A 57,671-nucleotide genomic window follows, 5' to 3' on the forward strand; every position below is an offset into this window, starting at 1 on the left:
ACGACCTATATTCATCAATTCACTATTTTGTTATTCTGTCAATGCGTAAGTCCTAGATACAAGGTTGGGTGAAGCAAAGCGCAACCCAACAAAGCTATAGAAAATGTTAGGTTTCGTTCCTCAAACGCCACTTGCTTCTCCCTTGGCGCTAGCCTCTCCCAAAAGCAGAAGGGGAGACGCGCTGCGCGGACAAGTCGGGAAACCGCAAGGGCGCAGTGGCTCCCCAACTTACACAACTTAAGGTTTTTGGCGCTAACCCAAGCGTATTGGCTTAAGTACAACATTTCATTAATAATTCGTAGCGAATTCTCTGCGCCCCGACCCTGCGGCAAGACGTTCGCGTAGCGTCTCGTAGAGAAGCGCATCTGTGTTTAAATTTCAACCCTCAATTCGCCACAATTTTACGCAAAGCTGTACTTAGCTAACTACAAAATTTACCAACTTTCCAGGCACTACAATTACCTTTTTAATCTCTTTGCCTTCGATGTAACGTTGGGCAATTTCTGATTCACGGGCATATTTCTCCAACGCTGCTTTATCTGCTTGTGCTGGTACTTGAATTGAGCCGCGAGTTTTACCCATAACTTGAATCACTAAAGTGATTTCATCAGCTACCAAAGCAACTGGGTCAAACGATGGCCAAGTTTGAGTATGAACTGAATCACTTTCACCCAATAAATGCCACAATTCATCAGCAATATGTGGTGCAAATGGTGCTAGTAAAACCACCAAAGTTCGAATACCTTCTGCGTAAATTGGTGAATTTTTGCCGTCGGCATCAGTTAAGGCATTACTCAACTTCATCAATTCTGAAATAGCCGTGTTGAATTGATATTCGTCTTCTACGTCTTCTGTCACAGCTTGAATCGCCGTGTGAATCGCCCGCCGCAATTCTTTTTCTGCCTTAGTTAAATCAGCGAGTTGGGCTTTTTTACGGGATACCCCAGCCGCAATATAATCTGTCACCAAACGCCAAACCCGATTTAAAAAGCGGAATTGTCCTTCCACATCGGCTTCATCCCATTCCAAATCTTTTTCTGGCGGCGCTTTGAACAAAATGAACATCCGCGCTGTATCTACACCATATTTGGAAATTACATCTTCTGGCGCTACACCGTTGCCCTTTGATTTAGACATGGTGGCATAGAGACGTTGCAACGGTTCACCTGTCTGGGGGTCGCGCGGGTCGGCTGAATTTACCAGATTAGAAGGAATCCATTTATCTTTACCACCCTTCTTAGGATTTAGGTAAGTTAAACCCTGCACCATACCTTGAGTTAACAGGCGTTGGAAAGGTTCGTCAAAATTTAACAAGCCTCTGTCCCGCAGAACCTTAGTAAAGAACCGCGAATACAACAAATGTAAAATCGCGTGTTCAATCCCACCCACATATTGGTCAACTGGCATCCAGTCGTTTATTTTACTAGAATCGAAAACTTGGTGTTCATTCTTAGCGTCAGGGAAACGCAAGTAATACCACGAGGAATCAATAAAAGTATCCATCGTGTCGGTTTCCCGCTTCGCTGGAGTGCCACAAGTTGGACAAGGTACATTTACCCAACTCTCTAACTGAGTCAAAGGTGAACCGCCACGTCCAGTAAATTCCACCTCTTCTGGTAACTGTACCGGCAAATCTCGATCGGGAACTGGTACTATCCCACAGTTAGGACAGTGAATTACAGGTATCGGTGCGCCCCAGTAACGTTGCCGCGAAATCAACCAATCCCGCAAGCGATATTGCACCCGCACTTTACCAAAACCTTGTTGTTCGGCGTATTCAATTATTGCTTGTTTAGCATCTGTGGAGGTCATACCAGTAAAAGCCCCAGAATTAATTAAAATTCCTGGTTCAGTGTATGCCTGGTTATATTCAATTTGGATGAGTTGTGTGACTTCATCAATGTCTGATGTTGGGGTTAAGTCAAAACCTTCAACATCATCTGGGGAAACAATGACAAAATCAACTGGCAAATCGTAATTTTTGGCAAACTTAAAATCCCGGACATCGTGTGCTGGTACACCCATCACCGCTCCAGTACCATACTCATACAGTACATAGTCAGCAATCCAAATCGGCACTTCTTCCCCTGTAAATGGGTTAATTGCCTTACCACCTGTGGGGATACCCCGCTTCGGTTTATCTTCAGAGGTACGTTCCAACTCACTTTGATGGGAAACCTCTTTAATAAAGGCTTCTACCGCTGCTTGTTGTTCTTTTGTGGTGACGCGCTTTGTTAAGGGATGTTCTGGTGCTAACACTAGGTAGCTGACACCATAAACGGTATCTGGACGTGTGGTGTACACGCCGATTTTTTCATCTATCCCAATGATGGGAAATTCCAAGTAAGCGCCTGTAGATTTGCCAATCCAGTTTGCCTGCATCGACTTGACGCGTTCCGGCCAACCTGTCAATTTATGTAAGTCATTGAGCAATTCTTCGGCGTAGTCGGTAATCTTGAAAAACCACTGGCGTAATAATTTGCGCTCAACTATTGCCCCACTCCGCCAAGAACGTCCTTCGTTATCAACTTGCTCATTTGCCAGTACAGTTTGATCGATCGGGTCCCAGTTTACAGCTGCTTCTTTTTGATAAGCTAACCCTGCTTGCAAAAACTGCAAGAAAATCCATTGTGTCCACTTGTAATAATCTGGTGAACAGGTAGCAAGTTCGCATTCCCAATCAATGGATAAACCAAGACGCTGCAATTGTTGCCGCATCTGAGCCATATTCTGATAAGTCCACTTTGCTGGCGGTACACCACGGTCAATGGCAGCGTTTTCTGCTGGCAAGCCAAAGGCATCCCAACCCATTGGGTGTATTACCCGATACCCTTGCATTCGCTTGAGGCGGGCAATCACATCGGTAATCGTATAATTACGGACGTGACCCATGTGTAGGCTGCCCGATGGATAAGGGAACATGGAAAGAGCGTAGAATTTTGGCTTATTGCTAACTGTCGGTGTCTTATCTAAGCCAAGTTCTACCCATGTTTTTTGCCATTTTTCCTCAATTGCTGCTGGGTTATATCGGGAATCCACCAAAAATTCTCCTACTGGGTCTACGTCTGCTTACTATGTCAACCTACCTATGTCAACATAGCAGATTAATCTAATATTGTAGGTCAACTACTCACAGATTTATATATATCAGTGCGGTTGAGGAGCAGCCTAATTATGCTCAAACTGCGACCCTTTCAGATATCGCAAGAATTATTTGATGAAGGTTTAGGGACTTTCAGTTAAAAAAACATCCCATCCTTGCGGGACACTCCGCGAAGGTAGGCGTACAAGGTCTTGCGCCCCTACAAATCTACAAATAATTTGGGATAATTTATTTTTTGGAAGTCCCTTAAATGGTTAAATCAAATATAAAGTTGTCTGATTTGGTGCGGGTTTTTGTCTACGGCACGCTCAAACCAGGTGAAGCTAACTATAAAAGATACTGTGCTGGCAAAGTCGTTGATGTCAAAATAGCTCTTGTACAAGGCAAATTATTTGCTCTGCCAATGGGCTACCCAGCGATGACGCTAGGGGATAGCCAAGTTTACGGATATTTACTTTCTTTTTCCCACCCAAAGATTTTAAATGAGCTAGATATGCTGGAAGATTACCAGCCCAATAGACAAACGCCAGAAAACCTCTATAATCGACAAATTATCGAGGTTTATGAGCCACAGTCGCTCTCTCTGGGTTGGGCTTGGGTTTATTTAATGACTTTAGAGCAAGTTGATCGATTAGGTGGCTTCCTCCAACCTGGGGGCTGGTGGAGCGGCTGTGGTATAACCCCAAAGTCCAGTTATCAACTGTAAGCTGTTAACTTTGCGATTAGTTTATGTCCTGTTTGGGGTCGTGTCCTTGCGGCTGTACCTGATAAATTGAATTTTCTGGAGAGGCTACTGCTGCTTTCGGAATTTCAATTACCGGGTTATTTAGCCCCACCATCAGCGGCGAAGGGGGAACTATAGACGCTGAGGACGTTTGTATAGGTTCTCTTTGTGGTCGTTGTGCCAGTTGCGGCACCATCGACCCACCACCTACTAAGCCAGATATTGCACCGATCGCACAAGCAGCAACGGCTGCACTCCCCACCATCCAGTTTAAACGGGAGCGGCGGCGCAAACGTGACAATACTTGCTGAACTGTTTCTTCTGGCAACTGTTGGGCTGCTGGCACTGGGAGCGTCCGCAAGCCTTGGCGCAGCTTTAACAGTCGGGCATACAAACATTGAACTGAGGCATCATTTGCTAGCCATTCTTCTACTTGCCTGCGTTCGGTGCCTGTGACTTCACCATCGAGGTAAGCACTTAATAACTCGAAGCGATCGCGCTTCACCATATCCATAAGACCCGTTGATTCATTGGTATGCTTGGCCATTCCATCTGACAAATCTTGAGGAAGTTGCAAAGGAGAACGGTCGTAAAACTGAGAATCAGTAGTCATCTTAACATTATTACCAATTCATACACGGGTAAACTGGGCGGGAATTTCGGGAAAATTAGGCAATTTTCCTCCTAAAGGCAGAAACAATCTACGTCTTTCTAGTAATTCTTAATCTATGCTTAAATTCTGCCATTGGGCAGAGGCAAGATACTGTAAATTAGGAAAATTAGGAGTCTAGATAATTCTGCAAGTGGGCTTGCAGCCTCGATCTAGCTCTGGCTATTCTGGACTTCACAGTTCCTAGAGAAACTCCAGTGATTTCGGCAATTTCTTCATAAGCCATGCCTTCGATTTCTCTGAGGACAATGGTAGTACGAAAAACTTCTGGTAAATCCGCGATCGCTTCCCGCAATTGCTCGTAAAATTCTCTAGTTGTCAGTTCTTCCTCTGGTCCTGGGGTATCGCCAGCGATTTCCCAATCCATCTCGCCGTCCTCTAAGGAACGGGGAGCATCCAGTGACAAAGGACTCATCACCCGCTTGCGTTTCCGTAACTCGTCGTAAAACAAGTTGGTGGCAATGCGGCTTAACCAGCCCCGAAATTTAGCAGGCTCTTGTAATCGGTTAATATTCCGATACACTCGAATCCAAACTTCTTGAGCCAAATCGGCTCTGTCAGCCCAATCTGGAGCCAGGTGGTATAGAACTCGATCGACTTGACTTTGATAGCGGCGTAATAGTTCTGCAAACGCAGCACGATCTGGTCGCAGTCCCGCTTGACAGCGCAAAATTAAATCGTGGTTAGGGAGTTTGTCAACTTGCACTGATGCTTCTGGATACTTTGCATCAACCGTTGACCAGGATACAGTAATCGATTGACTCATAGATCGTACTGGCTCTAAATCATCCCTATCTATTAGACCTGCTAATGAGACAGAAGTTCCATGCTCAGGTGACGGATTTATGACTGGAACACTGAAGCAGACAATTTTGGATACATTTATAGCAATAAGCAGAGCCACTTTTCCTTATACTGCTCCCATAGTTGCCCAAGACCCATCAACTAACAAAGGCGCAACACGATACACATTTGAGTACTTTTAGCAACTGGGTATATACGCTTGATAAAAATAATTAAATTTGGCTATAAAAATGAAGATAAAATTTTGTAATTCTAACTTCTTAATACCTTTAAAATTCGGGTAATAATTTTTGGAAGTTAGGTTGCTGTGATTGCTAAGATGGTGATTTAATTTTTTGATTTCGTTACCAGAATAGTTGCTGATTGTTCTGATTGTGGTCCGAAGGCAGTACTAGAATTATGTTGCTCTGGTACGCGAACTTGAAAAAAGAAATTGAGGGAAAATGTAATTGTTACCGCTAGCAATAGTTTTTCAAACATGGTTTTTCATCCACCTACACCATTAATGATTGATTGCTACATTTCAAGAGTTCCACTAAAAAGTCCGAGGAGAGGCTTACGACCCTCAGAACTTTTGAGGAATAAGGTTGCTCACTTGGAATTTTGCCGCTGGGACAATTTATATAGTCTTAGTTTGCCCAGAGGTGTTGGCAGATTTACAGCGGAAATGATAAGTATTGATAAATTTTTGATAATAGGATGATGAACTCATCCAATTGCTCGGCTGGATATGTCAGGGATAAACAATAGGCGATGGCAATGGTAAGAAACGAATCTGTAGGGCGTATGGTAATGCTGCTTTGTTTTGGCACAGCATTTTTATCCTTAGCTGTCCATTGGCGCATTAGTACGGCGGAACGGCAGTATGAGAAGTCTGCATCTACTTCGATGCGACGAGATTCTACCCGAACCAATCTTAAGGGAAGCCGGACAGAGGGAGTCTACAAGAATCTTTCCCAAGTGAGTTTGGGGGAAATTGCGCTGGGTGGATCTGTGCCACCTGATGAAGTTACCCAAGGCTCGACTGCACAGAGGACGTTAACACCAAAGTCCTCTGCTATTAAATCTAAAACTAAATCAAAAATAATTAAGAAGAATCTAGCTAAAACAACTACTCTTAGGGCTTCTACACTCAAGCCTTCTACCATTAAGTCGCAAATAATTAAGAAGAATCTAGCGAAACCAACTATTCGTAGGGCTTCTAAACTCAAGCCTGCTACCATTAAGCCTCAAACTAAGGCCCAAATTATTAAGAATAATGTAGCTAAAGCCAGCGACCTACCAACTCAAACGCAGTTGGTGGCGCAAGTAGAAAAACAAAAACCAGTTGCAGATAGTTGGCCAAAAGGTTTGTGGTCTCAGGCTTCAGCCCAACAAGTACCATCTAGTAGGCTAGCAAATGTCAAGACGCAAGTGGTGGTTGATTTAAGCGATCGCCGCACTTATGTATATGCAGGAGATGAGGTGATAGCCAGCTACCCGATTGCTGTCGGTAAGAAAGGTTGGGAAACGCCCACAGGTTCTTTCCAGGTGATCCACATGAGACACTATCCAATCTGGCGTCACCCGATTACTGGTAAAGTATTTCAGGCTGGTACGGATAGTCCCTTGGGAGATAGATGGATTGGTTTTTGGTCAGATGGACGGAATGAAATTGGCTTTCATGGCACACCGGATATTGACCTGGTAGGAACGGCTGTATCCCACGGTTGCCTGAGAATGCGTAATTCTGATGTCCGATTGTTATATGAGCAAGTGAGTTTAGGGACAAAAGTGTTAGTACGTGATTAATTAATTAAGAATCATTAGTCCTTTGTCCTTTGTCTAAAACAAATGACTAATGACTCTTAAAATTATAATTTTTGCTCAAAGTTAGGTGCGTATGTTTGGAGTAAAGCACTAACTTGGCGTACAACCTCATTACCAGTATTTTTACCCAAGGCTTGCCGTTCTGGGAAGAAATCGGGTCGATCGAGGTAACGGTTAATCGCCTCACTTATTTGTTGAGAAATTAAGTCTTGCAGTTGTGCCTGAGCCGTTTGCCGCTGGAAGTTAGCACCCTCTTCTGTAGTAGCATACAAAGGTGGTAGCCGATTGAGGGCGTAAGCAGCAATATCCCCGACATCTAAAGAACTTTCGCTGGTGGCTTCAATTTCTGCGACTCGTGCGATCGCTTCTGTCAGCACCAATTCTTCCATAACGTTAATGAATTGTTTGCGCGGTACCGCCACTACCTCACCAGTCAATAGCGCACCCATCAGCCGATCCAACGCCATATACTCTTCGATTGAGAGTTCCGAGGCGTTATCACAGATTCTACCGACTTCTGCTTCCATTGCTGGTGTCAAATAACCATCCTGGAGAGCTTGTTCTACAATTTTTTCGATACTCATAACGCTTATCATCATTTATGTTGGCCAAGCAAGGTAGGGACGGTATCAATCCAATTTATTTTGCCTAATTCTCAGCAAAAAATACACAAATTGTGCAAAGACAGGATCAATTCTGCCTCTACTAGTTAACGACCTTAGTTCGCCAAGGTGTTGGATCAACAGATTGTCCGTTGACATACAGACCCCAATGTAAATGTGGCCCCGTGGCTGCACCTGTTGAACCTACTGCACCAATTAGTTGACCAGCTTTTACAAAATCACCTTCTTTAACGTTAATACGACTCAGGTGCATGAAAATACTGGTTACTCCTTGACCGTGGTCAATGCCAACTACGTTGCCGTGTATCCGAAACCCTTGGGATACCCTACCTACCAAAGCAACTCGCCCAGAGGCTGGGGCAATTACCGGTGAACCGGCAGCACCAGCGTAGTCAAGACCACGATGATAGTAGTCCTTTGCAAATGTACCATTATAGTAGCGACGTACACCATAGTTTGTACTCATCCGCCCTGCATTTGGCTTCAGGAATACTCCATTCCAATACTTTTCTGGTGTTTGTAGCGCCTTAAAAGCTGCCACACGCTTCAGCTCATACTCTGTGGCATCCACTCCAGCTTTGCCAGGTGGCAAAGTAATGCGTTGTACGGGGAATTTGCGATTCAGCACATTCACTGCCAAGTTTTGCACTTGACTATCCCCTGCAACCCGAAGTGTTCTAGTTCCAGCTTTTTCTAATGGAGTTGTGGGAACAAAAGCCCGATACTGATTGGGCGCAATTTCAAAGGCTGGGTATGTATTCTTGCCACTGGCTACGGTTGGATTTGTACCATTCTCTGGATTATCTAAATTAATCTCCACCGAGAGTGTATCCCCTAATTTCGGATTCGTTGGAGTCACCTTTACTTGCAAAGCATCTACAGGCAATGCCAAGGCGATCGGGAGAACAGCAAATATTCCCTTTAACAGATTTATTCCACGGCAATTGGCTGTCAAAGTTTTGACATCAAAACCGAGCAACTTTTTGTTTGAACTACTAGTGCTATTCTCAATAATCATAGAATTACAAAAAAACCCTTGCTTGTATTGGAAAATAGATTAGCTTATTATCGCTAGTGTTTCCTGTTTGAAGCCGATAACCATAAATTTTCGGAAATTCTCCAGGTAGTTATGGATTGCAAGGGCAAATCATTTTATCTGTAATTTTAGGAAATTGGTCTTAATTTTAATAATCAAGGTGTATGACATTGACAATGAGCATAAAATTTAACTTTCATTACATAAATAATACTTGAATAAAATCTTGGAATCAACTGGACACTAATATCACATTGTTAGGTTGAAATCGGTATGGGGAAATTACTTAAACTAAGTAAGTAACTCAGTGAGGGTAAATTAAACTATAGGACTAGTCATAAATATTTTCAAATTTGCTGATCATAGGGCTTTATTTGCCGAAAAACTATGATAATAAGGCAGAATCACGTTTCTGCCACGCCAAAATTAAGATTTACTTTATAAATCAACTCTGAATGAGAGAATACGCTAATTAACTTTAGGCTGATAGTATTACTTTGGACTTGAGTTTGCCATCTTCCATTTGAACGATGCAATCGGCAATGTCTAGGATGCGGTTGTCATGAGTAACCATCAAGATGGTACAGCCCTGTTCTTTTGCTAGTTTTTGCATGAGATTAACTACATCTCGTCCCGATTGACTGTCAAGGGCGGCGGTGGGTTCATCCGCGAGGATTATTTGAGGATGACTGACTAAAGCACGAGCGATCGCTACTCTTTGTTTTTGTCCTCCAGACAGCTTATCAGGGTAATAATGCAAATGATTTCCTAATCCTACTTGCTCTAACATTTGGGCTGATCTAGCTCGCATCTTTTTTAACCCAAGATGTTTGTGTAATTCTAAAGCCATTTTGACGTTTTGGAGTGCCGTTAAACTACCATGTAAGTTATGTGCTTGGAAAATATAACCATTGCGGCGTCGCGATTGCACTAGTTGTTCAGCGCTCGCACCACAAAGTTCTCGTCCCAACACTCGCAAACTACCAGATTGCGCAGAACGCAACCCACCCACTAAGGTCAGTAAGGTAGTCTTTCCAGAACCAGAAGGCCCAGTCATAATAATAATTTCACCAGCATTAATCTCTAAGTTGATATTACATAAAACTTGCTTGCGGAGTGAGCCGTAACCAAAGTGGTGGTCGAGATTCTGGATGGAAATGACGGGTTTGCTAGTCATAAGTAGGTCGATTACTCGTGATGACTGTCATTTGTCTTTGATCATTAGTCATTTGTTACTACAAAGGACTAATGACTAAGGACAAATGACAATTTTTAGAACATATCAGCGGGGTCGGTGGCTTGGAGTTTGCGGGTGGCGATCGCACCGGAAATTGTACACATAATGATAGTCAGTACTAATACCTGCAATGCCCGAATCGCAGTCATGTACATGGGCAAATTTGTAGCACTGCGAGTCAGTTGATAAAGCACTAAGGACACTCCCAATCCGGGGAAGAAACCCAGTGCTGCTAATATCAACGATTCTTCAAGCACCACACCTAGCAGGTAGTAATTGCGATATCCCATTGCTTTGAAGGTGGCATATTCTCGAACGTGGGCATTAACATCGTTAGAGAGAACTTGATAAACGATGATCACGCCTACCACAAATCCCATCGATACACCTAGACTGAAAATAAAGCCGATTGGGGAATTTGTTCTCCAAAAGTTATTCTCAAATTCAATAAATTCGGCGTGGGTTAATACTCTGACATCATCTCTGAGGTAGGCTTTGAGCATTGCTGCTACTTTTTTCGGTTCATAGCCTGGTTTCAGAAGAATCAAACCTAGACTGACACTGCTCGACTGTCGCCCAGAAAATAGCCGCAAAAAATTTTGATCGCTGGTAATCAGGTTGCCATCAAAGCCAAAGGAAGCCCCGACTTGGAATAAGCCACTAATGGTAATTGTGCGCCGTTCTATTTCAGTAGTCAGGGTTTTACCTTGGTCAATTTGAGCGATCGCTTTTTGATAATCTCCTCTTGCACCACGGTCAAACAAGACGGTATCCGGCATTTTGATCGCTTGCAGTTGCTGGTTAACATCTGGTAAGTCAAAAGCTGGCTTGTCTGGGTTAAAGCCGATAACTAACACCCCAGTCTCACGGTGTGTTTGGGGATTCTTCCAGATTGTGTTATTGAAATACATTGGTTCTGCTGACTTCACCCCTGGTATATCCATTGCTTGGTAAAGTCGCCGCCGAGAAAATGTAGACAAGCTTGGCAAGTTACGGGCTTGAGGGCTGGTTAAAACAATGTCTGCTTGCAAACTGCGATGTAGTCTGGTGTTACTGTCATACAGCGCAGTCTGAAAACCTAGCTGCATGAACATCAAAAGATCAGCAAACGCAATGCCTGATAATGCCACTAAAAGACGGCTTTTTTCATGATTCAGTTGCAGCCATCCTAGAGGGGTTCGCCGTTGCAGTTGTTCGAGCAATCCCATAATTAGGTACTGGAGGTTGGGGACTAGGGATTGGGGAGTGGGGACAAGGGGGACATGGAAAATAACCAATTTCCAATGCCCCATGCCCAATGCCCTTTTCACAATTCAATTACTGCCTTAACTTGCATATTGGTTAAGGTGGCGGCTTTTTGGCTGGAGGCTTCATCTAGTCGGATGTGGACTTCTACTACTCTGTTGTCGATATTGCTGACGGGATCTGTGTTAATGACATTCTGTCGTCGCACTTGTAAGCCTTTGCGATCTACGATTCCCTGCAATTCAATCGGGAGGTTATCACCAAAGATTCGCACTTGCTGCCCTGAATGTACTTTGCCGATATCACTTTCGTAGACTTCGGCGATGACATACATCTGGCTGGTTTGTCCAATATCTGCAATGCCATCATTTGATACTAATTCTCCAGGATGGGTATGGATCTCAAATACCTGTCCATTTTGGGGCGATCGCACCTCAGCCTGTTCGAGATTGACTTTTGCCAGATTCATGGCTGCTACAGCACGATTAATTTCTGCTTGGGCAGCTTCTACATCCACTCCTCGCACTTCAGCGATTTCATCGAGTGTTGCTGTAGCTTCTTTGACCTGTTGTTGGCTGGTTGATTGGGTACGATTTAACTGGGCTTGGGCTTCTTGCAAGCTTTTTTGGGCGGTTTCCAAGTTTAAACGCTTACTATCCCGTTGAGAAGCGGAAATTGCGCCTTGTTGATATAGTTGCTGATAACGTTCGTCTTCTGCTTGGGCGTTACGCACTTCGGCTTGAAATCGCTCAATTGTCGCCGCTTGGGCATTAATATCACCTTGGCGTTCGGCTTCTAGACGAGCGATCGCAGCTTTTTGGGCGGCAATTTCACCGCGTTTAGCACCTGCTTTGGTGCGGTTTAGGTTGGCCTGGGCTACTTTTACCTGTTCTTGTGCCTCTTTTAAAGCTGCTTGGAGGCGATCGCGGCTGTTCAAAATTGCAATTATTTGTCCCGCCTTTACCCTATCTCCCTCCTTCACCAACAACTTTTCTACCCGACTTCCTTCCGCAGACACCGCAGCTGAGAGTTTAATTACCTTTCCCTGTGGTTCGAGTCGTCCTAAAGCCGTTACCGTTGTTAACTGTGGTAATTGTGTTGCTGGTACTTGTGCCTCTGGATTTGCATAATTTTGCCAGTGTTTTACTATATAAAAACTTATTCCACCAACCAATAAAGATGCAATTATACCTATAGCAACGGATGGACGCAGAATAGACTTAGGGAACTTTCTGTACCCTAGCTTTGAGTTTCGCACCATAGATTACCTCTTAACTAGTGGCGCAGAAAAAAGAACAGATTAGGCTTTTCTCCGTACTTGTTTGCTAATTCTTACTTCTTGAGTCAGTTATTGTTGATTTATCACTTCTAAGTCCATAAAATAATTTGGAAATTTTTGAGATTTTACTTAGATAAAGTGATTTAGCTGGCTAGGATAACAACGAATATCTCTACCAAATTATAGGTTTATGTTTTTAGCAAACTACTTTTGTTTTATGAAAGTACTCAGGTATAGTAAACGGTTTTAAAATTCCGGGTTGTAACAGCGCCAACAATCATAATCAAATTAAGTAAATAACAAAAAATATTTGGTGTGATTGCGATCGGTGGAAATTTATATCAAATTTTGATGATTATTGCTTTTCCTAATCATATTAGGTAGATCGTATTCCCCTCTTCGCTTGCGGGGTGGGGTTCTTATACCTCACAAGAGCCGAGAACCGCTATAATCCCATTCAAAGATAAAACCTTAACCAAACTGGATTGAGACACCTGTGGCTTGCAATTCTCACAAATCAAATAGGATTGCTGTATTAAGTCGGCTTGCTATTGGGAATTATAAAGATAGGAATACAAAACTTTCACAATAGTTTTGACGTATTCCTTTTATAGTATAAATGTACTATTAATTTTAGTTGTACAGCCATGCAGCCTCTTCAGCCCGTTAGCGGATCGGATTTGCAAAGATTTTTGTCAGCACCAGAGGAGTTATTGCAACAGTCAGTAGCGTTGCAATTAGCCGTTGCTAATTTCCACCAGACACCACGAAGTCTTTTAGAGGTTCTAGTTAATAGTACTGATGAGCAGGTAGTAGAAGCAGCGAGTTTGCACGTAAACTTTGCAGGAGAAATAACAGACGGGTGGCAGCAAACAGTTGATGAAATCCTGCAACAGCGTCAGCTAGGGCAAAACGACCGATTGGCGGTAGAACTACTCAAAATCGGGACTGTACCTCCTTGCTTCCTCAGCGAATGGGTTCCCTCTGAGCCACTAATTCAAGGATTGCGAAATCCCCAAATGCCGTTGCGTTATCGGTTGTAATTATTACACCGACTATCACAGGAACCAACTTTAGAACCAAGGTTACAGGTAGCAGAGTCGCCAGAAACGCCGTCAGCAGTGTTGGAACAGTTAGCGGGTGATTTAGAATTACCAGTGCGGTTGGCGGTGAAGTTTAATCCCAGTTGTGCACCACCATTAATTGAACTAGTGGAAGGACAGTATGCCGTTGCATCTGACTGGAATACCGATAGCGAACAATTAGCGATGTTGGGGCAGAGTCGCTGGGCGTGGGTGCGGTTGGCTGTGGCGCAAAATCCCTCAGCGACAGCAGAGACGCTGATGCAGTTGGCTGAGGATGCGGTGTACAAAATTCAGTTAGCGGTAGCGAATAATCCAGAAACACCTGCACTGACACTGATGCAGTTGGCTGGGGATGCAGTATATGCAATTCAATTAGCGGTAGCGAAGAATCCTTTCACTCCAACAGAAGCACTCAATTTGCTTGCAAACCATACTGATAACGAAATTCAAACGGCTCTAGCAAAACATCCGAAGACTTCAGAGCAAGCATTATTAAAACTATATCCCAAACACAAACGTACAATTATTACTCAAAGGAAAAATTTACCCCTAAGTATTATAGAGCAACTGGTACGCGATCGCAGTGAAAAAAATTTTTACTATTACGTTAATTCGGTAATCAATCAGCCAAACATATCAGGAGAAATTCTCGAACTTTTAGTAAATGATTCATTAGAGTCAATGCGAATTAATATTGTTAAACATCCACAAGTATTAGGAACTACACTCAAGCAATTGGCTCAAGATTCAAGCTTTCAAGTACGGGAAGCAGTTCTCAGCAATCCGAAAACACCGAAAGCTATCAAAAAGCGTGTATTAGCAACAAAGTCAACTGACCATGTTTATCATATTTCATCAGGATCTAGACCACAAGATAAACAGCAAAGCTTAGAGCAACAAAGCCGAGATCCAAACACATCACCTAACACCTTGGCAGAACTGGCAAAATCATCATATAGCATCATCCGTTGTTATGTAGCGAAAAATCCCTCGATCCCTGCGGAAGTTTTGATTGAGCTAGTGAAAGATAGTGACATACAAGTACGGAAATGCGCGTTGATAAATATCAACTTACCTTACTTAGATGAACATCAACAAATGCTGATAGCAAAAGAATACAAACAAATTATTTTGGGATATTACCGTTTGCTTTTAGCTCAATCAGAAGCAGAAGAAACTGCAAACGCAAACGAACTAATAGCACGTCGTCCCGACAGTCCTCATGCTTTAGCGCAGGTTGTGCAAAAGGGAGATCAAAAAGCTAAATTGATCGCAGCACGTAGTAATAAAACTCCGATTCAAGTCTTGGAACAACTGGCAAAAGATGCAGATGACACTGTGCGTCAAGTTGTTTTACAAAATGCCAATTTACCACTCCAAAGTTTGCTAGAACTGGCGCGAGATAAAAGCTTGAATGTGCGTTTATGGCTTCTCCATAAATCATCTCATAACAAAATACCAACCCCTATTCAACTATTAGAAATACTAGCGCAAGATCAATCTGAGCAAGTCAGAGCCAAAGTTGCAGAACATCCCGATTCATCTATTGAAATTCTGACGCGGTTAGCCAACGATACCAGCCGTGAAGTCAAAATGAAACTGACTGCTAACCCCAATACTCCTGTCACAATACTCACTCGCTTGGGCTTAGAAGAAAATCTCGTAAATCAAAGTAACCCTAATACACCAGGAATTGTGCTTGCTCAGGCGGTTAAAAGCATGAGTAGCAAAAATCTTGCTGATTTTATTAAACATCCTGTCAAAGGTTCACAAATGCCTGCTGAAACTTTGTCACAGTTAGCAAGTCACACCGATAGTTCAGTGCGTTATCGAGTCGCATCTCACCACACCAGCTACCGTTTTAAGACAGTTAGCTAGAGACTCTTATGTAGCTACAGTTCGTGCTGTCGCCAGTAATGCTAATACATTTCCTGAAACTTTAGAAGTGCTAGCTAATCACCCAGATTTTACAACTCGTTTGGAAGTTGTTCGCAATCCCAACACACCGCCTCGCGCACTTGCTCAAATTGTTCTGAGTATCCAAAATTCAGGAAATACGCCAAATCAAACAGTAGATATGCTCAAAAGTGCATTTCCGGGCGATCATAATGATGTGCTGCGTTCAATAGCTGGTAATCCTCGCACACCTATAGAAGCACTGGAGATTTTAGCAAGAAGAGAATTTATTAGTGCAACACCCGATCCTCGCTCGTTTATTCCACCTACAACTGATGATAGTATAGTGCGATCGCTTGCGTACAACCCCAGCTTAACACCGCAATTGCTGGGTATTCTTGTCCAAGATCCTTGTGTTGAAGTGCGTGTTTGTTTAGTTCGGCATCCCAATTTGACAGAGGCGTTGTGGTTACAGTTAGCAGAAGACACGGAAATATCCGTGCGTGAAGCTGTTGCTACAATCAACGCACCTGTAAGCGTTTTGGAATTATTGGCGCAGGATGAACAAGTAGAGGTACGAATCAAAGTAGCGACTAACCCCAATACACCAATTAGTGTTTTACAAGTTCTCGCAGGTGACGAAAACTCCAGTATCCGCACTGCTGCGGCTAGCAATTCTAACCTACCTGAAACAATACTGACACAACTGGCAAACGATGAAAAAGTCGAAGTCCGCCGCGCAGTTGCTCAAAATCCTAACACCCCTGCACCCATCCGCGAAACCCTCCACGATTTGATTGTACAACCCACCACCCGCCAAACTAGTTCTACGTTGCGCGGACTCAACCGCCTCTACAACCCCAGCACTGATGATTTAGTAAGCATACTTGCAGAATACGCGAGTTCAGAAAATGCCTTTGTGCGGTTTGTGACACTCCTCCACCCGCTAACTCCCCATGAAGTGCTGACTCAAGCAGCGCAGTCTGCATCCTGGCTGGAACGCTACGCCGTTGCTGATAATTCTGGAACTCCTATCGAATTACGCCAACAACTTGCTCAAGATAGCAACCGAATTGTCCGCGTAGCCGCTAGAGTTTAGTTGAGAATAATTCAGGATGTTGCAGACGGCATACACTGATTTCACACTTGCCAAAGTCGCAAATTTATCAATCACATAACTGTAATTAAATTACACCTAATATACTATGCACACTGAAACAGAACAAATTTTTGGAACCTTACAAGTTATTATCGGAGAAAAATTAGGTTTTGATTTACCAGATGGGCAAGATGCCGGATATACATCTCCATTTGTTTGGGATGCTTCTGAGAATGGAGAGTTTAATATACTCAATCTCAGTCAATATAAAGGCTGGCTAAAGTTGACAGATGCTGATGTCACAATTAGAAGTTGGCAGCAACTGGAATATTTGGAATATTTTCCTAATTTTGATTACAATACCGATGTTTGGAAGATAATAACAACTCAACTTCAATCATTATCTGATGTTTTGAAAAACAATTCACAAGTATTAGAATCTTTTTCCTGGAAGAATTACTCGGATCGGACAGCTATTACTTCACCTGGCATTATCGTTGCGGAACTAGAGGAGGAAAAATGGATATGTGTCTGTCCAACTGTTTATAAAGAAACCGAGATTCCAGAAGAAGTAATTTCTCGTTCTCCTTTAGTCAAAGAAACATGTGTTGAACCCTTCACTGAAACTACATTAAATTTAATATCAAAAATTGAAAAAATTACTACCGAGCTAGGAAAAATTCATTTGGCAGGAGATTTTGGTGGCGGGTATTACTACACCTTTGATCATGAAATTGTTTATGCTGTCGCTGAAACCAAGGAAAACTTAGCCAGTTTATGAACCAGTGTTTAGCTAATTGTACTTATTACAGTATCAGTTTTTGGGATGTTGGCTACACCTACGAGGTCAGACAAACCCCAGCAGGAGATTGGATAGGGGTGCGTTCAACGAGCGAATTTGACTACAATCCTTAGAAAGAGTAGCAAAAACCTAATGTCTAAAAAGTCTGATTCGCAGTTCCAAAATCTCTTTACTTCACAAATTTGATTTGTGAGAATTGCTAAAAAAGAATCTACTTAAGATGCTGCAACAACAGCACGGCCATTTACTAACTTGCCATCTTCCATATAAACGATGCGATCCGCAATATCTAGAATGCGGTTGTCATGAGTAACCAAAAGAATGGTACAATCTTGTTCCTTAGCTAGTTTTTGCATGAGGTTAACCACATCTCGTCCCGATTTACTGTCAAGGGCGGCGGTGGGTTCATCTGCTAAGACTATTTTAGGACGACCTACCAATGCACGAGCGATCGCAACTCTTTGTTTTTGTCCCCCAGATAAATCATCAGGATAATAATTCAAGCGTTCTCCTAATCCTACCTCCTCTAATATTTGGGCTGACCGAGTTTTCATTTCTGCTGGCGAAATATTATTATGCACTTCCAAGCCCATTCTGACGTTTTGGAGTGCCGTTAAACTACCATGCAAGTTATGTGCTTGGAAAATATAACCGTTACTGCGTCGCACCTGGGTAAGTTGTGCTTTGCTAGCGCCACACAGTTCTTGTTCCAATATCTGCAAACTGCCGCATTGAGCAGAACGCAAGCCGCCTGCTAAGGTGAGAAGTGTAGTCTTACCAGAACCAGAAGGCCCTGTCATAATAATAATTTCGCCGGCGTTAATATCTAGGTTGATATCAAAGAGAACTTGCTTGCGGAGTTGACCATGACCAAAATAGTGGTCGAGATTTTTAATAGAGATTACAGAAGGCATACTAATTTTAGATTTTAGATTTTATATTTTAGATTGGCGATTAGGGATTTCCCAATCCCCAGTCCCCAGTCCCCAGTCCCCATTTTCTAAAACATATCTGCGGGGTCAGCGGATTGTAATTTACGAGTGGCGATCGCACCAGAAATTACACACATAATCATAGTCAGTGTTAATACCGTCAAAGCTCGTGCTACGGTCATATAAAGTGGTAAATTGGTGGCATTACGAGTTAAAGCATAAAGTCCTAAAGGTGCGATCGCTCCTGGGATAAAGCCCAAGATAGCTAAAATAATCGCCTCTTCAAACACCACACCTAATAAATAAAGATTGTTATACCCCATTGCTTTGAAAGTGGCGTATTCTTTGATATGAGAATTCACATCTGTAGAAAGAACTTGATAGACGATAATCACGCCCACCATAAATCCCATTGCTACACCTAAACTGAAAATAAACCCGATCGCTGTATTTGTTTTCCAGTAATTTATTTCAAATTCGATAAATTCTGCTCTGGTTAAAACTTTGACATCATCATCTAAATGAGCTTCTAAAGCTGCTTTCATCTGCTTTGGGTCGTAGCCTGGTTGTAGTTGCACCAAACCGAGACTGACACCGCTAGCTTCTCGTCTAGGAAATAGTCGCAGAAAGTTCTGGTCGTTGGTGATTAAAGTACCATCGGCGATGAAGGAAGCCCCGACTGAAAATAAGCCGCTAATGGTAATTGTCCGGCGTTCTATTTCGGTTGTGACAGTTTTACCTTGGTCAATTTTAGCGATCGCATCATTATAATCTCCCCTAGAGGCGCGATCGAACAAAACGGTATCTGGTAGCTTAACAGCATCTATCTGGCGATTTACATCTGCTAAGTTAAACACTTGCCGATCGGGATTGAACCCCATAACTAATATTGTCGTCTTCTGTTGTGTTTGGGGATTTTTCCAATCAACAATGTTGATATACATTCCTTCTGCCGACTTTACACCTGGTACATCCATTGCTTGATACAGGCGTCGCCGCGTAAAGCTAGACATATTTGCTAGGTTACGTGCTTGGGGACTGATGACAAACATATCAGCCTGCATACTACGATGCAGGATTGTGTTACTTTCAAACAGGGCAGTCTGAAATCCTAGCTGCATGAACATCAGAACATCGGCAAAAGCAATGCCTGACAATGCCACCAAAAGACGACCTTTTTCATGACTCAGTTGCAGCCATCCTAAAGGTGTTCGCCGCCGCAGTTGCTGGATAAATCCAATCACAGTACAATTACCGCCTTGACTTGTAAATTAGTGAAGCTAGAAGCATTTTGACTAGATAGTTTATTCAGTTGCACATGGACTTCCACTACTCTGGCATCAATATTGCTAGAGGGATCGGCGTTAATTAGATTTTGCCGCTTTACCTGCATACCAATCCAATCCACTCTTCCCTCTAATTCATTGCGTAGGGAATCACTACTTACCCGCACCTTTTGTCCCGGACGCACTTTCTTGATATCACTTTGGTAGACTTCTACTACTGCATACATCTGGTCGGTTTGCCCTAGAGCCACAATTCCTTCATTGCCAACAGTTTCTCCGGCTCGTGTATTAATCTCCAAAATTCGACCAGCTTTTGGAGCCACAACGTATGCCTGTGCCAGTTCTGCTCTAATTTTCTCCACGGTGGCTTGAGCGCTGTCTACCTCTGCTTGTGCATTTGCTATATCTGTAGGACGGACTTCAGCAGTTTGATTCAGGTTAGCTTTTGCTTCGTTAATCTGCTGTTGCAAGCTGGCGAGGGTTTGATCCTGGTTAGCTTTTGCTTCGTTAATCTGCTGTTGTAGGGTTGCGACAGTTCTTGTCTGAGTGGCTTGGCTTTCAATTAATGCTTGAGTGGAAGTTTCGGCGTTTAAGCGTCTGCTATCAACTTCCTGACTAGAAATTGCTCCTGCTTTGTATAAAGTCTCGTAGCGCTGCACGTCAGCTTGAGCATTACGTCTCTCGGCTGCTACGCGGGCCACTGTTGCTTGCAAGCTCTGTTGTTGTCCTTGCAGTTCTGCTTCTATACGATTAATTGTGGCTTGCTGAGTTTTAATATTTCCTTCTAGTTCTACTTGCAGACGATTGACGGTAGCTTGACGCGCTCCAATTTCTCCCTGTTTGGCTCCAGCTTTTACCTGGTTAAGGCGAGATTTGGCAACTTGAACTTGTTTTTGGGCTTCACTCAAAGTAGCTTGTAGGCGATCGCGGTTGTCCATAATCGCAACTACCTGCCCAGCTTTAACGCGATCGCTTTCTTTGACCAATAGTTGCTCTACTCGATTTCCTTCATTAGAAGAAGGCGCTGACAGTTTTATTATTTCTCCCTTTGGTTCCAACCGCCCTAATGCTGTTACTGTTTTTACCACTGGCTGGACTGCTACTGGTGCTTTTTGCTTTTCATTACTTGCAGCTTGAAGCTTCATCACTGTATAAACACTGGTTGCGCCTATTGCTAGAGATGCAATTATTGCAAGTAGAAGTGGCGATCGCAAAAGATTCTGAGAAGACCTCAAACTCTCTGAATTCCTGTTTTCCCTCATGCTATTCCCCCCTTACCACCAGTAGCAACCTGTACTAAACTGTCCAGTTCAATTTATGCTAAACTAAACGGGCTAGTTTAGTCAATAGGACACAACTAAGCTTGTCAATCAATTTGCTTGGCATTAGGGACTTGCAAAAAACAAATTATCCCAAATCATCTCTAGATTTGTATGGGCACAAGGTATTGTGTCTCTAGACCGGATATTTTTTAACTGGAAATCCCTTATGCTGTGGAATGCTATTCTCTATTGGGATTGATTGTCTACTACAAAAAAGTAGAGTAGAGGAAAGCTGAGAATAGAGGCTTTGGGACTTTATCAAAGGGTATATTTATTTTCGCCATTTTGTACTGGGGCATTTCGCAGCATCTATTAATATTGTTGATAAGAAAGGATAATTAATAAATGGTACGCATCAAAACTGACGAAGTTGATCGAGATAATTCCGTTGATAAAGTAGAGCAAATTCTGCAAGGTGCAATGCAAGAGTTTCTCCAAAATGGCTATGCTGGTACGAGCATGGATCGGGTAGCAGTAGCATCTGGTGTTTCTAAAGCGACAGTCTACAGCCACTTTCAAGATAAGGAAGGACTTTTTAAAGTACTGTTAGAGCAACTGACAAGCAAAAAAAACAGCTCCATTTTTGGTACAGAACCTATTGAGGGAGAACCAGCCGCCATCCTGCACCAAGTAGCAACCAAAGCATTAGAGCAGATGCTTAACGACAAAGAACATAGTGCATTTATGCGAGTACTAATCGGGGAATCTGGGCGTTTTCCTGAGTTAGCTCAAATTTGTGTGCGGACGATGATTAAGCCAGTAGCGGAAACTCTCACCCAATACTTGGCGGCTCCAGAATTAAAGATACCCGATCCTGAGGCGACAGCGAGAATTCTCTTAGGAGCATTAGTGCATTTTCATATTACTCAAAATGTGATGCATGGACAGGATATTATACCAATGGAAAGCGATCGCTTGATTAATGCGTTGACACACCTAATCACGAAATGCGCCGATTGATGCTTAACAATAGTTAAGAAACAAGCTCAAACAAAAATATGGCTACTGAAAACCTTCTGCTCACCGCCCTGCCTCGCGAGGTGTACAAGCAGATAGAAAACAAAATGGAGCAGGTCGAGCTTTCATACGGTGAGATACTCAACCGACCCGGCGAAACCATCGAAGAAGTCTACTTCCCTCTCACCTGTTTAATCTCAGTCACGATCACAATGATGGACGGCAGCACAGTTGAAGCCGGAGTGGTTGGAAGCCGCGAGATGGTAGGGATCAACGCTTTCATGGGCGGTCGAGAGACGACGCAGACCGAGTACATTGTTCAGGTTCCCGGCAACGCGGTGAAAATGAAGGCACATCTGCTGCTTGACGAGTTCGACACTAATAAGCAACTGCGGGACGTGATGCTCAAATACACCCAGGCTTATATCGCGCAAATCTCGCAGAATGTTGCCTGCAACCGCATTCATACTCTAGAAAAACGTATGGCCCGTTGGTTGCTTGAGTCCAGTGACCGTCTCTACGCAGATGAACTGTTCTTGTCCCATGAGTTCCTCTCCCACATGCTAGGCGTGCGCCGTTCTGGCATCACCGAAACCGCTCACCTCCTCGAAAAGAAAGGTCTGATCAAATGCGGTCGAAAGAAAATCCAAACTATTGATCGGCAGGGGCTAGAAGAGGCTTCTTGTGAATGTTATGAGGTAATCAAACAGGAATACAATCGCCTGCTAAAGTTTAAGCTAGAGAGATAACGAATAAAGTCTTTCTCACCTTAAGAGCGATAATAGAGGCTGCTGCTAGACGTGATGAATGTCGCGCACCATCCAGCGCAAGCCTGTTAAATTGCCTTTAACGTCGCGGATAGGAGCTACAGTTATAGCAGCCTCAAAAGGCTCACAGTCACGGGGCTGTATGCGTAATATCCACTCTTGCATATAGTCACACTTAGACCTGTGCATCTGGTTTAGTTGGCAACGAAACATCTGACGTTCTTCTACTGCAATGAAACAGACCAATGGTTTGTTTATCAAAAACCGTTGTTGAAGATTGAACAGTGTGGCAGTAGCACGATTTGCTGACTGAATTTTTCCTTGTATGTCGCTTACCAAATAGGCATTTGGTATGAACTCGAACAGGTCTTGGTAACGCTTGTATTCCTCTCTAAGCCGTGCTTGTACATTTACCAATTTTTGAGTTTGCTCGAATAGCTTCTGTGTAGCTATCTCTAGTATTTTTGAAGCAGTATCAAGTTCCTTCAAGGCTGCTAGCAGCAAATTGGCCTCTGGCTGTACTGCGGTGTTCGCATCTTGGTACAAGTTAGCTAAACGCCCTTGCAGTGACTGTAACTGCTGAGGAAACATATCTAGATTCATTATCAATCCAGGTGATATCTAACTAAGTTTCAATTCCTGAATAGAAAGAGACTGTTAACCAATTCCTAATGGGCTTTATCCTACCAATCGTTCATTACTGGTTAACCCAATAACGAGAAGCTAAGGGATATTGCTATCCATGAATTTGCTCCCAAGTTTCTTAGACATTCGGGATTGCCTATATTTGAGTATTGTTTAAAGATTAAAAAACTTTGCCGCTCCCAGTCAGTACGATTTCGTACAATATTATGAAAGTCCGCCGCAAGAGCCACCACGAGTTCTTAAAGCCTAGCTTTGAACAAACCGCAAGTTAAGAGGTTGCTCCTGGCTGTAACCCGTAGAAATAAGAATTTTCGGCAAGTTTGGGATTTCTATTTCCGACTCAATTTTATTAAAAGTACCCATCTGGCTGGAGAAAGGTATTGAGGTTATTTTAACAACTATGCTGAAATCCTGATACCTTTGCTTTGTATCCCTTATTGCTAGCGAACTTAACATTAAACTATACTTTATCTCCCTTTACTCGTTCACTAGGTGGAAGAATTAATTTGGCAAAAAGAGTAATTTTTTTTAGACAACATTAAGTACGGTCAATTCTCTAATGTATTCAAGGACTAGAAGCCTTTTCATAACTCAAAGGAATTACGAAAAATGATTCTAAGAGCTTGTTTCACAATAATTGTTTCATCTAAGAGGATGTTTAAAAAGTCCTCTTTTCGGTAGCAAAATGTTCTATATCCCCCTAAATCCCCATTAAAAAGGGGGGATAGGGGGGATCTATAAGTACTTAAAATTACAGCCAATTACTTTTCAAACAGCCTCTAAGTAATACGAATTTTTATCCAACCCTATACAAAAGGTCTAGAAATTAGATGGATGATTTAAAGCAATTAGATAAGTATGCTTTTCAAGTCTTAACGATGATCGAGGAGGGCTATTCTAGCCGCCAGATTGCCCAGCAGTTTCATCTAAGTTATAAGACAGTAAAAGATATTGTGGAACGGTTTTCTCACTGGCGATAAAATGAAGAGAATTTTCAATCCCCCAGTACCTCTGTTATAGGTAAAACTCTCTTGCTTTTAACTTAAAAGCTATTAATTCATATTGCAGTACACGACATAAAACCAAAAACCGCACTTATAAATGTCAGTGCGGCTTTGAGTTCCACAGAAATGGTTTTGACTTTATCAATATTCGTAGACAGGATCTGGGATGTTTCGATGTCCCAGTACTTGGGGTTATGACATTCCCCACTGGTTTAAGGTTCCATCCTCATCTCCACTATAGCTCTGTGCAAGCGTGACTGAATGCACAACGAAAAATCCCCTTGCTGTCTTAAATGGGGAGAATGTCAATGTTTTTTCCATAGAAGCTACAGTGTTGCCTCCGCGCTTTTTCGTTCTTTACAAGCTGTTACAAATAAAGCCTCCAGAGATCGCTAGATAACTAGGCAGGAATTACTTGAACAACTAAGGCGCGTTTATCCAGCGACTGGATTTTACCTACTTGACTGAGATCGTTTGCAATTCGGTCTAGCAGTTCTCCCGCTTTGTCACGATATTGATGTTCTCGGCCTCGTAAACGAATGGCAAACTTGACAGAATCGCCTTTACTCAACCACTGACCTGCTTGTTCGATGCGTAAATTGTAATCAGCCATACCCACGTTTAGACCGAATCGAACTTCTTTTACCGTGGGTCTAGCACTCTGGCTCTGACGTTTTTTCTTTTGATATTGTAGCTTGCCATAGTTGAGAATCTTGGCGATTGGAGCGTCTTTACCTTGGGAGACTACAACTAAGTCGAGCTCTAAGCTTTCAGCTAGCTGTAACGCCTCATTGGTGTCGATCAGACCACGATTATTATTCTCATGGTCAATTAAGAAGACGCTAGGTGACTTGATTTGTGAATTAATCAGTTGCTTTTGGATTGCGATAATGAATTTCTCCCATTTGTTCAATACTTTGCTTTACAAGCAGGTAATGCTAATTTAACACAACACTGAATCAGAGCAACTTTAACCACACAATAGACGACAATCTGATAGAATGAGGGACTGCGGCACTCGCTCTCAGTCTTTGCGCTATTGCCCATCCAGCTTTTCAATGATTTTTATCCGTCCGCCTAAGACTGACGCCATGATTGGCGACAGGCCGATGTTATTTTTGGAGTCTTATGTCTTTTTCCGATCTCGGCTTGTCCAATGAAATTATCCGTGCTGTTACCGAACGAGGGTACACGGAACCCACGCCAATCCAGATGCAGTCCATTCCTGCTGTCTTGTCGGGTAAAGATTTATTAGCTGGGGCACAAACTGGCACTGGAAAAACCGCTAGTTTTACATTACCGCTTTTGCATCGGTTGTCGTCTAACAAGAGCAAAGGTACGCCTAATGGATACCCACCAATCCGGGCGTTGATTCTCACCCCGACTCGCGAACTAGCTGCACAAGTGGAAGAAAGCGTGCGCGAGTACGGCAAGTACTTAAATCTTAACTCGATGGTGATGTTTGGCGGAGTCAGTATTAATCTGCAAAAACAGCGTTTGAGGAGTCGAGTGGATATTTTGGTCGCTACTCCAGGGCGACTGCTAGACCACGTACATCAGGGTACGCTGAATTTATCGCAGATTGAGGTTTTGGTGCTGGATGAAGCCGATCGGATGCTGGACATGGGTTTTATTAATGATATCCGCCGCATTCTCTCACTCCTGCCCAAACAGCGACAGAATTTGCTATTTTTCGCTACTTTCTCAGACAAAATTAAGGCACTGGCTGCCGGACTACTCAATAATCCGACGATGATTGAAGTGGCGCGCCGCAACGTTACCGCCGACACGATCGCCCAGAAAGTTTACCAAGTAGACCGTGACAAAAAACGCCAATTACTTGCTCATCTGATTCGACGAGATAATTGGTATCAAGTACTAGTATTCACTCGCACCAAGTATGGTGCTGACCGTTTAGTGAAGCAGTTGGGCGAAGACCGCATTCAAGCATTGGCAATCCACGGTAATAAGAGCCAGCCACTGCGTACTAACGCTCTGGCCAAGTTCAAAAATGGCACCTTACAAGTATTGGTGGCGACAGACATTGCTGCTAGGGGTCTTGACATCAGCGAACTGCCCCATGTAGTTAACTTTGATTTGCCCAATGTACCAGAAGATTATGTTCATCGTATTGGTCGCACCGGTCGCGCTGGCGCATCAGGTGAAGCTGTATCGTTAGTGTGCATCGATGAACAGCATCTATTGAAAGATATCGAAAAACTGATTGAGCAACGCTTGCCGAAGGAAGTGGTTGCTGGTTTTGCGCCCAACCCCGATATCAACCCCGAACCAATTGCAAATGTACGGCAACATAGAGCCAAGCCCGGAAGTGAGAAGCGTGCGGCTCGTACTCCTAAACCGTTACCACAGACATCGGCTAAACGTAAAGCAGCGCCACCTGCCACCAATGGCGAGAAACCTGGCGCTCGTTCATCTGGATCGCGCCGTTCTGCTAAAAGCGATCGCTAATATTAGTTAGCTGTTCAATAGATTGATTTTGCACGGGTTCTGGAAAACCTCACTTTCATTCCTCTCGCGTACAAATTTTCGGTGTACACACAAGTCTCTTGGAGTTGTGCCAGAGACTTTTAATCCTCTCAACCCCCTCTGATATCAAGTCCGGCTAATCACTTATGATTAGCAAATCTGTGCAAAAATCGGAAAAGCCTCTTTCCCCCAGCAAGAACTGCGGTCTAAATGGTAAGTCTTTAGCCGGACACGATATGAACTGAAACTCTAGCAAAATTGCCTCATTCAATGTAATATCTGTCACATACAGTTGTCGGAATGCAGTTAACAGTGTCATAAAGAAAAGGTGAAGGTTAACCTGTAGGGTATAACTTACCTTAGACTTGCTTGACCCCTAGCTTCGATGGATCTATCACACTCATGACTGAACTGACGCTACGCCTACAAGAGGGAGATACCGAGACAACGATCGCTGTTGACCAAGATATATTTACAATTGGTCGTTTGCCGGAATGTAACTTGTACTTACCTTTTGGTGGAATATCCCGCAACCATGCTCGCCTGGTAAAAACGGCTGACGGTGTGTGGACTATTGAGGATCTGGGCAGCAAAAACGGGACGCAAGTCAATAAATATCTGGTTAACTATCCTCAAGAGTTACATCACGGCGATATCGTTTGGCTGGGCAATGTCAGCTTGGTAGTGCTGCTCACAACCCCTGTTTCTCAACCTACACCTGAGTATCCTGGAATTTCGGAGATTAATGAGCAAAGAACAATCCTTCACAATGTCGAACAATTACAACAGCAATGGATCGCAGCTGATAGTAAAGATGGCAACATCAGCAATAAGGACAAAACCATTGCCCGTCTCAAAGACTTAGTGGACATAGCGAAAAATCTTTGTGCAGCCGCATCTATAGAAGAGATTTTTTCTCAGGTGCAGCAAGTAGTTTTTCGTTATCTTGATAGTATCGATCGCTTGGCATTATTAATTGATGTCAATGGTTGCGGTCAGTTGGAATTAGTGAATGCTGCCACTAGAAACGTTTCCCAACAGAAACATCTCCCTTCTGATGGTAGTTGGATTAGTCGTAGTATCTGTCAAAAGGTATTTGAGGAAAAAGTCGTCATTCAAACCGGTGATACTCATCAGGATGAACGGTTTGCTAGCGAACAGAGTATTTTAGTCAAAGGCATTCGTAGCGCGATGGCAGTGCCTTTATGGGATGAAAATAAAGTTGTGGGCGTATTGTATGCCGATGCCAATTTTTCTTCTTACCATTGGGCAAATGAAGGTGAAGAAGAATTGAGCTTTTTTTCAGCTTTAGCAAACCTTGTAGCCTCTAGTGTGCAGCGTTGGCTGTTAGTAGAGAAACTCAAAACTGAAGAGATGATTCGTCACCGACTAGAACGTTATCATTCTCCAGCAGTTGTACAGCAGTTGATATCTGTAGGCGGATTACCGGGTGGTCGTTTAGCTCCCGCCGAGAGTGAAATCAGTATTTTGTTTGCTGACTTAGTTGGCTTTACGGCAATTTCTGAAAGGTTAACACCAACTGCGATCGCTCAACTATTAAATAATTTATTTGAAGAAATGCTAAAAGAAGTGTTTGGTTGCGGCGGCACTTTAGATAAATATATTGGCGATTGTATTATGGCATTTTTTGGCGCTCCAGAACCGCAAGCAGATCATGCCGATCGCGCTGTTACTGCTGCCAAGGGAATGCTCACTCGTCTCGAACATCTGAATGCCAATGGTTTTTGGCACGAACCTCTGCAATTACGTATTGCGATTAATAGCGGTAAGGCTGTGGTGGGAGATGTCGGTAGTTCCCAAAGGGTAGATTATACGGCATTAGGCGCAACAATTAATCTTGCTGCTCGAATGGAAGCAGTTTGTCCCCCTAGTGAATGCGTGATTAGTGAAGCCACCCATAAAATGCTTTCAGAACCCTCTGACTTCCAAGAAATGGGAGATTATCGTTTCAAAGGTATTGAGCGATTAGTTAAGGTTTATCAGACAAAATTGCAGCCAGTACCAACAATTATTGCTCCAATCATTAATCTTTAGGTATTGGGCATGGGGCAGGGGGTATGGGGCATGGGGCATGGGGCAGGGAGAGAATGACAAATGACAAATGACAAATGACAAATGACTAATAACTAATAACAAATTTATCCAGATAAATACATAGTTAAGATGTATATTTTGTTTCAAAAATAATTGCAAAATAGTCAAACATAGCAACCAATTCTGGGTTAAAAGATTAGAATTTGGGTGGTAGCTTCCAGAATTGATCTGTGTAACACTAGGAAGCCTACCGAAGCTATTTTTTAACGGGAGGTCAGGTAATGGCGATCGCCACCATTAATCCCGCCACTGGGGAGACGCTCAAAACCTTTGAGGCGCTCAATGATGAAGAGATTGTCGCTAAACTCGATTTAGCTAATCAGACTTTTGAACACTATCGTCAGACTAGTTTCTCTGAACGATCGCAGTGGCTGCAAAAAACTGCTGATATTTTAGAGCAAGACAAAGCAGAATTTGCGAAGTTGATGACTCTAGAAATGGGTAAGCCATTTAAAGCTGCGATCGCAGAAGTCGAAAAATGCGTCGCCGTCTGTCGCTACTATGCCGAACACGCCCCTGGTTTCTTAGCTGATGTCAGTGTAAAAACTGATGCCAGTCAGAGTTTTGTACGTTATCAACCAATGGGTGCGATTCTCGCGGTGATGCCGTGGAATTTCCCCTTCTGGCAAGTTTTTCGTTTTGCCGCACCCGCCCTGATGGCAGGGAATGTCGGCTTACTCAAACACGCTTCCAACGTGCCGCAGTGCGCCTTGGCAATTGAAGATATTATCCGACGGGCAGGTTTTCCTGAAGGTGCGTTTCAAACTCTATTAATAGGCGCAGCCAAAGTTGCCGATTTAATGGCTGATGACCGCGTAAAAGCTGCCACCTTGACAGGAAGCGAACCAGCAGGCGCATCTCTCGCCGTCGCCGCCGGTAAACAAATTAAAAAAACAGTTTTGGAATTAGGAGGAAGTGACCCGTTTATTGTGTTAGAAAGTGCTGACTTAGAGGCAGCAGTTGTCACAGCTACTACAGCGCGGATGTTAAATAACGGGCAATCATGTATTGCAGCGAAACGTTTTATTGTCGCAGATGCGATCGCAGACAAATTTGAAAAATTGCTTTTAGAAAAATTCGAGGCGCTGAAAGTAGGCGATCCCATGCAACCAGATACCGATTTAGGGCCACTGGCAACACCTGGTATTCTCCAGGATTTAGACCAACAAGTGCAAGGTGCTATTAGCAGCGGTGGTAAAGTTATCACCGGTGGACATCCTTTATCAGATCGTCCGGGAAACTTTTATCCGCCAACGATTATCATAGATATCCCCACCGACACACCAATTGCAAAAGAAGAATTCTTTGGCCCGGTAGCCTTGTTATTCCGGGTTCCAGATATCGATGCTGCCATCAAACTCGCTAATGACTCACCCTTTGGCTTAGGTGCAAGTGCTTGGACAACCAACGACCAAGAGAGCGATCGCTTGGTTGAGGAAATCGAAGCAGGTGCCGTATTTATCAACAGTATGGTCAAATCCGATCCTCGGTTGCCCTTTGGGGGCATCAAGCGTTCTGGATATGGCAGAGAATTGAGTATCCAAGGTATACATGAGTTTGTCAATGTTAAAACTGTGTGGGTTAAATGATTAGTCATTAGTCATTGGTCATTAGTCATTAGTCATTGGTCAAAGGACAAATGACTAATGACAAAGAACAAAAGTCTTATTCGTTAATAGAGTTGTCGGAAAATAAAATGAATACAGCAGAATTATTGGTGCAGTGTCTAGAAAATGAAGGAGTGCAATATATTTTTGGACTCCCTGGTGAAGAAAACCTGCACGTTTTGGAAGCGTTAAAACATTCTTCGATTAAATTTATTACGACTCGTCATGAACAGGGTGCAGCATTCATGGCCGATGTCTACGGACGCTTAACCGGAAAAGCCGGAGTATGTCTTTCTACTCTTGGCCCTGGGGCAACTAATTTGATGACTGGGGTAGCAGATGCTAACCTCGATGGTGCGCCCTTAGTGGCGATTACCGGTCAAGTGGGAACAGATAGAATGCACATTGAATCCCACCAATATTTAGATTTGGTGGCAATGTTTGCACCTGTTACCAAGTGGAATAAGCAGATTGTGCGACCGAGTATTACACCCGAAGTAGTGCGTAAAGCATTTAAGCGATCGCAATCCGAAAAACCTGGTGCAGTTCACATCGATTTGCCAGAAAATATTGCTGCCATGCCCGTCGAAGGCAAACCTTTGCGTAAGGATAATAGCGAAAAAACCTATGCATCTTTTGCTAGCATTCGGGCAGCAGCCGCCGCAATTTGCCAAGCTGTTAACCCATTAATCTTAGTCGGAAATGGGGCAATTCGCGCTCATGCCAGTGATGCCGTAACGCAATTTGCCACCTTGTTGAATATACCTGTTGCCAATACCTTCATGGGTAAAGGCGTGATTCCCTACACACATCAACTAGCTTTGTGGTCAGTGGGATTACAGCAAAGAGACTTCATTACCTGTGCTTTTGATAACACAGATTTAGTAATTGCGATCGGCTATGATTTGATTGAGTTTTCCCCCAAAAAATGGAATCGAAATGGTGAAATTCCTATTGTGCATATTGGGGTAAGTCCAGCAGAGATTGATAGTAGTTATATTCCCAACGCCGAAGTCGTGGGAGATATTTCAGATTCCCTCTATGAAATCTTAAAATTAGCAGACCGACAAGGCAAACCCGATCCCTTTGCTATTAGCTTAAGATCAGAAATTCGAGCTGATTACGAACAGTATGCTCATGATGACGGATTTCCTATTAAGCCGCAAAAGTTAATATATGACTTACGCCAAGTGATGGGCCCAGATGATATTGTCATCTCTGATGTTGGCGCACATAAAATGTGGATGGCTCGTCATTATCATTGCCATAGCCCTAATACTTGCATAATTTCCAACGGCTTCGCAGCTATGGGTATTGCCATTCCTGGCGCTTTAGCAGCAAAACTGGTTCATCCCAACCGCAAAGTCGTTGCTGTCACAGGCGATGGCGGCTTTATGATGAATTCTCAAGAATTAGAAACAGCCTTACGTGTCGGAACGCCCTTTGTCACGATAATTTTCAATGATGGCGGTTATGGGTTAATTGAGTGGAAACAAGAAAATCAATTTGGCAAAGGAAACTCATCTTTTGTGCATTTTAGCAATCCTGATTTTGTCAAATTCGCCGAAAGCATGGGTTTAAAAGGCTACCGAGTTGAATCAGCTTTAGATTTGATTCCCACTTTGAAAGAAGCCCTCGCTCAAGATGTACCCGCCGTGATAGATTGTCCCGTAGATTATCGGGAGAATCACCGCTTCAGTCAAAAAGCCGGCGAGTTGACTTGTGCGTTGTAAAAATTAGAGACGCGATTAATCGCGTCTGTACAAGAGTTAGGAGTTATTTATTCCTAACTCCTTTAGTGTTTTGGTAGGGTACGTTAGCCTTTGGCGTAACGTACCGCTTTACTTCACTTTATTTATAAATATATTTCTCCTCTTTCTTTGCGTCCTCTGCGTCCTTTGCGGTTCGTTAAAAAAACCACGAGTATACAACTACTCTGTGCAGAAATTATTGTTCTTAAGAATGAACAAGACCCCTCTATGCGGCGATTGGCAACTTTAGCTGATGTGGAAGCTGCGATACCAGAAGCTTTGCAAAGTGCCGGCTTTTTCTTTGCTGACATTCAAAACAATCAAGTAGACGCTACTGGACAAGCTATTCTACGTTTTATCGCCACTCAAGGGGAAGTCAGCCGCCAAGCTCTATTGCAACAGTTCCCCGATGCTGATATTACTTTCAACTTGCTGTTGCAACGTGAGTTAATTGAGGAAGTTGACGACGGCTATCGCTTCCAGGTGGAGTTGATTCGCCGCTGGTTTATTTGAATCATCTCCGATAAGTTAACTGATGACAAATACTACTTGTGTTGGCGTAATTGTTCTACTATATAGTCTTCTAGTTCTTGTTTTTCTCTGTTACTAGCATTTCGTTGATAAGTTCTTCCGGTTTCTTGGATAAACCTACGTTTCTCGCTGGGAGAAGATTTGAGTTTACCTCCATTTCCTTGCAGCTTTTCCTGTAATTCTTCCCAAGTCTTTTCACCTACACTTTCACCTAGTTTGACCAGTGCCTTTGGGAGTAACATTTTTGCCTCTCGTTGAAAATCTTCTTCTGTCTCAAGGGAAGCTAAATCTATATTGCTGAAGTCGATATCGATTTGAAACTTACTCATAGAATTGTATTTATTTTGTTCAAAATTATTACCCAAATCGAGGAAAGATGGGTTTTCAATTTTCAGTTACGATCCCAATATAGTATGATTGTACTGTTGGATGTTGGTAACTGAAGTTGAAAATATCAATTCCGAAAGTTGATTGAATACTTCCGGTAGTATAGCCTTACTTAATCCTTCATAACAAGATTCCCGACTTATTGAAATAAGTGGGAAATCTCAGCCTTTTGGTTTTCATTTATAACAGAAGATTGCTATATATTCAAAAAGAATACATATAATGAATGACCGTACAACCAAGTTAGCAATATTAGAAATGCTATCTTAAAGGCAAGGTCATTTGCTCAAACTTTGAGGATAATACTATGACTACAACGCTCAAAGAGGCTAATTCTATTGAGTCATTGCTAGGTAAAGAGGCTGAAGACCTGCTTACCCACAAAGCAAAAGTTTCTCATGATTTAATACATTTGCCGGGGCCAGACTTTGTAGATCGAATCTGGCTCAACAGCGATCGCAATCCTCAAGTATTGCGTAATCTCCACCTACTTTATTCTACTGGTCGTCTGGCAAACACAGGTTATCTCTCGATTTTACCAGTAGACCAAGGGATTGAACACTCAGCAGGTGCGTCTTTTGCGCCCAATCCGATTTACTTCGACCCAGAAAATATTCTCAAGCTAGCGATCGCCGCAGGTTGCAATGCTGTTGCTACCACTTTGGGAACATTAGGCATCGTATCACGGAAATATGCCCACAAAATTCCCTTTATTGCCAAAATCAATCACAACGAATTGCTGACTTTCCCCAATCAATTTGACCAGGTATTGTTTGCTGATGTCGAACAAGCTTGGAATTTAGGGGCCGCGGCGGTAGGTGCGACAATTTACTTTGGTTCAGAGCAGTCTACCAGACAAATCCAAGAAATCAGCAAAGCTTTTAAACGCGCCCATGAATTAGGGATGGCGACTATTCTCTGGTGCTATCTGCGGAACAACGCTTTTAAACAAGACAAAGATTACCACCTTGCAGCCGACCTCACCGGACAGGCGAATCATTTGGGTGTAACTATTGAAGCCGACATTATTAAACAAAAGTTACCCGAAAATAACAATGGTTACGGTGCAGTTGCCAAAGCCAGTGGTAAGAGTTACGGCAAAACAGATGAGCGCGTTTATACAGAATTGACAACCGATCACCCAATTGATTTAACTCGTTACCAAGTACTAAATTGCTACTCTGGGCGCGTAGGGTTGATTAATTCTGGTGGCGCGACTGGTAAAAATGATTTCGCCGAAGCAATACGCACCGCCGTAATTAATAAACGCGCTGGTGGTTCAGGATTAATTTCTGGGCGAAAGACCTTCCAACGTCCTTTTGAGGAAGGTGTAAAACTGTTTCATACCATTCAAGATGTTTACTTGTCGCCAGATGTGACGATCGCTTAGGGAGTGGGGACTGGGGACTGGGTAGTTAGGAGTTAGGAGTTATAACAATTCTTTCCCCCATGCCCCATGCCCCATGCCCAATGCCCCATGCCCAATGCCCCATGCCCCTTTTTATCTAACGTTTCTCAACAAGAAATCTGGCTGACCACAACTTTTTTGCGATCGCTTCAAAATCTCAGCGCTACAAATACCAGGTTCGGCATTTTTGGAATAACAAAAGAAGACTTCTTGCAAAAATCTTCCTGAACCAGAACAAAAAGGTGCTACACCATCAGCAGTAATTTGATTATTCGCACTCACGAATGAATTTTTAAAATTTGTAATTGTGGTACGTACAGGTTTATTAGGGCGATTGTAAGCTGCGGGAACAGCGATCGCATCTTTTAATTTTTTACTCAATCCCAAGTATTCCGCAGGAGTTTTCCCCGAACAAGTACCATGTTTTTCCCATTCATGATCGTAAAGTTTAGGGCTAGGAAACAAATTGGGAAAGCGTCGCTTTACTTCCGACGGTAATTTTTGCGTGGAACAATTAGCAGGATAACCAGTTTGGTACTGCGGCCACAAACCATGTAGTACAAAACCAAGTTTCTTTCCAGAACTGCACTGCTGCGGGTCACGAGTACCATTTGTCGCACAATAATCCGGCGACCAAGAGAGTGTCAGTACATAAAAATCAAATTTCCCTGGAGTACCGCGATTTTGAGCAATGGCAGCATTAGGTATAAAAAGACTAGTAATTAGCAGAGAAGATGCAATTAAAAGTTTCTTAATCTGCATAAAAACAATTAGTTTGCCTAAAAATAAAGTTATATACGATACATTATTAAGAGTCAAGAATCAAACCGCTTCGCGTAGTCATTGGGCATTGGGGAAAGAATTGTTATAACTCCTAACTCCTAACTCCCCAATCCCCAACGAATTCAGAAAAAGCAAATCTTGGTAGAGATTCTGGGATATCCTTAGATAAGTGAAAGATTTGCCAAAAATAGTAAGAATGAAGCTGGCAGCAAGAGTAAGTCAGGTAACACCTTCATTAACCTTAGCGATCGCAGCCAAGGCTAAGGCACTGAAGGCGGAAGGAATAGATGTTTGTAGTTTTAGCGCTGGAGAACCAGATTTTGATACCCCGGCGCATATAAAAGCCGCAGCAGTCAAAGCTTTGGATGAAGGCAAAACCAAATATGGTGCAGCAGCCGGAGAACCAAAGTTAAGGGAAGCGATCGCCCACAAGCTTAAAATTGATAACGGTCTTGATTACAAGTCGGAGAATGTGATTGTCACCAATGGCGGTAAGCATTCTCTGTACAACTTAATCGTGGCGCTAATCGATCCAGGTGATGAGGTAATTATCCCTGCACCCTACTGGCTAAGTTATCCCGAAATGGTGACTTTGGTCGGTGGAGTCTCAGTAATTGTTACCACAGATGCAACGACGGGTTATAAAATTACTCCCGAACAACTCCGTAAAGCAATCACGCCGAAGACGAAGTTATTTATCCTCAACTCCCCATCTAATCCTACAGGGATGGTTTACACGCCAGATGAAATCAAAGCACTGGCGCAGGTAGTAGTTGATGCAGATATCTTTGTTGTCTCTGATGAGATTTACGAAAAGATTCTCTACGACGGTGCAGAACATATCAGCATCGGTTCTCTAGGGAAGGAAATTTTTGACCGGACTTTGATTAGTAATGGGTTTGCGAAGGCTTATTCCATGACTGGGTGGAGACTTGGTTATTTAGCGGGGCCTGTGGAAATCATTAAAGCAGCCAGTACCATCCAAGGGCATAGTACATCTAACGTGTGTACCTTTGCCCAATATGGTGCGATCGCAGCGCTACAAAGTTCTCAAGATTGTGTCGAAGAAATGCGCCAAGCCTTCGCCAAACGCCGCCAGGTAATGCTAGACAGACTCAACGCCATTCCCGGATTGAGTACCGCAAAACCAGATGGCGCTTTTTATCTGTTCCCTGATATCAGCAAAACCGGTCTAAAATCCCTAGAATTTTGTGACGCTTTGCTGGGAGAACATCAAGTTGCAGTCATTCCCGGAATTGCTTTTGGCGCTGATGACAACATTCGCCTTTCCTACGCCACAGATATGGCGACGATTGAAAAGGGAATGGATAGATTGGAGAAATTTGTCAAGTCGCGTATTTAGTTAGTTGTCAGTTGTCATTTGTCATTTGTCATTTGTGAGGAGAATTTATCAACTCTTCAACTTTTGAACTCCACCTTTTCAACTCAGAAGGGGTGGAGTTCATTTTTAAACCTCAAGTTCCGAGTTCCGAAGCTCAAGTTTCGTGTTCTAAAGCTGAAATTCCGAGTTCCGAAGTTCAAATTTCGAGTTCCGAAGCTCAACTTTCGTGTTCCGAAGCTCAAGTTCTAGAAGTTTTTAGTTAAACATCGCTTGTTTCATTGGCTCTATGTCATCAAAAGATAACTCACGGGATTCAAGATAATATAAAATTACTTCAATAGGATCTCGTGCTTCGGTTGGGTAATACCTTTGCTCGTATGCTTTCACAAGCGTAGTTAAAACTTCCAAGCGGTCAAACTCTGGCGTATTGAGTTCTGCATCAAACAATCTTTCAATTTCATCAAGGGCAGCACGATAATCAGCTTCGGTGTGGATAAGATGGGTTTCAAGCATAGGTATTACTTCCTCAGATACTTATTGCATGTACGTTGTCATATTCTTTAAAGAATTATGCCCGTGAAGGCAATTATGCTGCCAATATCACCGAATATGAACGAAATATACGAAATAACTTTATCTCTTTATTCATAAAATATTAAAAAGTTTGATACCGTCAAAAGTTTTGATTTTAACTTTTGGGTTGGTATTTTTAGATTAGGTAACAATCGGGGAGAACTAGGGGAGGCAAATCTTGAGACATGAGTCAATACAGTTAACTTAACTGTATTGAACTATACTCCAGTCTGATGTTTTATGTTTCCAGCTTAAAGTTTTTGAAGTTCTGCGTATTTACACAAACAACCGCGCTACAGTACAAACAAAATTTGGTAACAGAGGTGAAGAGAGGTCATCTGTTGCGAATAATGTTGCCACTAATTTCAGAACTGCTTTTTCTCGGCGATACACTTCAACCTGTTGTAATTGCCAGTTCAAAATCCAATATTCTTGAACTCCTCTAGAAGCATATAATTTTAGCTTGACTTCGCGGTCGCGTCGCTCGTTTTGGACTCCAGGGGAAAGTACTTCTACAACCAATTCTGGCGCTCCCGTTAAATGTCCTTCTCGATCAAGTAAAATGGCGAGGCGTTCTTTACTTACCCAAACCACATCGGGAATAACATTATCTGCATCACTAAAAATAATTCCTGGGGTTGGGACAGTTTCACCAAGACCTGATGAGAGTGACCAACTTCTTAATTCTCCACAAATATTTGCTGTGGCTTTTTGATGTCCCCAATGCGGTGCCCTAGTCACAAATAATTCTCCATCGATAATTTCGTAGCGATTACCGTTATCTGGCAATAACTCTAAGTCTGCACTTGTCCAACGTATCCGTTCATCAATGATTTGGCTCATAGGAATCTCTGAAATATTGATACTACTATCCTAATGTCATTTATCATTCTCCCCCATGCCCAATGCGCCCTCACCTCTACATCAACTCCATCTCCTGCAATCCCTGGCGTAGTCTCTTCGCCTCTTCGGGATTATACCTTTCGTGAAGGGCGATCGCTTTTTTAAAAGCTGCTAAACTATCTTGATGATTGCCAACTTTCAGCAACACTACCCCTAAATTTTGATACGCTTCGGCATAGTTGGGATTTAAGGTAATTGCATGTTGATAATATACGATCGCATCTGTAAATAAACCCAAAGCCTTAAATGTCATCGCCAAATTATAATGTCCAAAAACAAAAGTAGGATCAATTTTCAAAGCTGTGGCATAAGCAGTTTTCGCACCGTTGAAATCTCCTGCTGCTTTGAGTAAGTTACCCAAGTTGTTGTATGCTCCTAGTTTGAGCATGGGATAAATTGGCAATTTGATGGCAGCTTGATAGTGAGAAATCGCCTGTGGGGATTTTTGCAACCGACTGTAGGCAATGCCTAAATGGTAATGAAGTTCATATAAAATATCGTAGTTGTCTTTAGCAACAGTGATTCCATGTCTGAGCAAATCCATACCTTGAGAAATTTTCCCAGTTTGCACATACAACGCCCCTAATTTACTGCAAACATAAGGGTCATCAGGATGAGTGGCGAGAAACCCTTCCATTGCTGTAGCGGCTTTGGCATATTTGTTATTTTGAGCGATCGCACTTTTTTGATATCCTGTGTGTACAAGGGCAATCCCAGGTAAATAACCTATTTGCCAGTGGGGTTCTCTAGTTAAAATTTCTGACACACTATCATCTACCAAGGCATGGTAAGGACGGTCAAAACGAATATCTGGATGATTGCGGAATAGCCTGGAAACCAGAGAATAGGGAGATTGTTCTGCACCAACTTCTTGGCGGACGAGGTTGATGAGCAAATATTCATCTCTTGCGATCGCCTCTCGTAACTGCGGTACAATTGCAGGAGTCAGAGTTTCATCAGCATCTAATACCAAAATCCAATCACCAGTGACATATTTGAGAGCTGCATTGCGGGCAGCACTGAAATCATTACACCATTTAAAATGATGGACTTTTGCACCGAGTTGTTGGGCAATATTGGGAGTGCGATCAATTGAGCCTGTATCCAAAACTACCATTTCATCCACTACTTTTCTCACACTGCTCAGGCATTTAGGCAGTGTTGCTGCTTCGTTTTTCACAATCATGCATAGACTCAAACTCATAATTTAAAACTTGGGAGTGGGGAATAGTGAATAGAGGGATAAGGGATATAAGAAAGCAACATCTTTACTTCCTATTCCCTTTAACAGTGATAGACTCTGCATAGTAGAAGATTTGCCTCGATTGTGAAATGTTACAATCAAAGCTTTTGTATAGAGCAGAAACACTGACAGATGGTGTCAATAATGACAGTGTAATGGATAAACTGCCAATATAAATAACCAGTGTCAATCTATGCCGATCCATCTGAGTTTATAGGTAATATAAAGTTGCTAACGTAGACATAGCCCGTCTTAGAGATCGCATCAGGGAGTATTACCTGAATCTGCAATGGACTAACTGTTTAGCTGTTACTACCCATTTTTGATGATTATATAACTATAATACACATTATCTAAAAGTCATATATGTAATGAAAAACTCACTTACCAGAACAGCAGAATTACTCCGCCAAAACTTCCAAAAATATTTGCGATCGCTTAACCGTTGGTTGTCAGATACGCCAGAAAGGGCACTTTTAGAAGCTTACCAAGCAGCTCAGAGAATTAAAAACATTGAAAACGAACATTTTGACCGCAAAAAAATATCTTTACAATCAGTAAAATATACTGAAAATGTAATGTCTTATTGGCAAGTATATCTTAATAAGAACCTAACTATTATTAAGATCAGGATTGCAGAATTCCAACTTAGTCGGGCAATTGTCAATATCTCTAATTCTGTTTTATTAGAAAAATTGAAGGTTATTGATGAAGTATTAGAGAGGTATGCTATCAAAGATGAACTAATTAGCAATACTCCATTAGTATCAAATTATCAGCCTTTAAAAATCAATGACAACGAAATAAAAAAACAGCTAAATTCATCTCAAATAAATGATCCTCAAGTTCAAGATCCAATTCCCAAATCTAGACTGACTAAAATTTCTCTTGGCAGAAGAATTAATAAAATTCAGGCAGATTTTGCACCACAGACAGAAGAAGAGTTTGTCAGGAATTATCGCATTTCTAAAGGTAGAACAATAATTGCCTTGCGATTTTTGATAGTTCTCATTATTGTACCGCTTCTAACTCAATATTTATCTAAAGAATTTATAGTAACTCCAATATTAGAAAGGGTTAGAGGAGATAATACAACTAAAATCTTCATTAATTCTGACATGGAAAAAGAAGCTCTCCATGAATTACATAATTTTCAAGAAGAACTAAGATTTGAATATTTTCTTAATCAAGCACCACCACTTTCTTCCGAGTTAACCCAAGAAAAAATCAAAAGTAAAGCAATTGAAATCTCTGAAGAATTTAGCAAAAAAAGCAATAGTAGTATTAGTAATGCTTTTGCTGATTTAATCTCACTCTTTTCTTTTGGTATAGTTATCGCCATGAGCAAAAGAGAAATTGTGATTCTGAAGTCTTTTATGGATACCATTGTCTCTGGTTTCAGCGATAGTGCTAAGGCTTTTTTAATTATTCTCTTTACGGATATATTTGTAGGATTTCACTCACCAGATGGGTGGGAAGTCCTTCTTGCGGGATTGGCAGAACATTTAGGTCTACCAGCCAGTAGAAATGTAATCTTTTTCTTTATTGCTACATTTCCTGTGATTTTAAACACTATCTTTAAATACTGGATATTCCGCTATCTCAGTCGTTTATCTCCATCGGCATTAGCTACATTAAAAGAGATGGATGAGTAATTTGTAATTAGCCAACGCCTAAATTAACTTACTTTGAGTAAAGAATATGTTTTTTCCCATAAATCAATTAATTACAAATTACGAATTATTTTCACGCATTTGTCTTTTGATTCGCTAGGCTATGTATATCCTGGTTTTTCCGAAGTATACTATGGATTTTGAAAGCAAAGCTAATGCCTCAACTCCTACAGACAATATAGAGTTTGCTCAACCAAATACTACCCGTAAGCCGCTGGAATTGCTGCGAGATACTGAGGCTTTGCTACGTCGCCCAACTGTAGCCAAACTGTCGCCGATTTTGCCACCAAAACTGAGCAATAGATTTCAATCAACCTCATCTTTGGCAGATGACTCCTTTAAAGAACTGGCCGAAATTGACCTAAATACTATTACTGATTTTGAACTGCGTCCCGCACGAATTCTTGTCGGCTTGAGCCTTGTTGGTTTTGGGGCGCTCATGATATTGGTACTGTTGTTATACTTAAATACATTGCATCCAAAAATCAGTACAGTTGTGCAGATTCGGCAATATTGGTATCAATATATTTGGTTTGTCTGTTTAGGTATCACGGGGATGTTTATCTTGGGACGTGAAGCAATGCGTCCTATGCCAAAACGACGGAAGTAGTTTTTAATGAGGGCTGAAGCCCTCTCTAAGAGACGCTATGCGTAGCTAGCTTCCCAGGAAGGGTACACTACAAACCTTTAATTATCCGCTTTACTTAACTTTCAGGAATTAACATTTCAAAATATACTTGTGTATTAATTAGCTGCTAGGAGATTTTATAGATGAATCATGATGCTTTCATTGTTTCGCCAGGTTCAAAGATTTCTCTGAAAAAAAACTATGACCCAGCTTATAAGACTGATTTTAATGAAAAAACCGATGCTGCAATCAAATTACAGGCAGATATTGAACGACTAGCTAATTACCAAAATATTCTCTATGCTCAAAACACCTATGCTCTATTAATTATCTTTCAAGCAATGGATGCTGCTGGCAAAGACAGCACTATTAAACATGTAACTTCAGGTGTGAATCCGCAGGGATTCCAGGTATTTAGTTTTAAGGGGCCTAGTGCAGAAGAATTAGACCATGATTACTTGTGGCGCTCAATGAAAGCTCTACCAGAAAGAGGACGAATTGGCATATTCAACCGCTCATACTATGAAGAAGTGCTAGTGGTTCGTGTTCATCCAGAAATGCTTCAGAAACAACAACTTCCTCACTTTCCTAATGGGAAAAAGATATGGAAACAGCGTTTTCAAGAAATCAATAACTTTGAAAAATATTTGGTTGACAATGGTGTAATAATTATGAAGTTTTTTCTAAACGTCTCCAAAGCAGAGCAGAAAAAACGCTTTTTAGAACGGATTGACTCTCCTGATAAAAATTGGAAATTTTCAGATAATGATGTCCGAGAACGAGCTTTTTGGGATGATTATATGAATGCTTATGAAGAGGTTTTCAATAATACTAGTACTAAATGGGCGCCGTGGTATATTATTCCTGCCGATCGCAAATGGTTTACACGCCTAACCGTTGCCAATATTATTTGCACAAAATTAGAAGAACTAAATCTGCAATACCCAACAGTTAGCGAAGAACATAAGCAGCAACTTTTGCAGGCGAAACGTATTCTAGAGCAGGAAGATTAAAACAATTCACAATGGGCTACGCCCCGCTTCGCTAACGCAATGACGCTCGTTCCTCTCTACAAGACGCTGCGCGAACGTTACCGCTGCGAAGAGAGCAATTACGTTTTGTGACGGGGATTTAGATTTAGGCTTCAATTCGGGCTGCTTGATAGAAGCTATGCTACTTTTACCCCAAACTTTGTTAACTTGTAAATTTGATAGGTAAAGGCAAAAAAATGCTGAATTAGTTTAGATATGCTGTATAATACATGCAGGTATAAATAAGAAATTGTAACTTTATTAATGCTATTTGTAACTAAAGAAGTTACGCAGATAATCATAGGCGCAAAATCATGATTCAGATGGCAGAAAATGCCAAAAATCATCCACCTCACTTTAGTAATGCTGCCTTTGATATAGTGGCGATCGCAGCCTCAGCAGGCGGTCTGACTGCTATAGTTAAAGTGCTATCGACTCTACCCGCAAAATTTCCAGCCGCGATCGCGATTGTGCAACACCTGGCTCCCGAATATCCGTCGTTCATGGCAGAAATTCTTGGTCGGCGCACACATATTACTGTCAAACAGGCAGAGGAGGGAGATTCCCTTACTCCAGGAACGGCTTACGTTGCTCCACCCGATCGTCACTTATTGGTTAACGGTGACGGTACACTTTCCTTATCACAGTCGGAATTAGTACATTTTTTACGTCCTTCGGCTGACTTATTATTTGAATCAGTTGCAGCCACTTACAAAGACAGAGCGATCGCTGTTGTGCTAACTGGAACGGGTAGCGACGGCGCAATGGGAGTAGAAGCGATAAAAAAAATGGGTGGTACTGTTATTGTCCAAGACATAAAAACCGCCGAATTTTCCGGGATGCCCTCTGCGGCTGTTCAAACTGGCAATGTAGATTTTATTCTCCCCCTTGATAAAATTTCCAGCACCCTGGTGACTTTGGTGATGGAAGAATCTAACTAAGCTGAGATTAGTTGCATCTCCTTTTATCGTCTGTACTTTCAACTTTAGTAACTACACCATTTCCCTGGTGATGCAAGTATCGCCTCCAATGTAGGGTGTTAACTCTATTCCTTTTGAGGGGGTAAAAATTCATGCAAAATTTGTGTAGTCATTGCTACCTAAAGAAAACCAAGAAATTAAAAGTCCAAATGTTTTGGAAGGAACTCTGGCTTATATCTCTCCAGAACAAACCGGCAGGATGAATCGAGGAATAGACTACCGGAGCGATTTTTATTCCCTTGGGGTCACATTTTATGAATTATTAACAGGAGAATTACCATTTGACAGTAACGATCCGATGGAAGTGGTGCATTGCCATTTGGCGAAAATGCCTACGGCATTAGGAAATAGGGAACTGGGGATAGAGAACAGAAAAGAAATTCCGCAGGTAGTTCCAGATATTGTCATTAAGTTGATGGCGAAAAACGCTGAAGATAGATATCAAAGTGCCTTGGGATTAAAATCAGATTTAGAAAAATGTCTTGCCCAGTTCCAAGAAATTGGTAAAATTGAAGATTTTGAAATTGGTCAGCGGGATGTCTGCGTAGGCGTAGCCCGTCGTAGACATCGGTTTTTAATTCCTGAAAAACTCTATGGACGAGAATCAGAAGTTGATACTTTGTTGCAAGCTTTTGAGCGTGTCGTCAATGGCACATCGGAAATTTGATTTACATACTTTAGCTATTGTTTCCGAACAATCAGCGATTGCCACATCGGAAACAACTCAACTTTGCTCAGAACCAATGGAGGAGAATCTCAGTATACCAGTGAAGCTAATTCAGTATGTCAAAAACACCCAAGAAATGGTGGTGATTGATCGTCTCAAAACGGATCTACCGGTAATCGATGAATATTTAACCCAGCAGCGACCTCAAAGTATTTTATGCTTACCGATTCTCCATCAAGGAAATTTGATTGGGATTTTGTATTTGCAGAATCGCTCTACCAGTGGGGTGTTTACTAGCGATCGCATTCTCATTCTCGACTTCCTTTGCACCCAAGCTGCCATTTCTTTGGAAAATGCTCGACTATATCAGCAAGTCGCCAACTATTCTCAAAACCTGGAAGCAGAAGTAGAGCAGAAAACTCAGGCGCTCAACCAAAAAGCCCAAGATTTAGAACAAGCCTTGCAACATCTGCAAAAAACCCAGGCACAATTAATTCATATCGAAAAAATGTCATCCCTTGGTCAACTAGTGGCAGGAGTTGTTCATGAAATTAACAATCCCATTAGTTTTATTAATGGTAATCTCAATCATCTAGAAAATTACATCGTCGATTTGATGAGTTTACTGGCACTTTATCAAGAGGAATTTACTCAACCTAATTCTAAAATTCAAGCCAAACGTGAAGAAATAGAGGTCGATTTTCTCTGTCAGGATGCGATTAAAATTTTACAATCAATCAAAACGGGGAGCAATCGCATCAGCAAAATTGTCTTGAGTTTACGTAACTTTTCTCGCTTAGATGAAGCACCAATTAAAGCTGTAGATTTACACAGTGGGATTGAAAGTACACTATTAATTTTGCAAAATCGCTTACAAGCTGGCGAACATCAACCGGAGATACAAGTCATTAAAGAATATGGTAATCTCCCAACTATTACCTGCTATCCTGCCCAGCTTAATCAAGTATTTTTACATATTCTGAACAATGCCATTGATGCGATTCGAGAATATGGTATAAATACTAAACAGCCACAAATTCAGATTCGTACTGAAGCGATCTATCCTCAGCAAATACGCATTGCGATCGCTAATACTGGTAGTTTTATTCTAGTTCATATTCCAGAACGGATATTTGAACCATTTTTCACTACTAAACCTGTAGGCAGCGGTACAGGTTTAGGATTATTCGTCAGCTATTCTATTATTAAAAAACATGGTGGCAATATCACTGTCAATTCCCTACTGTGCAAGGAAACAGAATTTACAATTTTAATTCCGATTACAACTTAGTTTCTTAATCCTCTTCTAAGCTCGACTTTATCCCAAATTAAGAACTTGATTCTCCATGTGTATTATAAAAGATAACTTTAGCTTATCTAATCAGTGCGATCGCTGTGTATCTGGTGGTAAAATCAAAGTTTCTTCAATCATCTCTCGTAAGCTAGGAGTAACATTATTAGCAGTGCTGAAGCAATATACTAGTAAACTGTTTGCCTCCCAGTATTGCTGAATTAACTGCAACTGTTCCTCAGTGAATTGCCAATCATAACCCATCTGTCTGTGAATTGCGATCGCTTCGTTTAATTGTGTAGTCCATGATTGCCCGTTAGATTGCCACCATGTTTTTAATATTTCTCTATCTTGTTGTGAACTAGGCAATTCATTTTTGAGGCTTTGCAGAGATTCATATAAAGATGAATGATCTTGTAACAAATAATCAATGTCAAGAGCTAATTTCATAGCAGAGATCCGCTTGCAAAAAATCTCTGGAGTCAAAGCTAGGCTAACAGCAAGGATATGGATTAAAGCTAAATCTAAAGCTAAATCATTAGCTAATTTTCCAGCAAGATGGTTATCTAAAGATATAGCTAGAGTTTGGTTACGCGATAAAAAATAATGAGGAGGGAGGACGAGGGTAAAGTAAAAAGCACGGATAGCAGATGGATGACAATCTGAGGTAACTGTTGAAGACTTTTGCATTACCCAAGTCAGAAAACTCTTTAATGTTTCATCGCTAACAGCTAATTTCTCAATTTGTTGCTTCATTAACTGGAATAAGTTATCAAACGATCTGAGCATTTCAGATGTAAGCAAAATAACTTCACGCCACCGCTTATCAAACAAATGATTGACAACTTGTTCTAATGTTTTTTGATCGCCATTAGCAACAAAGTTCCTCGCCGTGAAGTATTCGTGAAATGTTAAATGAGAAAAAGAATAAATCCCTCTAGCTTGTTCAACTAATAATCCATGCTGTAATTCAATTGCTTGAAGTACAGCTTTACTATTTACTTGTAAATCTTCTATATCAGTCGGTGCATTGGGTAACAAATAAAGATAGTCAGCTATTAATTGACAAATTTTGCTTTCTTCAAAAAAGTAATCACCTGTTTCAAAAGAAATAGCAGCTATATAACTAAGCAATTTAATTTTCTGAGTTAAAGTTAAATTACGGTAAACTTCATCTCTTTTTATACCTCTTGCTTCATCCCAACGTACCAGTAATAACTCTAATCCTTGTTGATAAATTTCGGAACGCTTAGTAGGAAAATCGCCTAGATATTGAAAAACTAAACAAGTCAAATTTAGTAAAAGAGGTGTAGATGCTAGGTTTTGAACCAGCCGATTTTCGGGAAGCGCTATTGTATCAATAAATTTAGACGCTAATGTTTTTCTTAATCGGAGATTATTGTTAGCAAATGCTGCAAACCATTTATTAGCAAAAGTTGAAATTTGTAATTTTGTAAACTCAGCAATTTCTACTTCGGCAAACCCTTTAAATTTTTGATGTCTAAATGCAATCCGACAAGTAATAATTACTATATTTTTATAAAAAATATCCAAAAAATTGCTAATTACTTTATTGATTCTATCACTATTTTTATCGGCAATTTCATCCAAACCATCTAGCAAAATTAAAGCTTTACCTTCATGAAGTAGATATTCTAATTCTTGTTGAGTTATTTTACAAATGCTAAATTCTTGAATTAAATAGCTTAATAAATAATTTTTATCATCATAATCCATGTTTTCGGCAAAATCTTTCAGACTAATAAAAATGGGAACCTTTTGAGTCTGAAATTTACCTTGATTACAAAGGATAGCAATTGATTGTAAAAAAGTAGTTTTTCCTGCTCCTGGCTTTCCAAGTACGATAACTTTGGAAGATTTCTCAATAGCTTGTAAACCTGCAATCCTCTTAGTACTAACTTCCTCGGAGTCAAATTTATCCAAAACTTTATTATCAAATTTTTGTAAATCTGAAATATCTAACCATCTTTGACTGTTAATTTCTTCTACTACATTTACTTCAACAAATAATTCATCTAATTCTACAGTCCGAGCAACATCTAGCAACCGCATCGTACCACATTGGTTTTGAATTTTTTCCGAGTGAGCAGCACGTATTTTAATGACTAAAGGGTCAATGGTGGTAGAATTTCTACTTTCTAGTATCTGCTGAGATGCTAAGTCTTCATCTGGTTCAAATTCCAGTCTTTGAATAATATCTTCTGGCTCTAGTGCTAGACTCAAGCAAATTTCATGGAATATTTGGCGGGCAACAGGTTTGCCAGTAAAAAACTTCCAAATTGGTTGGCGACTGTCTAAACCAACTTGCTTTGCAAGATATTCTTGTGTCCAACCTTTATAATTAAAAGCCTGCTTGGCTTTTCTAATACCTTCATCTGAAGCTTGGAGAGATCGTTTAGCCATGCTGATATCAGAAATTTATTCAATTCAATAATTAATTGACATCAATTGTATTCAATTTTTTCAATTAGGGACAAGTGAATTATTTATACTAGTGTATACTGTTGCCCTTTGTCAATAAAAATACAGAAATATAGTTTAATTTTTGAAAAATTTAGTTCGATAAACTTATCTAGAGAGACAGAATTTCCAAATATGCCATTTAATTTTTATTAATTCAGGTAATCTTAATTAAGATTGAATAAACTTATAGTTAATTTTTGTTAAGTAATCAATTGATTTATCAATCATAATTAAACAGATACAGAATCTACTTTCAATGGAAGTCTAACTAGAAAACTTGTTCCTTTACCTAGCGTACTATCTAGGTATATTTTACCTTTGTGCAGATCCACACATCGCTTAACAATTGCTAGCCCTAATCCTGAACCTGGAATTGTAGCAACATTGCTAGCACGTTGAAAAGGTTCAAATAGTTTAGCTTGAGATTCTGCTGGAATCCCTATTCCTTGGTCTGTTACTTGAAAACACACACTATTCTCTTGGCAAGTTAGCGATAACGAGACTGTACTACCTTTTGAAGAGTACTTTATTGCATTGGAAAGTAAGTTATTTAGTAAATGCCATAGTAGCTGTTCATCTAAACAGGCAATACAACTTTCGGCATCTGCCAAAAAGCTAATTTCATACTGCTCTTTAAGTGTCAACCGTAAAGATTCGGCTATTTCTGCACAGAAAGTTACCACATCTATTGGTATGGGGTTAAATACAAAACTGTTAGATTCGGATCTACCTAGTGTGAGTATATTCTCTAAAAGATTTGTCAAGCTATGCGTGGCAGAATCAATGCCATTGATATGATTTTGTTTTCTTTGCTCTGACATCCGATCGCCATAGGCCTTCAGCATTTCAGTACTAAGCTGAATTGTAGTCAAGCGGTTACGAAATTCATGTGCTGCCATATAAAAGTGCTGAGATTTTATCTGGCTTTTGGACTCAGCAATTTGCTGACTAGTTTTGGCAGCAACCAGCGCTTTCTTAACTCCAATCTCTGCTTGGTGTCGGGAAAGAGCAATCTCAATTGTGGTAGCTAGTATTCTTTCATCAAATGGTTTTAAGATATAACCAAAAGGTTGGGAAATCTTCGCTCGATCTAATGTCGCTCGATCGGCATTAGCAGTTAAGTAAACTACAGGCAAATTAAAGCGAGACTGGATTTCTAAAGAGGCTTCTATTCCATCCATTTCGCCCTCTAGCCTGATGTCCATTAGTACTAAGTCAGGCTGCAAAGTTTCTGCTATTAAAATAGCTTCTTCTCCTGATGCAACTAAGGCAGGGACCTTATACCCCAAGTATTCTAGAGTTTCTCTCAGGTCATCAGCAACTAACTGCTCATCTTCAACTATTAAAATTTTGATAGGATTCATAATTAATTTTATGGTTGAGTGTATTCATAATTTATTTGGATTTTTTTCCTGTAATCTTTCGCTTAAACTAGAAATTTCTTTGAGATTTTTTAGTATTTCATCTTTATCCATTAAGTCATAGTTATCTATCAGCTTCTTGGAAATAGACATAATTTCCTGAAGAGGATTACATAACTCATTGCTAGTTGATTGAGTAATGTAGTTGTAATATTTGCTTATTTTTCTTTGAGTTTGTCTATTAATTATTTCTTGCTTTTCAAATCTCGCTGTTATTGCCCCCAGTAAATCTGCTCTTGTAAACGGCTTAATTAGATAATCATCTGCACCTAATTCTATGCCTTGGCGAATATCACTTTGAGAAGCTTTAGCTGTCAGAAATATGAAAGGAATTGCTTCAGTTTCTGGATTTTCACGAGACCAACTAACAACTTCATATCCATCTAACTTAGGCATTGTAATGTCGCAGATAATCAAATCTGGAATTTCTGCTTGTAGTAATTGAATGCCAACTTGTCCGTTCTCTGCATCCATAACATAGAAATTTTCGGCAGTCAGCATTTCTACAATAACGCTACGGATATCTTCCTGATCTTCAATTACTAAGATTTTTGTCATTACTTGAGATGTATTAACTGTTTTAGTATTTTGACTTGGGAAAAAAATAGTTGTTTGCAAATAATATGACTTTGTTAGAGAATTACTGAAACTCTGATTATTTACTAGGTTAGGTAGAACGAAGTTAAATCCAAACCCAACATTTTTCAAAGAAACGGTTTTTGATTGGCAGTCCAATTGTTAAATTATATTTTGCCAACTTTTGCCAACAAAGTCATAATATTCACGAACACAAATAATTAATCTTGTTTATATTTTTCACCTTCTTCTATTAAATACCCTAATCCTTGTACTAAAGTATCTACAGATTGTTACAGTCCTTGAATCTTGGTTTTCGTAGTTACTTGCTCAACTGCCATGAGGTAAGCTTTACTAGTAGCTTTTCCAAGATGCTTGCATTTAGTATACTTCCCTTTTGTTTGGGTGGGGAAAATCGCTTGAAATATTTGTAGTTTATAGTATTAGTGAGCGTTTATTTTTCCTTTAGCGAAATAGCGCACTATCCAAAAAGCAGATGGAGCAACCAACCCAGTTGCTTGAAGAACTTTAATTTTTATTTCCAAACGTTCTGAATAATTGTAAAAAAAGGTACATATTATCCACCGTACTGAAAACTTGAGATACAACTTTTTTATAGAGACTTGTGTCAGTATTAATACTTCAGGAATTTTATTTACTCTGTTTTTAATACCCTATTCAGGGTTGACTCGATATCAGAAAACTTTTGAATTTGGCAAATAGAGAATTTCAATTTTTTGATGAAATGCGATCGCGTTTATATGTGTGATTTATGAGTCATCGTTCCCACCTAACCATCCTAGTAATTGATGATTGTGCCGAAGATCGGGAGATATATCATCAGTATTTGCAACAGGATAGATTGTATACACATAATATTTTGGAATTTCAGACAGCAAAACAGGCGATGACATGGTGTCAGCAACAGATACCAGATGTGATTTTGCTGGATTATTTATTGCCCGATGACAATGGATTAGGGTTTCTGCAAAACCTGAGAGAAAACCTGAATAATAGCCAATCTGCCGTCATCATGCTCACAGGACAAGGGGACGAAACAATCGCTGTCCGTGCCATGAAAAAAGGCGCTCAGGATTATTTGGTGAAAAATTATCTGACACCGGAAATCTTGCAAAGTGCCATTCATCATGCAGTGGAACTGATGCTGCTGACCCGACAGTTAGAACAAAGTCGGCAACAACAACAACTGATGGCGGCGATCGCTTTACGGATTCGTCAGTCCCTCGATCTAGAAGAAATTTTGACTGTTACAGCCGCAGAAGTGCGCCAGTTTCTTCAGACAGACAGGGTAGTGATCTATCAATTTCAGCCTGATATGAGCGGGACTATAGTGGCGGAGTCCATACTTCCGGGTTGGACAGTGGCTATGGGAGCGCAAATTCAAGATAACTGCTTTAAAAAGGGTGCCGGAGCAGACTATCACAAAGGAAAAAAACGGGCGATTGACGATATAAATCAGGCAGGCTTAACGCCTTGTCATTTGCAGCTACTAGAGCAATTTCAAGTCAAAGCCTGTCTGATAGTACCTATTCTGGTGACAAATAAATTATGGGGATTATTAATTGCCCACCAATGTACTGTACCCCGTCATTGGCGGTCATTTGAATTGGACTTGTTGGATCAGTTGGCCGTGCAAATAGCCATCGCCATTCAGCAAGCGAGTACATATCAGCAAGCACAGGCAGAACTACAAGAACGAAAACGGGTAGAAGCAGCCCTCCGAGAGAGCGAACAACGCTTTCGCCAGATGGCTGATACTGCTCCGGTGCTGATTTGGATGGCTGGATTAGATAAAGCTTGTCAATACTTCAATAAAACCTGGTTGGAATTTACTGGTAAAACCTTAGAAGCAGAGGTAGACGATGGCTGGGCGCAAGGAATACATCCTGATGAATTGCAAGATTGTTTAGATACTTATGTCAATGCCTTTGATGCCCGCGAAAATTTTCAAATGGAATATCGCCTCAAACGCTTTGATGGAGAATATCGTTGGATTTTGGATACAGGCACTCCTCGTTTCACCAGTGAAGGAGAGTTTCTTGGCTACATCAGCTCGTGTGTAGATATTAGCGATAAAATTCTTGCAGAACGGACATTGCAACAACTCAATCTAGAACTCGAAGCCAGAGTTGAAGAACGCACGGCGGCTTTACGGGAAAGTGAAGAACGTTGGTATTTGGCACTACGAGGCAGCAATGATGGTATCTGGGACTGGAACATCAAAACTAGTCAAGTTTTCTTTTCGGCTCGTTGGGAAGAAATGCTGGGCTTCGCTGAGAATGAACTTATCCACAATTTTGAAGCATGGTCAAGCCGAATTCATCTCGACGATCGCGATCGCGTTATGAAGGTGCTGGCTGACCATTTAGCCCATAAAACACCCTTTTTCCAAGAAGAATACCAGATAAAATGCAAAGATGGCTCTTATATATGGATATTAGACCGGGGTCAGGCATTGTGGGATGAATTCAGCAATGCCATTCGTATGAGTGGCTCGGCAACGGATATTACCAGACGGAAGCAGACGGAAGCAGCATTATTAGCCGTTACCAGATTAAAACAGTCTATTTTGGCTAGCATAGATTATGCGATCGTTTCTACCAATTCCGAGGGAATAATTCAAACTTTTAACCTGGCTGCCCAGAAGATGCTGGGTTATACAGCCGATGAGGTTATTGGTAAGTTAACACCAAACACTTTTCACGACCCAGAGGAACTCAAACAACGGACAGATGTACTCTCGCGGGAGATGGGCAGGGAAATTCCCTTTGGAGATTTATCTATGGTGAAAATCCAGCAAGATAGTTGCGAGGTAGAATGGACTTTCATTCGTAAAGACGGTTCGCGCTTCCCTGTTGCTTTATCGGTTAAACCCCTGTGTAATCTGGAAGGACAAATTATCGGCGGTGTGGGGATTGCCAAAGATATCACCCAGCAAAAACAAATTGAAGCTCAACTCCGCAAAAATGCGGCTAACCTCGCATCTGCACAACGGATTGCGAATTTGGGTAGTTGGGAAATGGACTTACAAACGCAACAATTAATCTGGTCAGAAGAGGTATTTCGCATATTTGGTCGTAATCCTGAGTCTGGTACACCAAGCTACAACGAAATGCTCCATTGTATTCATCCAGACGATCGCGATCGCCGTGATTTTGTTTTGCTACAAGCAATGGAACGGGGGCAGCCTTATGAAATAGAGTATCGTTTTTATCGTGCGGATGGAAGTTTAGGTTATTTACTATCACAAGGCGAATTCATCTTAGATATTAATCGTCAACCATGTCAATTAATTGGCACTATCCTTGATATCACCAAACGTAAGCAAACTGAAGAACAACTACGCAACCTTTCAGATCGATTGACCTTGGCGCTCAAGTCAGCCAATATTGGTATCTGGGACTGGGATATGATCCAGGATGCGGAATGGGATGACCGAATGTATGAACTGTATGATTTACAAAGCTCTGATACAGTTGCAGTCTATCAAGACTGGGTAAATAGGCTTCATCCAGATGATCTGGTTCTAGCAGAAACTTCTTTTCAAGAAGCTGTACTGGGAGTAAAAGAATTTGATACAGAGTTTCGGATTATTCTTAGCGATGGCAGTATCCGCTTTATCAAAGCCTCTGCTCTAGTCCAACGCAATGAGCAGGGTGAACCACAGCGGATGGTTGGCATTAACTATGATATTACCGATCGCAAACAAGTAGAGTTAGCTCTGCGGGAGAGTGAACACCGTTATGCTACCTTGACAGAAGCTGCACCAGTTGCTATTTTACGCCTTGATGCTGATAGTAATTGTATCTACGTCAACGAGCGCTGGGGTCTGATGATGGGTAAACCAACAGCAGCAGCATTGGGAAAAGGCTGGTTAGAAAATATACATTTAGAAGACTGCGATCGCCTGTTGATGGACTGCTCTGACCCCTGCGAACAAAGATGTAGGCTACACGAAACTTGTCGGCAAGAGGTCAGATATTTGCGTCCAGATGGTTGCATCACCTGGTTCTATATGCAGATAGTACCCGAAACCAACCCCAGTGGCACGCTTATCGGCTATATAGGAACTCTGACAGATATCACTATTCGCAAAGAAATTGAATCAGAAGTTAATCACCATCGTGATTTGCGAGAAGCAATCTTTAACGAATCAGCCGATGCTCTTTTTTTAGTAGACAGCGATACCCAATTGATTTTTGATTGCAATCGCCGTGCAGTTGAGTTGTTTGAGGTTTCAGAAAAGGAAGAATTAATGAATATTCAGGGGAATACACTACAACGTTACGAATTTACTCCTCAAGAATTGGATGAGATTGTACAGGAAGTGAATCACAAATCTTGGTGGAGTCGGGAAATCGAATATGCTAGCCGCAAAGGTAATTTCTTTTGGGGAAATTTAGCAGCTCAACAAATTACCGTAGCAGGTAAGGCTGTTAATTTGGTGCGATTGTCTGATATTAGCGAGCGCAAAAAAGCAGTAGAACAAATTCAGCGATCGCTAGAAGAAAAAGAAACCTTACTTAAAGAAATTCACCATCGGGTAAAAAACAACCTGCAAATTATCTCCAGTTTGCTGAGGATGCAATCTAGACGCTCTGGTGATGAAACAACTTTGATGCTATTTAAAGAGTCTCAAGATCGTGTACAATCAATGGCTTTGATTCACGAGCAACTGTATCAGTCAGCAGATATTTATGAAATCAACTTTGACAACTACATCAAAAGTCTGACAGATAGCTTATTTCGCTCCTATGGAATCAGTCAAAAAGATATTGTTCCTAATATAGAAATGAATGGCATCAAATTGCCCCTTGATACAGCAATTCCCTGCGGATTGATAATTAACGAATTGGTTTCTAATTGTCTAAAATATGCATTTCCCGAACAAAAGAAAGGAAAGATTACAATTTCTCTGGAACAATCCTCAGAAAATCAATTAATTTTAGCAGTTAAAGATACTGGTGTTGGCATTCTCGAAACATTAGATTGGGAAAATAACGACTCTTTAGGGTTAAGAATTGTGAAAAACCTAGTCAAACAGCTAAAAGGCAATATTTTTTTAGAGTGCGATCGCGGTACTAGCTTCTACATGTACTTCCCCCAATCGTCTTGAAACACTCAATACATCAATTGTTGCTTCTATTACAGGTTGGGATTTTATTTTGGATGCTTTATTTGTATCAAGATTTTCGTGAATTGGTATCAGGAGTGAATGCAAATATGCACTTCTTTTCTCTCAATACAGTTCGGTTAACGTTTTAATATTCTGAAGATCCCCTCGCAGGCGGGGGGATCTTACAGCAGTTTTCATCTATTTGAACCACGCCCAATCAATACTGCTCGGGTTTTGGATTTTAAACTGGAATTTGGTTTGGGGAAAAGGTTACTGGGTTTGGGTTAAAGGTTTATTCTTTCCCCTTTTCCTCAAAACCCGACAAGTATTGGAACCACACCTGTCGTAGGGGTACAAGGCCTTGCGCCCCTACCGCATGGTCTATTTACTTTTTTCCTTTTAACTCTTAAGTATGAAACCCTGCACCTTTTTGACGGATTGCCAAAAAATTAATCTGGACGCTGTTGAGTTAGAACTTGATAAGCATAATTGAAATCATCAGTAGTAATCCTGATATCAGAAGGCTCTGTCAATCCTTGAGAGCGGAAACGCCGAATTGCTTCTACCGCCGCTTGATTGCACAGTAAAGTTAAATCTGCACCATTCCAGTCTTTGCTCATCTCTGCCCAATAGTCTAAATCCACATCTTCCAGGGGTCGTCCTTGACTATGGACTTGCAGAATTGCCAAGCGACTAGCTAAATCTGGTAAATCTACCTTCATCTGTAAATCCAAGCGTCCAGCTCGTAACAAAGCTGGGTCAAGGGCATCAGGTCGATTCGTCGCCCCAATCACCAAGATAGTGCTTCCCACTTCTATACCATCCAACTCAGTCAGTAATTGACCGACTACGCGATCGCTCACTCCCGAATCACCATTGTAACTGCCGCGTGCTGGGGCTAAAGTATCAATTTCATCAATAAATATTACACAAGGCTCTGCCTGACGCGCCTTAGCAAATAATTCCCGCACTGCCTGTTCACTCGCACCTACCCAACGGGTGAGTAGTTCCGGGCCATTGACACCAATAAAATTCGCCCTAGCTTGGGAAGCAACAGCTTTGGCTAATAAAGTTTTACCTGTTCCCGGTGGTCCCCACAATAAGATTCCCTTGGGCGCTAGTGCTTTAGTTTGCAGGTAAAGTTCTGGATAGAGAAGCGCTCCTTCCACTGATTCTCGTAGGGTTTCCTTAATCTTATCCAAACCGCCAATATCTTCCCAGGCGATATGTGGAACTTCCACTTCCACACTCCGCAACACAGCCGGCTTAATTTCTTTGAGTGCTTGTAAAAAGTCAGCTTGGTTAACCGTCATATTTTCGGGAATTTGTCCCTCAATCGAAGAAACTTGACGGCGCAAAGCTGTGTAAGCAGCTTTTTGACAAACGGCTTTCAAATCAGCTCCCACAAATCCCACAGCCCCTTCGGCGATGAAGTCCAAATCAACCGTCTCATCCAAAGGCATCGCACGGGTGAGAATTTCCAGAATATCTCTGCGTCCTTTAGCATCTGGAATCCGAAACTGCACTTCGCGGTCAAATCGTCCAGGACGACGCAAAGCTGGGTCAAGATGGTCGGGGCGGTTCGTCGCAGCCAGAACAATCACACCTGGACTGTGAGAAAAACCATCCATCAGACCCAACAGTTGAGCCACAACGCGTTTTTCCACTTCACCTTCTACAGAATTGCGGTCTGGAGCTAGGCTATCGATTTCATCAATGAAGATAATACAGGGAGCATTCTTAGCAGCTTTCTCAAAGATGCCGCGCAGTCTTTGCTCGGCTTCACCGTAGTATTTGCCGATGATTTCCGGCCCCACAATAGCAATGTAATTAACGCCAAGTTCTTCAGCTAAAGCACGCGCAGTCAGGGTTTTACCAGTACCAGGAGGGCCAACTAAAAGTACACCCCTGGTTGGTTCTAGCCCCAGTTTAGCTAGCAAATCAGGGCGTTTTAAGGGAATAGCGATGAGTTCTTTGAGTTCTTTGAGAATCTCATTAAGTCCTCCGATATCTTTCAAAGCATTACCAGAAGGGGCATCAGGTGGTGCAACTATGTCAGGTGTAGCTCCATTCCCTGCATCAGAATTAGGAGAGGGTTGGGTGTGGATACGGCTTGTACCAATATCGTTAGCCATATTATTAGGACGCGGCATATTCCCAGACCGAGGAATATTGCTCATAGAACGGGAGTTAATCTGGAAATCCGTCTTAATTTCTCCCTTTTCTACTTTTTCTTCTAAAGTCTTAACTAATTCAATGAACTGTTCAAATCCCTTAAATAAATCAGCCATACAATAACTCCAAGAATCTTGAAAAATTTACTTTGCT

General features: G+C 41.6%; 46 protein-coding genes. 24 read left to right on the plus strand and 22 right to left on the minus strand.

Annotation, left to right across the window (positions count from 1 at the left end):
* Positions 1–417 precede the first annotated feature (417 nt).
* Positions 418–3,039: a leucine--tRNA ligase gene (gene leuS, locus HWQ42_RS04630; RefSeq protein WP_292809740.1), complete on the minus strand. Its 2,622-nt coding sequence runs from the start codon at positions 3,037–3,039 to the stop codon at positions 418–420.
* Between the two features lie 314 nt (positions 3,040–3,353).
* On the opposite strand from leuS, the gene HWQ42_RS04635 reads away from it, so the two are divergent.
* Complete coding sequence (locus HWQ42_RS04635) at positions 3,354–3,809, plus strand: gamma-glutamylcyclotransferase (protein WP_292809742.1); 456 nt, start codon at positions 3,354–3,356, stop codon at positions 3,807–3,809.
* A gap of 16 nt (positions 3,810–3,825) precedes the next feature.
* Here HWQ42_RS04635 and HWQ42_RS04640 read toward each other — a convergent pair whose 3' ends face one another.
* Together HWQ42_RS04640 and HWQ42_RS04645 are read right to left on the minus strand one after the other, a co-directional pair.
* Entirely contained in the window at positions 3,826–4,440 is a 615-nt protein-coding gene (locus HWQ42_RS04640) for an anti-sigma factor (RefSeq protein ID WP_292809744.1), read from the minus strand.
* A 166-nt stretch (positions 4,441–4,606) separates the two neighbouring features.
* Complete coding sequence (locus HWQ42_RS04645; protein ID WP_099101330.1) at positions 4,607–5,263, minus strand: sigma-70 family RNA polymerase sigma factor; 657 nt, start codon at positions 5,261–5,263, stop codon at positions 4,607–4,609.
* Positions 5,264–6,060: 797 nt separating this feature from the next.
* On the opposite strand from HWQ42_RS04645, the gene HWQ42_RS04650 reads away from it, so the two are divergent.
* Positions 6,061–7,092: a L,D-transpeptidase gene (locus HWQ42_RS04650; protein ID WP_292809746.1), complete on the plus strand. Its 1,032-nt coding sequence runs from the start codon at positions 6,061–6,063 to the stop codon at positions 7,090–7,092.
* 62 nt (positions 7,093–7,154) lie between these two features.
* On the opposite strand, the gene HWQ42_RS04655 is transcribed toward HWQ42_RS04650, so the two are convergent.
* The 5 genes from HWQ42_RS04655 to HWQ42_RS04675 form a co-directional block, all read right to left on the minus strand.
* Entirely contained in the window at positions 7,155–7,694 is a 540-nt protein-coding gene (locus tag HWQ42_RS04655) for a late competence development ComFB family protein (protein WP_094352554.1), read from the minus strand.
* A gap of 121 nt (positions 7,695–7,815) precedes the next feature.
* Positions 7,816–8,751, minus strand: a complete 936-nt coding sequence (locus tag HWQ42_RS04660; RefSeq protein ID WP_292809748.1) for a M23 family metallopeptidase — start codon at positions 8,749–8,751, stop codon at positions 7,816–7,818.
* A gap of 496 nt (positions 8,752–9,247) precedes the next feature.
* Positions 9,248–9,946 (minus strand): DevA family ABC transporter ATP-binding protein, encoded by a 699-nt coding sequence (locus tag HWQ42_RS04665; protein WP_292809750.1) that lies wholly within the window; start codon positions 9,944–9,946, stop codon positions 9,248–9,250.
* Between the two features lie 95 nt (positions 9,947–10,041).
* Complete coding sequence (gene devC, locus HWQ42_RS04670; RefSeq protein ID WP_292809845.1) at positions 10,042–11,214, minus strand: ABC transporter permease DevC; 1,173 nt, start codon at positions 11,212–11,214, stop codon at positions 10,042–10,044.
* Between the two features lie 98 nt (positions 11,215–11,312).
* Positions 11,313–12,512 carry an ABC exporter membrane fusion protein gene (locus tag HWQ42_RS04675; protein WP_292809752.1) on the minus strand — a complete coding sequence of 400 codons (1,200 nt, stop codon included), beginning with the start codon at positions 12,510–12,512 and terminating at the stop codon, positions 11,313–11,315.
* Between the two features lie 665 nt (positions 12,513–13,177).
* Here HWQ42_RS04675 and HWQ42_RS04680 point away from each other — a divergent pair.
* From HWQ42_RS04680 to HWQ42_RS04700, 5 genes are all read left to right on the plus strand, one after another.
* Positions 13,178–13,573: a hypothetical protein gene (locus tag HWQ42_RS04680; RefSeq protein WP_292809754.1), complete on the plus strand. Its 396-nt coding sequence runs from the start codon at positions 13,178–13,180 to the stop codon at positions 13,571–13,573.
* Positions 13,574–13,651: 78 nt separating this feature from the next.
* Positions 13,652–15,493, plus strand: coding sequence for a hypothetical protein (locus HWQ42_RS04685; protein WP_292809756.1), 1,842 nt, complete (start codon positions 13,652–13,654; stop codon positions 15,491–15,493).
* Between the two features lie 67 nt (positions 15,494–15,560).
* Entirely contained in the window at positions 15,561–16,610 is a 1,050-nt protein-coding gene (locus tag HWQ42_RS04690; RefSeq protein WP_292809758.1) for a HEAT repeat domain-containing protein, read from the plus strand.
* Between the two features lie 106 nt (positions 16,611–16,716).
* Positions 16,717–17,391: a hypothetical protein gene (locus HWQ42_RS04695; RefSeq protein WP_292809760.1), complete on the plus strand. Its 675-nt coding sequence runs from the start codon at positions 16,717–16,719 to the stop codon at positions 17,389–17,391.
* The gene (locus HWQ42_RS04700; protein ID WP_292809762.1) at positions 17,388–17,525 is read left to right on the plus strand and encodes a hypothetical protein; all 138 of its coding nucleotides are present in this window, start codon (positions 17,388–17,390) and stop codon (positions 17,523–17,525) included. The genes HWQ42_RS04695 and HWQ42_RS04700 overlap by 4 nt, the downstream gene beginning before the upstream one ends.
* A 102-nt stretch (positions 17,526–17,627) precedes the next feature.
* On the opposite strand, the gene HWQ42_RS04705 is transcribed toward HWQ42_RS04700, so the two are convergent.
* The 3 genes from HWQ42_RS04705 to HWQ42_RS04715 all read right to left on the minus strand — a co-directional run bounded on the left by HWQ42_RS04705 (position 17,628) and on the right by HWQ42_RS04715 (position 20,892).
* A complete protein-coding gene (locus HWQ42_RS04705; protein ID WP_292809764.1) occupies positions 17,628–18,326 on the minus strand; it encodes a DevA family ABC transporter ATP-binding protein in 699 nt (232 codons plus the stop codon).
* Between the two features lie 86 nt (positions 18,327–18,412).
* Positions 18,413–19,588 carry an ABC transporter permease DevC gene (devC, locus tag HWQ42_RS04710; RefSeq protein WP_292809766.1) on the minus strand — a complete coding sequence of 392 codons (1,176 nt, stop codon included), beginning with the start codon at positions 19,586–19,588 and terminating at the stop codon, positions 18,413–18,415.
* The gene (locus HWQ42_RS04715; RefSeq protein WP_292809768.1) at positions 19,585–20,892 is read right to left on the minus strand and encodes an HlyD family efflux transporter periplasmic adaptor subunit; all 1,308 of its coding nucleotides are present in this window, start codon (positions 20,890–20,892) and stop codon (positions 19,585–19,587) included. Before HWQ42_RS04715 ends, devC (HWQ42_RS04710) begins: the two co-directional genes overlap by 4 nt.
* A 405-nt stretch (positions 20,893–21,297) precedes the next feature.
* Between HWQ42_RS04715 and HWQ42_RS04720 the strand changes: the two genes are divergently transcribed.
* A complete protein-coding gene (locus tag HWQ42_RS04720) occupies positions 21,298–21,912 on the plus strand; it encodes a TetR/AcrR family transcriptional regulator (RefSeq protein ID WP_292809770.1) in 615 nt (204 codons plus the stop codon).
* Between the two features lie 38 nt (positions 21,913–21,950).
* Positions 21,951–22,658 carry a Crp/Fnr family transcriptional regulator gene (locus HWQ42_RS04725; RefSeq protein WP_292809772.1) on the plus strand — a complete coding sequence of 236 codons (708 nt, stop codon included), beginning with the start codon at positions 21,951–21,953 and terminating at the stop codon, positions 22,656–22,658.
* A 45-nt stretch (positions 22,659–22,703) separates the two neighbouring features.
* Here HWQ42_RS04725 and HWQ42_RS04730 read toward each other — a convergent pair whose 3' ends face one another.
* Positions 22,704–23,279: a PAS domain-containing protein gene (locus HWQ42_RS04730; protein WP_292809774.1), complete on the minus strand. Its 576-nt coding sequence runs from the start codon at positions 23,277–23,279 to the stop codon at positions 22,704–22,706.
* A gap of 872 nt (positions 23,280–24,151) precedes the next feature.
* On the opposite strand from HWQ42_RS04730, the gene HWQ42_RS04735 reads away from it, so the two are divergent.
* Positions 24,152–24,301: a LuxR C-terminal-related transcriptional regulator gene (locus HWQ42_RS04735; protein ID WP_292809776.1), complete on the plus strand. Its 150-nt coding sequence runs from the start codon at positions 24,152–24,154 to the stop codon at positions 24,299–24,301.
* A 424-nt stretch (positions 24,302–24,725) separates the two neighbouring features.
* Here the strand turns inward: HWQ42_RS04735 and infC are convergent, their stop codons facing one another.
* Complete coding sequence (gene infC, locus HWQ42_RS04740) at positions 24,726–25,238, minus strand: translation initiation factor IF-3 (RefSeq protein WP_094352543.1); 513 nt, start codon at positions 25,236–25,238, stop codon at positions 24,726–24,728.
* Between the two features lie 215 nt (positions 25,239–25,453).
* Between infC and HWQ42_RS04745 the strand changes: the two genes are divergently transcribed.
* From HWQ42_RS04745 to HWQ42_RS04765, 5 genes are all read left to right on the plus strand, one after another.
* Complete coding sequence (locus HWQ42_RS04745) at positions 25,454–26,794, plus strand: DEAD/DEAH box helicase (protein ID WP_292809778.1); 1,341 nt, start codon at positions 25,454–25,456, stop codon at positions 26,792–26,794.
* 420 nt (positions 26,795–27,214) lie between these two features.
* The gene (locus HWQ42_RS04750) at positions 27,215–28,867 is read left to right on the plus strand and encodes an adenylate/guanylate cyclase domain-containing protein (protein ID WP_292809780.1); all 1,653 of its coding nucleotides are present in this window, start codon (positions 27,215–27,217) and stop codon (positions 28,865–28,867) included.
* Positions 28,868–29,148: 281 nt separating this feature from the next.
* Positions 29,149–30,516 carry an NAD-dependent succinate-semialdehyde dehydrogenase gene (locus HWQ42_RS04755; protein ID WP_292809782.1) on the plus strand — a complete coding sequence of 456 codons (1,368 nt, stop codon included), beginning with the start codon at positions 29,149–29,151 and terminating at the stop codon, positions 30,514–30,516.
* Between the two features lie 107 nt (positions 30,517–30,623).
* Positions 30,624–32,267, plus strand: a complete 1,644-nt coding sequence (locus HWQ42_RS04760; RefSeq protein WP_292739001.1) for an acetolactate synthase large subunit — start codon at positions 30,624–30,626, stop codon at positions 32,265–32,267.
* A 246-nt stretch (positions 32,268–32,513) separates the two neighbouring features.
* Complete coding sequence (locus HWQ42_RS04765) at positions 32,514–32,798, plus strand: hypothetical protein (RefSeq protein WP_292809784.1); 285 nt, start codon at positions 32,514–32,516, stop codon at positions 32,796–32,798.
* A gap of 32 nt (positions 32,799–32,830) precedes the next feature.
* Here HWQ42_RS04765 and HWQ42_RS04770 read toward each other — a convergent pair whose 3' ends face one another.
* The gene (locus tag HWQ42_RS04770) at positions 32,831–33,145 is read right to left on the minus strand and encodes a hypothetical protein (protein ID WP_292809785.1); all 315 of its coding nucleotides are present in this window, start codon (positions 33,143–33,145) and stop codon (positions 32,831–32,833) included.
* 365 nt (positions 33,146–33,510) lie between these two features.
* Here HWQ42_RS04770 and HWQ42_RS04775 point away from each other — a divergent pair, with 365 nt between their 5' ends.
* Complete coding sequence (locus HWQ42_RS04775; RefSeq protein WP_292809787.1) at positions 33,511–34,593, plus strand: class I fructose-bisphosphate aldolase; 1,083 nt, start codon at positions 33,511–33,513, stop codon at positions 34,591–34,593.
* A 111-nt stretch (positions 34,594–34,704) separates the two neighbouring features.
* On the opposite strand, the gene HWQ42_RS04780 is transcribed toward HWQ42_RS04775, so the two are convergent.
* Positions 34,705–35,373 (minus strand): ribonuclease, encoded by a 669-nt coding sequence (locus tag HWQ42_RS04780; RefSeq protein ID WP_292809789.1) that lies wholly within the window; start codon positions 35,371–35,373, stop codon positions 34,705–34,707.
* A gap of 217 nt (positions 35,374–35,590) precedes the next feature.
* Between HWQ42_RS04780 and HWQ42_RS04785 the strand changes: the two genes are divergently transcribed.
* Positions 35,591–36,757, plus strand: coding sequence for a pyridoxal phosphate-dependent aminotransferase (locus tag HWQ42_RS04785; protein ID WP_292809791.1), 1,167 nt, complete (start codon positions 35,591–35,593; stop codon positions 36,755–36,757).
* A 234-nt stretch (positions 36,758–36,991) separates the two neighbouring features.
* On the opposite strand, the gene HWQ42_RS04790 is transcribed toward HWQ42_RS04785, so the two are convergent.
* From HWQ42_RS04790 to HWQ42_RS04800, 3 genes are all read right to left on the minus strand, one after another.
* On the minus strand, positions 36,992–37,249 hold the full coding sequence (locus tag HWQ42_RS04790) for a transcriptional regulator (RefSeq protein WP_292809793.1): 258 nt from the start codon (positions 37,247–37,249) through the stop codon (positions 36,992–36,994).
* Between the two features lie 336 nt (positions 37,250–37,585).
* Positions 37,586–38,152, minus strand: a complete 567-nt coding sequence (locus HWQ42_RS04795) for a Uma2 family endonuclease (protein WP_292809795.1) — start codon at positions 38,150–38,152, stop codon at positions 37,586–37,588.
* Positions 38,153–38,228: 76 nt separating this feature from the next.
* Positions 38,229–39,416 carry a tetratricopeptide repeat protein gene (locus HWQ42_RS04800; RefSeq protein ID WP_292809797.1) on the minus strand — a complete coding sequence of 396 codons (1,188 nt, stop codon included), beginning with the start codon at positions 39,414–39,416 and terminating at the stop codon, positions 38,229–38,231.
* Between the two features lie 410 nt (positions 39,417–39,826).
* Here HWQ42_RS04800 and HWQ42_RS04805 point away from each other — a divergent pair, with 410 nt between their 5' ends.
* The 6 genes from HWQ42_RS04805 (at position 39,827) to HWQ42_RS04830 (ending at position 45,725) form a co-directional block, all read left to right on the plus strand.
* Positions 39,827–41,110: a proton extrusion protein PcxA gene (locus HWQ42_RS04805; RefSeq protein ID WP_292809799.1), complete on the plus strand. Its 1,284-nt coding sequence runs from the start codon at positions 39,827–39,829 to the stop codon at positions 41,108–41,110.
* Between the two features lie 151 nt (positions 41,111–41,261).
* Positions 41,262–41,738, plus strand: coding sequence for a hypothetical protein (locus tag HWQ42_RS04810; RefSeq protein WP_292809801.1), 477 nt, complete (start codon positions 41,262–41,264; stop codon positions 41,736–41,738).
* Between the two features lie 161 nt (positions 41,739–41,899).
* Positions 41,900–42,769 (plus strand): polyphosphate kinase 2 family protein, encoded by an 870-nt coding sequence (locus tag HWQ42_RS04815; RefSeq protein WP_292809803.1) that lies wholly within the window; start codon positions 41,900–41,902, stop codon positions 42,767–42,769.
* 332 nt (positions 42,770–43,101) lie between these two features.
* Complete coding sequence (locus HWQ42_RS04820; protein WP_292809805.1) at positions 43,102–43,728, plus strand: chemotaxis protein CheB; 627 nt, start codon at positions 43,102–43,104, stop codon at positions 43,726–43,728.
* A 151-nt stretch (positions 43,729–43,879) separates the two neighbouring features.
* Positions 43,880–44,434: a hypothetical protein gene (locus HWQ42_RS04825; protein ID WP_292809807.1), complete on the plus strand. Its 555-nt coding sequence runs from the start codon at positions 43,880–43,882 to the stop codon at positions 44,432–44,434.
* The gene (locus tag HWQ42_RS04830; RefSeq protein ID WP_292809809.1) at positions 44,415–45,725 is read left to right on the plus strand and encodes an ATP-binding protein; all 1,311 of its coding nucleotides are present in this window, start codon (positions 44,415–44,417) and stop codon (positions 45,723–45,725) included. Before HWQ42_RS04825 ends, HWQ42_RS04830 begins: the two co-directional genes overlap by 20 nt.
* Before the next feature lie 90 nt (positions 45,726–45,815).
* Here HWQ42_RS04830 and HWQ42_RS04835 read toward each other — a convergent pair whose 3' ends face one another.
* The 3 genes from HWQ42_RS04835 to HWQ42_RS04845 form a co-directional block, all read right to left on the minus strand.
* Entirely contained in the window at positions 45,816–48,149 is a 2,334-nt protein-coding gene (locus HWQ42_RS04835) for an NACHT domain-containing NTPase (protein WP_292809811.1), read from the minus strand.
* Between the two features lie 290 nt (positions 48,150–48,439).
* Positions 48,440–49,573 carry an ATP-binding protein gene (locus HWQ42_RS04840; RefSeq protein ID WP_292809813.1) on the minus strand — a complete coding sequence of 378 codons (1,134 nt, stop codon included), beginning with the start codon at positions 49,571–49,573 and terminating at the stop codon, positions 48,440–48,442.
* Between the two features lie 24 nt (positions 49,574–49,597).
* Positions 49,598–50,248 (minus strand): response regulator, encoded by a 651-nt coding sequence (locus HWQ42_RS04845; protein WP_292809815.1) that lies wholly within the window; start codon positions 50,246–50,248, stop codon positions 49,598–49,600.
* A 730-nt stretch (positions 50,249–50,978) separates the two neighbouring features.
* Here HWQ42_RS04845 and HWQ42_RS04850 point away from each other — a divergent pair.
* On the plus strand, positions 50,979–55,343 hold the full coding sequence (locus tag HWQ42_RS04850; protein WP_292809817.1) for a PAS domain S-box protein: 4,365 nt from the start codon (positions 50,979–50,981) through the stop codon (positions 55,341–55,343).
* Between the two features lie 449 nt (positions 55,344–55,792).
* Here the strand turns inward: HWQ42_RS04850 and HWQ42_RS04855 are convergent, their stop codons facing one another.
* Positions 55,793–57,634, minus strand: a complete 1,842-nt coding sequence (locus HWQ42_RS04855) for an AAA family ATPase (protein WP_292809819.1) — start codon at positions 57,632–57,634, stop codon at positions 55,793–55,795.
* Positions 57,635–57,671 lie beyond the last annotated feature (37 nt).

This window comes from Nostoc sp. JL23, assembly GCF_017115065.1.
Lineage (GTDB): Bacteria > Cyanobacteriota > Cyanobacteriia > Cyanobacteriales > Nostocaceae > Nostoc > Nostoc punctiforme_A.

What these genes read in the sequence shown, in the direction of transcription:
- HWQ42_RS04665 (WP_292809750.1), bottom strand. Translation starts at nt 9,946, where the DNA reads ATGACTAGCAAACCCGTCATTTCCATCCAGAATCTCGACCACCACTTT.
- HWQ42_RS04795 (WP_292809795.1), bottom strand. Translation starts at nt 38,152, where the DNA reads ATGAGCCAAATCATTGATGAACGGATACGTTGGACAAGTGCAGACTTA.
- HWQ42_RS04715 (WP_292809768.1), bottom strand. Translation starts at nt 20,892, where the DNA reads ATGAGGGAAAACAGGAATTCAGAGAGTTTGAGGTCTTCTCAGAATCTT.
- HWQ42_RS04815 (WP_292809803.1), top strand. Translation starts at nt 41,900, where the DNA reads ATGAATCATGATGCTTTCATTGTTTCGCCAGGTTCAAAGATTTCTCTG.
- HWQ42_RS04785 (WP_292809791.1), top strand. Translation starts at nt 35,591, where the DNA reads ATGAAGCTGGCAGCAAGAGTAAGTCAGGTAACACCTTCATTAACCTTA.
- HWQ42_RS04760 (WP_292739001.1), top strand. Translation starts at nt 30,624, where the DNA reads ATGAATACAGCAGAATTATTGGTGCAGTGTCTAGAAAATGAAGGAGTG.
- HWQ42_RS04765 (WP_292809784.1), top strand. Translation starts at nt 32,514, where the DNA reads ATGCGGCGATTGGCAACTTTAGCTGATGTGGAAGCTGCGATACCAGAA.
- HWQ42_RS04680 (WP_292809754.1), top strand. Translation starts at nt 13,178, where the DNA reads ATGCAGCCTCTTCAGCCCGTTAGCGGATCGGATTTGCAAAGATTTTTG.
- HWQ42_RS04635 (WP_292809742.1), top strand. Translation starts at nt 3,354, where the DNA reads ATGGTTAAATCAAATATAAAGTTGTCTGATTTGGTGCGGGTTTTTGTC.
- HWQ42_RS04775 (WP_292809787.1), top strand. Translation starts at nt 33,511, where the DNA reads ATGACTACAACGCTCAAAGAGGCTAATTCTATTGAGTCATTGCTAGGT.
- HWQ42_RS04855 (WP_292809819.1), bottom strand. Translation starts at nt 57,634, where the DNA reads ATGGCTGATTTATTTAAGGGATTTGAACAGTTCATTGAATTAGTTAAG.
- HWQ42_RS04700 (WP_292809762.1), top strand. Translation starts at nt 17,388, where the DNA reads ATGAACCAGTGTTTAGCTAATTGTACTTATTACAGTATCAGTTTTTGG.
- HWQ42_RS04695 (WP_292809760.1), top strand. Translation starts at nt 16,717, where the DNA reads ATGCACACTGAAACAGAACAAATTTTTGGAACCTTACAAGTTATTATC.
- HWQ42_RS04810 (WP_292809801.1), top strand. Translation starts at nt 41,262, where the DNA reads ATGGATTTTGAAAGCAAAGCTAATGCCTCAACTCCTACAGACAATATA.
- HWQ42_RS04830 (WP_292809809.1), top strand. Translation starts at nt 44,415, where the DNA reads ATGGCACATCGGAAATTTGATTTACATACTTTAGCTATTGTTTCCGAA.
- devC (WP_292809845.1), bottom strand. Translation starts at nt 11,214, where the DNA reads ATGGGATTGCTCGAACAACTGCAACGGCGAACCCCTCTAGGATGGCTG.
- HWQ42_RS04820 (WP_292809805.1), top strand. Translation starts at nt 43,102, where the DNA reads ATGATTCAGATGGCAGAAAATGCCAAAAATCATCCACCTCACTTTAGT.
- HWQ42_RS04660 (WP_292809748.1), bottom strand. Translation starts at nt 8,751, where the DNA reads ATGATTATTGAGAATAGCACTAGTAGTTCAAACAAAAAGTTGCTCGGT.
- HWQ42_RS04730 (WP_292809774.1), bottom strand. Translation starts at nt 23,279, where the DNA reads ATGAATCTAGATATGTTTCCTCAGCAGTTACAGTCACTGCAAGGGCGT.
- HWQ42_RS04800 (WP_292809797.1), bottom strand. Translation starts at nt 39,416, where the DNA reads ATGAGTTTGAGTCTATGCATGATTGTGAAAAACGAAGCAGCAACACTG.
- HWQ42_RS04840 (WP_292809813.1), bottom strand. Translation starts at nt 49,573, where the DNA reads ATGAATCCTATCAAAATTTTAATAGTTGAAGATGAGCAGTTAGTTGCT.
- HWQ42_RS04735 (WP_292809776.1), top strand. Translation starts at nt 24,152, where the DNA reads ATGGATGATTTAAAGCAATTAGATAAGTATGCTTTTCAAGTCTTAACG.
- HWQ42_RS04650 (WP_292809746.1), top strand. Translation starts at nt 6,061, where the DNA reads ATGGTAAGAAACGAATCTGTAGGGCGTATGGTAATGCTGCTTTGTTTT.
- HWQ42_RS04705 (WP_292809764.1), bottom strand. Translation starts at nt 18,326, where the DNA reads ATGCCTTCTGTAATCTCTATTAAAAATCTCGACCACTATTTTGGTCAT.
- HWQ42_RS04725 (WP_292809772.1), top strand. Translation starts at nt 21,951, where the DNA reads ATGGCTACTGAAAACCTTCTGCTCACCGCCCTGCCTCGCGAGGTGTAC.
- HWQ42_RS04780 (WP_292809789.1), bottom strand. Translation starts at nt 35,373, where the DNA reads ATGCAGATTAAGAAACTTTTAATTGCATCTTCTCTGCTAATTACTAGT.
- HWQ42_RS04675 (WP_292809752.1), bottom strand. Translation starts at nt 12,512, where the DNA reads ATGGTGCGAAACTCAAAGCTAGGGTACAGAAAGTTCCCTAAGTCTATT.
- HWQ42_RS04750 (WP_292809780.1), top strand. Translation starts at nt 27,215, where the DNA reads ATGACTGAACTGACGCTACGCCTACAAGAGGGAGATACCGAGACAACG.
- HWQ42_RS04755 (WP_292809782.1), top strand. Translation starts at nt 29,149, where the DNA reads ATGGCGATCGCCACCATTAATCCCGCCACTGGGGAGACGCTCAAAACC.
- HWQ42_RS04770 (WP_292809785.1), bottom strand. Translation starts at nt 33,145, where the DNA reads ATGAGTAAGTTTCAAATCGATATCGACTTCAGCAATATAGATTTAGCT.
- HWQ42_RS04805 (WP_292809799.1), top strand. Translation starts at nt 39,827, where the DNA reads ATGAAAAACTCACTTACCAGAACAGCAGAATTACTCCGCCAAAACTTC.
- HWQ42_RS04720 (WP_292809770.1), top strand. Translation starts at nt 21,298, where the DNA reads ATGGTACGCATCAAAACTGACGAAGTTGATCGAGATAATTCCGTTGAT.
- HWQ42_RS04835 (WP_292809811.1), bottom strand. Translation starts at nt 48,149, where the DNA reads ATGGCTAAACGATCTCTCCAAGCTTCAGATGAAGGTATTAGAAAAGCC.
- HWQ42_RS04745 (WP_292809778.1), top strand. Translation starts at nt 25,454, where the DNA reads ATGTCTTTTTCCGATCTCGGCTTGTCCAATGAAATTATCCGTGCTGTT.
- HWQ42_RS04790 (WP_292809793.1), bottom strand. Translation starts at nt 37,249, where the DNA reads ATGCTTGAAACCCATCTTATCCACACCGAAGCTGATTATCGTGCTGCC.
- HWQ42_RS04655 (WP_094352554.1), bottom strand. Translation starts at nt 7,694, where the DNA reads ATGAGTATCGAAAAAATTGTAGAACAAGCTCTCCAGGATGGTTATTTG.
- HWQ42_RS04645 (WP_099101330.1), bottom strand. Translation starts at nt 5,263, where the DNA reads ATGAGTCAATCGATTACTGTATCCTGGTCAACGGTTGATGCAAAGTAT.
- HWQ42_RS04640 (WP_292809744.1), bottom strand. Translation starts at nt 4,440, where the DNA reads ATGACTACTGATTCTCAGTTTTACGACCGTTCTCCTTTGCAACTTCCT.
- HWQ42_RS04850 (WP_292809817.1), top strand. Translation starts at nt 50,979, where the DNA reads ATGAGTCATCGTTCCCACCTAACCATCCTAGTAATTGATGATTGTGCC.